This window comes from Actinoplanes subtropicus, assembly GCF_000721705.1.
Classification (GTDB): domain Bacteria; phylum Actinomycetota; class Actinomycetes; order Mycobacteriales; family Micromonosporaceae; genus Actinoplanes; species Actinoplanes subtropicus.
In genome coordinates, this window is record NZ_JOJL01000003.1 from 1 (window position 1) to 56,256 (window position 56,256).

The window sequence follows — 56,256 nt, forward strand, 5'->3', positions numbered from 1 at the left end:
CATCTTCGGGAACCAGAAGTAGATGCCGGCGAACACCGCGAACACGATCGTGCCGAACAGCACGTAGTGGAAGTGCGCGATCACGAAGTACGAGTCGGACACGTGGAAGTCGATCGGCGGTGAGGCGAGCAGCACCCCGGACAGGCCACCGAAGAGGAACGTCACGAGGAAGCCGATCGCGAACATCATCGGCGTCTCGAAACTGATCTGGCCGCGCCACATCGTGCCGATCCACACGAAGAACTTCATGCCGGTCGGCACCGCGATCAGGAAGGACGCGGCGAGGGCGAACAGCGCGGCCGCCAGGAACGGGAAGACCATCACCACCAGCAGGCTGGTGACCAGGATGTTCCACGTCATGATCGGCATGCGGAACATGGTCATGCCGGGGGCGCGCAGGGTCAGGATCGTGGTGATCATGTTGACCCCACCGAGGATGGTGCCCAGACCGGAGAGCGCGAGACCGACCACCCACATGTTGCCGCCGACGCCCGGCGAATGCAGCGAGTCGCTCAGCGGCGCATACGCGAACCAGCCGAAGTCGGCCGCGCCGCCGGGGGTGATGAAGCCGGCCACGGCGATCGTGCCGCCGAACAGGTACAGCCAGTACGCAAAGGCGTTGAGCCGCGGGAACGACACATCCGGCGCGCCGATCTGGATCGGCACCACGAAGTTGGCGAAGGCGAACACGATCGGCGTCGCGAAGAACAGCAGCATGATCGTGCCGTGCATCGTGAACAGCTGGTTGTACTGCTCGGGCGAGAGGAACTGCATGCCCGGACGGGCCAGCTCGGCTCGCATGAGCAGCGCCATCAGGCCACCGAGCAGGAAGAACACGAAGGAGGTGATCATATACATGATCCCGATCTGCTTCGCGTCCGTCGTGCGCAGGATCCGGGCAAGTGCCGAACCCTTGACCTGCCGCCGGACCGGGTAGGGCCGGGTCACGATCGGCTTAGGCGCAACGGTCGTCACGAATAGCCTCCGTTGTCTCGTCTGTGCCGCTCAGTGCGCCTCGCTAGGGATAAGGCGTACCTCGCACGCAGAATAGTCCCCCACCCGCGTGAAGTCGGCGGGGGGCTCCCTGTGACCTGATCGACTTCTCAGGCGGGTGGCACGAGTGGACGGTACTGCTCCGAGAAGATCCGCAGGCCACGCCGGCGCAGCATCGGATCGCGCAGCGCCGGCGGCACGTCCCGGGTGCGATCACGCTCCCTGGTCCGGTCGCGGACCGCGCCGCAGCGGGGGCGGCGCCGCGTCTCGTACGCCCGCAGCGCGACCGGAACGTCCCCTCCGGACCGTTTCAGCTCCTCGCCGAGGACCACCGCGTCCTCGAACGACATCCCCGCGCCCTGGGCCAGGGTCGGGGCGGTGGCGTGCGCCGCGTCGCCGACCAGCAGCACCGGCCCGCGCGACCAGGACTCCAGGACCACCTCGTCGGTACGCGCCACCGACACCGTCTCGATCGCCTTGAGGATGGCCGGCACCGGGCCGCCGAACGACCCGAAGATGTTCCGCATGTGCGCCCGTGGATCGGCCGGGTTCGGCGCGTCCGGCGCGGTCTCGTCGGCGTAGCAGTAGAGCCGCCGCCCGCCCATCGGCATGGCCACGAACGAGGACCGCCGGCCGAGCAGCGCCGTCCAGTCGCTCAGCGGCGGCCCGCCCCGGACCACCGACCGGTAGACGATCTGCCCGGTGGGCACCGCCGCCCCGCCCAGCCCGGCCTTGGCCCGGATCGTGGACCGGCGGCCGTCCGCGCCGATGACCAGGTCGTACTCGGCGACGCTGCCGTCGCCGAACTCCACCTTGGCGGTGGCGTCGAAGATCTCCAGGTCGCGGACGGCGGTGTCGTACCGCACCTCGCCGCCGACCCCGGTGAGCAGCACCTGCTGCAGTTCGCCCCGGGACAGCGCGCGGGACTCGCCGACGCCGGCCCACAGCCCGGCCACGTCCATCTCGAACAGCGCGCGGCCGCGGGCATCCAGGAAGACCTGACGGAAGATGAGGTCGCCGAGCGGCCGCAGCGGCGCGTCGAGCCCGAGCAGGCGCAGGGCGCGCAGGGCGTTGCCCGGGAGGTAGATGCCGGCGCCGGGCATCATCGAGGCCGGAAGCTCCTCGACCACATCGGGCCGATAACCGGCGAGCCGCAGCGCCCGGGCGGTGGAGAGGCCGGCGATTCCGGCGCCCACCACGAGGATGCGCAAGGTCATCGCGGCGCTGCCTCCCAGCGGTCGGACACTCGTCGGAGCCAAGAGACTACCCCTAGCCACCGGGCCGGGAAACCCTCGATCATCCTCGCGTCCGATTTGTTCAAGACATCGGTGTAGTCCCGCCGTAGCGTCGGGCACATGGCAGCGATGATGAACGCAATCGGCCTCGCGGTGGCCGACATGGCAACCTCACTTTCCTTCTATCGCCGTCTCGGGCTGGATTTTCCGGCCGGGGCGGAGAGCGAGCCGCACGCCGAGGCCGAGCTGCCCGGCGGCGTCCGATTGATGATCGACACGCACGCGGAGATCGCCTCGTTCGATCCCGATCACCGCCCGGGTGGCGCGATCAAGGACGGGCCGAGCCTGGCCTTCCTCTGCGCCGACCCGGCCGAGGTGGACACTGTGCACGCCGATCTGGTCGCGGCCGGATACCCGAACGTCAAGGAACCCTGGGACGCCTTCTGGGGTCAGCGCTACGCGATCGTCCTCGACCCGGACGGCTACCGGATCGAGCTCTTCGCCCCGACGAAGAGCTGACGATCAAGAGCCGATCAGCACGCCGAGCGGGACGCCGGCCATGGCTCGCACCTCCCGGGCGAGGTGGGCCTGGTCGGCATAGCCCGCGTCGGCGGAAACCGACGCGAACGGCGAGCCGCGCCGGGCCAGCATGACCGCCCGTTGCATCCGAAATATCCGTTCCAGCACCTTGGGACCATAGCCGTAGGCGGCATTGCTGCGACGCTGCAGCTGCCGAGGGCTCAGGCCGCACCGAAAAGCGACCGCCGAAATCGGCTGCCCCGTGCGGGCGGCCGAGACAAGCGCCACCGAAACCGGGTCGGGATCGGACCACCGGTGCCGGGCGGCCGCAATCAGCGCGGCCAGCGGATCGGCCGCCTCGGAAAGCGGGCGCACGGCCGCGGCCGGCCACAGCGCGTCGAGCGGCACCTGCCGGTCGACGAGCTCGGACGCGGGCAGCCCGAGCACCCCCGGACCGGTGCCGGCGCCGAAGCGCAGCGCGAACAACCGGCTGCCGACCACCGGCCGGGTGATCTGGGCGGTCGTGTCCGGCCCGGCGACGAAGACGCGGCCGTCCTGCCAGATGATGTCGAGACAACCATCCGGCAGGATGCGTTTCTCCCGCTCCGCCGGCCCGGTCACGCTCCACCAGGCCACCACGTGCGGTAGCGACGACGCCCGTTCCGAGTACATAGGAAGACCCTGGCACACGGGTACGACAAGAATGGCCTCATGACCGACCGGTTGGGCGAATATCGGCGCAAGCGGGACAGCGCGAAGACCCCCGAGCCGATCCCGGCCGAGCATTCCAGCGAAACCGGGCAGAACCGCTTCGTCATCCAGCAACATCACGCCCGGGCCCTGCACTGGGACGTCCGGCTGGAGCGCGACGGCGTGCTGGTCAGCTTCGCCGTCCCGCGCGGCCTGCCCCGCGACCGCACCAAGAACCACCTGGCCAAGCACACCGAGGACCACCCGCTGGAGTACCTCACCTTCCACGGCGAGATCCCGGCCGGCGAGTACGGCGGCGGCCGGATGCGGATCTTCGACTCGGGCACCTACGAGACCCGGAAGTGGCGCGACGACGAGATCGAGGTCGTCTTCCACGGCGAGCGCACCGAGGGCCGCTACATCTTCTTCCAGACCGGGGGCGCCGACTGGATGGTGCGCCGGATGGACCCGCCCGAGCCGGGCTGGGAGCCGATGCCCGAGGACGTGCCGCCGATGCTCGCCGAAAAGGGCAGAAAACCCAAGGACGACGATCATTGGGCGTACGAGATGGGCTGGTCCGGACTCCGCGCCATCGCTTTCGTGGACGGGGGCCGCGTACGGCTGAAGGGAATGGGGGGTGAAGATCTGACCGCTTGGTTCCCGGAGATCCGGGCCCTCGGCCCGGCGCTCGCGCCGGTCGAGGCCGTGCTGGACGGCGAACTCGTCGCGTTCGACGGCGCCCGGCCCGACGCCAAGCTGCTGGAGCGGCGGATCGCGCCGAAGGACGCCCGGCGGGCGGCCGAGCGCACCCCCGTGCAGTACCTCGCCTACGACCTGCTGTGGCTGGAGGGGCACGCGACCACCGAACGGATCGGCTACGCCCAGCGCCGGGAGCTGCTGGACGGGCTGGCCATCGCCGGCGAGCACTGGCAGACGCCGCCCTACTTCCCCGGCGGCGCCGACTTCGCGATCGAGACCGCGCGGGCCCAGGGGCTGACCGAAGTGGTGGCCAAACGGCTCGACTCACCCTACCTTCCCGGCCGCCGCAGCCCGTTCTGGCGGGTCATTCCGGTCGGCTGAGCGGCCATCTAGAGTTCAGCCCCGGTTCACCGCGGCCGATGAGTCATGGGGGTGGCGCACCGGCAGTCCGTGCCCGCACCGCGACACACCGGTTCTCTTCAGCGGATGAACGCAGCGGAAAGGGCTCCCGATCAGATGCCGGACGACATGTCTGCCGAACTTTGGAACTCCGCCGTGCGGGTCCTCGAAACCAACTGGACCGGCGATCACATGGTCCCCTCCCGCAAGCTCTATCCCCACCAGTGGAGCTGGGACGCCGCCTTCATCGCCATCGGCCTGGTCTACGTGAACCCGACCCGGGCCTGGCGCGACCTGCGGAGCCTGTTCGAGGCGCAGTGGCCGGACGGCCGCGTGCCGCACATCGTCTTCGACCCGGCGACCGCCGAGGCCGACTACTTCCCCGGCCCGGGGTTCTGGGACGTTCCGGCGTACGGGGACCGCCCGGCCCGCGGCAGCACCGGCATCGTCCAGCCGCCGATGCACGCGATCGCGGCCTGGGAGGTCTACCGGCACGCGGCGGCGCACGGCGCGGCCTGCGGCCAGCAGGCCCGCACCGAACTGGAGTGGCTCTACCCGCGGCTGGTCGCCCAGCAGCGCTACCTGACCACCAGCCGCAACCTCGGCGGCGCCGGCCTGGCCAGCGTCGTGCACCCCTGGGAGTCGGGCCTGGACAACAGCCCGGCCTGGGACGAGGCGATGGCGAACGTGCCCGCCGACCTGGGCCTGCTCACCACCTACCGGCGGCGCGACCTGGCCGTCTCGGACGCCGCGCACCGCCCCACCGACGTCGACTACAGCCGGTACGTGGGCCTGGTGCTCACCTACCGGGCCGGCGGCTACTCGGACGACGGGCTGCTGGAGCGGCACGCGTTCGCCGTCGAGTGCCCGTCGTTCAACTCGATCCTGGCCTCGGCCGAGCTCGCCCTCGCCCAGATCGCCGGCGAGCTGGGCCTGGCAGCCGAGGCACGCGCGCATCGGGACCGGGCCCAGGCGATCACCACCGCGATCGTCCAGCGGCTGTGGAACCCGCAGACCCGCACCTTCCACGCGCTCGACGTCCACACCGGCAAGCTGAGCCCGGCACGCTGCGTCAGCGGCCTGATGCCGCTGATGCTTCCCGACCTCACCGCCGGCCACGTCGAGGCGATCATGGCCGAGGCGAGGTCGGACCGCTTCGGCATCGGCGAGCTGCCCGTCCCGAGCTACGACCGCACCGCGCCGGATTTCGACACCCAGCGCTACTGGCGCGGCCCGCTCTGGGTCAACGTGAACTGGCTGCTGCGCCGAGGCCTGCTCGTACACGGCTTCCGCGACGAGGCCGAGGACCTGCGCACGGCGATGGTCCGCCTGGTCCACCACAACGGGCACTTCGAGTATTTCCACCCGGTCACCGGGGAGGGCCTCGGCGCGCCGACCTTCAGCTGGACCGCGGCCCTCTCCCTCGACCTGCTCGCCGACCGCTCGGTGCCGGCCTACGCCCGGGCCGGCTAGAAGAGCACGACCGAGCGCAGGACGCCGCCGGTGTGCATCTTGGCGAACGCCTCTTCGACCTGGTCGAGCGCGATCTCCTCGGAGACGAACTTGTCCAGGTCGAGGCGGCCCTGCTGGTAGAGCGCGACCAGCATGGGGAAGTCGCGGCTCGGCAGGCAGTCGCCGTACCAGCTGGACTTGAGCGCTCCGCCGCGACCGAAGACATCGAGCAGCGGCAGCTCGATCGTCATCTCCGGCGTCGGCACCCCCACCAGCACCAGCGTCCCGGCGAGATCACGAGCGTAGAAGCCTTGCTTGTACGTTTCGGGCCGGCCGACCGCCTCGACCACGACGTCGGCGCCGTTCCCGCCGGTCAGCTCGCGGACCTTCTCGACGATGTCGACGTTGCGGGCGTTGACCGTGTGGGTGGCACCGAAGCCGCGCGCCCACTCCAGCTTCTGATCGTCCGTGTCGACCGCGATGATCGTGGTGGCGCCGGCGAGCGCCGCGCCGGCGATCGCCCCGTCACCCACGCCGCCGCAACCGATCACCGCGACCGAGTCGCCGCGGGTCACCCCGCCGGTGTTGATCGCCGCGCCGATGCCGGCCATCACGCCGCAGCCGAGCAGCCCGACCGCCGCCGCCCGGGCGGACGGGTCGACCTTCGTGCACTGGCCGGCCGCCACCAGCGTCTTCTCCACGAACGCGCCGATGCCCAGCGCCGGGGACAGCACCGTGCCGTCCTCGAGCGTCATCTTCTGCGTCGCGTTGTGCGTGGCGAAGCAATACCACGGCTTGCCGCGCAGGCAGGCCCGGCAGTTCCCGCACACCGCACGCCAGTTGAGCACCACGAAGTCGCCCGGCGCCACGTCCGTGACCCCGTCGCCGACCGCCTCGACCACGCCCGCGGCCTCGTGCCCGAGCAGGAACGGGAAGTCGTCGTTGATGCCGCCCTCGCGATAGTGCAGGTCGGTGTGGCACACCCCGCACGCCTGGATCTTGACGACCGCCTCGCCCGGCCCCGGGTCGGGGACGACGATCGTCGTCACCTCGACCGGCGCACCCTTCGCCCGGGCGATCACGCCCCGCACCAGCTGACTCATCCGCGCAGCACCTCCGTCAGTGGAATCACTGCAGCCCAGCCTATTAGGGCCTGTCCGGCTGATCACGCAGGGCTGCGGCGTGGCCCAGCCGGCGCCTGACGGCGTCCGCGAAACGGCCACATCCAACACCGGGATGCGACCGCTTCGCGGCCGACGCCAGCCACCACCTGGACCTCGCCTCGCTCCTCCGTGATCAGCCGGACAGGCCCTAGTCAGGGGGCCGCACCTCGACGGGACCTTCCAGAAGAGCGTCGGCGAGCTTGACCAATTGACGGACCTGGGCCGGGGAGAGCCGGTCGAAGACCAGTTGCTGGACGGCTTCGGCGTGACCGGGGGCGGAGCCGACGACCTTGGCGTACCCGGCGTCGGTGAGCACGGCGATCTGCACCCGGCCGTCGTCCGGGTCGCGCTGGCGCCGCACCCAGCCCTGCGCCTCGAGCCGGGCCACCACGTGCGACAGGCGGGACAGCGAGGCGGAGGCGTACTTGGCGAGCCGGCTCATCGACAGCCGGCGTTCCGGCTGCTCGGAGAGGGTGAACAGCACGATGTAGCCCATGTGGGTGAGCCCGGCGTCCCGCTGGAGTTGCGCCTCGAGGGCGGCGGGCACCTTGACCAGAACCTCGACGAATCGACGCCAGGCCTGCTGCTGTTCATCGGTCAGCCACCGGGGGTCGTCCATGGTGGAAGGTTAGTGGTTCGGTGACCGAAGTATCTCGGTGGGGCAACGAGAAGGCGACCAAACGGGCACGCCGATCGATGGGGTAGCGCGCCCCGGGTAGTGTGCCGCCGGGGGTAACACCCCTGCGCGGCGCCGGGATCGGCTGGCTGGGGGGCCTCGGCCGGTCCCGGCGACGTGTGGGGGCTCCGCCCGAGTCAGCCCCGCCCGAGTCAGCCCCGCCCGAGTCAGCCCCGCCCGGATCAGCTCTGCGGCGGCTCGTCCTTGCCGGCCTCCTCGAGCCGGTCCGCCTCCGCCTTGGTCTTGTGCACGGCGCCGTCCGCATGCTCCGGCGGACCGTAGACGGTGTAGAGGACCAGCGGGTTCGGGCCCGCGTTGACGAAGTTGTGCTTGTGCCCGGCCGGCACCGCGACCAGGTCGCCGTGGACGACGTTGCGCGTCTGGCCGGAGACGATGGCCTTGCCCACGCCGCTGACGAAGGTCAGGATCTGGTCCACCTCGTGGACCTCCTCGCCGATCTCGCCGCCCGGCGGGATCGTCATGACCACGAGCTGGGTGTGCTTACCGGTCCACAGGACGCGACGGAAATCGGGGTTCTGCTCCGCGACGGTGGCGATCGTGAAGTGTTCCATGCCAGGTTCTTACCCGTGCCGGGGGCTGGACAACCGTTCGGCCGCAGGCCCGGGTTCTCCGCGCCGTCGGTAGGACCAGGCGCCGGTTGCGGCACAGCTCAGGGGCCGGGCAACCGTCCGGGCAAAAGCGGGGCCGGGCGGCCGATCAGGTAGCCCTGGACGTAGTCGACGCCCAGCTCGCGCAGCAGCCGCAGGGTGGGCTCGTCCTGCACGAACTCGGCGACCGTGCGGATCCCGTACGCCTGGCAGACCTGCACCAGGGCCCGCACCAGGACCTGGTCCTGCGGATTGTCGACCAGCTCGACCACGTACTCCCCATCGATCTTGACCAGGTCGATCGGGAAGATCCGCAGGTAGCGGAACGAGGCGTAGCCCGAGCCGAAGTCGTCCAGGGCCAGCTCGCAGCCGAGGTCGCGGACCCGGTCGGCGAACCGGCGGGCCTCGCTCAGGTTGCCGATCAGCGCCGTCTCGGTGATCTCGAAGGTGAGCTGGCCGGGGTGCACGCCGTACTTCGCCAGGAGCCGTTCGACCTCGTCGGTGAGCCGCGGGTCGCCGACCGAGCGGCCGGACAGGTTGATCTGCAGGCACCGGCCGGGCTGCTCGGCGGCCAGTTGCATGGCCCGCTCGACCACCCACAGGTCGATGTCGTAGACCGCGTCGAGCCGCTCGGCGGTGTCCAGCACCTGGATCGGCGACTGCGGCCCGTTCGCCTCGTCGAGCACCCGCAGCAGCAGCTCGTGCCGGGTGACCTCGTTACTCTGCAGGTCGAGGATCGGCTGGGCGTACAGGGTGAACCGGTCGGTGCCGAGCGCGTCGGCGACCCGGGTCCGGTACGAGCCCTGCCGGTCGCGGGCCGGCACCGGATGCGCCACCGCGGTGACCGCCTTGCCGCCGTCGCGGGACTGCCGCCAGGCGTGCTCGGCGTCGATCAGCACCTCGTGGCTGCCGGCCTCGGCGTCCGGGGTGAACCGCACCAGCCCGCCCCACGCGCAGACCCGCAGCCAGGTGTCGGGCAGCACGAAGGTCTGCGACCGCAGCGCCTCGACCAGCAGCTGGGCCTCGCGCCGGGCCATCGGCCAGGAGGTGCCGGCCAGCAGCAGGCCGATCTCGCTGGGGCCGACCCGGCCGAGCAGGGCGCCCTCCTGCACCACGCCCTCGAGCACCCGGGCGGCCCGGTGCAGCAGGTCGGCCTGCAGCTCGGGGCGGATCGCCACGTCCTCGGACCGGGCCGGCTGCACCCGGATGATCAGGATGGCGCCGCCGCCGCGCCGCTGCGCCCGGTCGATCTCGTCGGCGAACCGGGCCCGGGTGAGCAGGCCGGTCGCCGGGTCCGGGTCGATCAGCGAGTCCTGGACCGTCTCGCTGCGGCGGGCCAGCCGGACCATCTCGCGGCGGGCGCTCTCCCGGGCCGAGACGTCGGTCACCGTGCCACGGATGCCGCGGACCGTGCCGTCCGGGCTCTTCACCGGCTCGAGCCGGCAGTCCACGTCGAACCAGCCGCCGTCCGAGCGCATCAGCCGCAAGGTGGTCCGCACCGGGATCCGGCCCGTCCACGTCCGGGTGATCGCGCCGAGCGCCTTCGCGTGGTCGTCGCGGTGCACGTACCGGGCGAGGACCTTGCGGCTCACCTCGTCCTGGGCGGGCGGGTGGCCGAGCATCGCCCGCAGCGGCGCCGACCAGACAATTTGGTCACCCGCCGCGGTGTAGGAGAACCAGGCAGCACTGCCCATGCGGTCCTCGGCGGGCGTGCGTGGCTCCGGGAGGGCAGCCGGAAGCGACCGCCGCTCATCCGGTGCAGCCATGCGGCGTCCACCTCCCCCTTACCCGCGCCCCCAGCCCCGACCTATTACCACCCGTCACGGGCACGAAGTAACAGATCCCGGCTGCGTCAATGTTTTGCCAGATCCTCCGCCAAACCCACTGGCAGCAGCTACTAGCCCGATCAGAGTAGGGATTCAACCGATCGGCTGACCACTGCGCTGCGTAATTCCGGTCCTAGATCACCCTTGAAACCATGACGGACAGTTACTGCATGTGCTGATGGTGGAACCTTCTGCGACTCCTACCCAGGTCGGCACCGACCATGCACGGCGGAACTAGATCCACATTCGCCGGATATGGTGGCGATTGGACCGACGCGGAGCGAGGACGACGAGGCATGGGCATCATCCGGGACATGCAGCGGGCACACGCCACGCAGGTGGCCGACGGCCAGCGGGCCAATACCGCCGCGGCACAGCAGCGCGACCTGATCCGGCGCAACGCCGATCTGGCGATCGCCGCCGCCCAGCAGGCGGCGACCGATGCGGAACGACAGCGCGAACGGCAGCGGCTGTACGCGGAGGCCCGCACCGCCGACGCGGCCGCCGCCAACGCCGAGGTGCGGGCCCGGCTCAGCGACCTGGACGCGCTGCTGCTCTCCACCCTGGACGTGGACGATCACATCGATCTCGACCAGTTCAAGAAGCCGCTGACCGTGCCGCCGTTCGACCCGGGGCCGCTCGCCCGCCCGCTGCCCGAGCCCAGCTGGGACAGCTACGTGCCGCCGCAGCCGCGCGGCATGGGCAAGCTGCTCGGCGCGCCGCTGCACCAGCAGCAGACGGCGAACGCCCGCCGGGTCTACGAGGAGGCGCACGCCCGCTGGGTGGCGGCGGAGGAGCGGCGGGAACGGCAACTGCGGGCGCGGAAGCGGTCGTACGACGAAAGCCGCCGCAAGTACGAGGCGAAGATGACCGCCTACAACGCCGAGGTCGACCGGTTCGCCGCCGCGGTGGCCGGCGCGGACCCGGCGTCGGTGGTCGAGTACTTCGCGATGGTGCTCGGCAACTCGGTCTATCCCGACGACTTCCCGCAGCACTTCCGCCTGGCGTACCTGCCGAAGCAGAAGCACCTGCTGATCGAGTACCACCTGCCGCCGATCGAGGTGATCCCGGTGGTCAAGGAGTACCGCTACGACCGGGTGCGGGACGACCTGACCGCGGTCCCCCGCGACGCCGGCGAGATCCGCCGGCGGTATGTGCAGATCATCGCCCAGGTCACGCTGCGGACCGTCCACGAGGTGATCGAGGCGGACCGCGGCGGCCTGGTCCGGCAGGTGTCGTTCAACGGCATCGTGGACACCATCGACCGCCGGACCGGCCGGTTCGTCCGCCCCTGCCTGGTCTCGGTGAAGACCGACCGGGAGACGTTCGCCGCGATCAAGCTGCGCCGGGTCGACCCGGTGGCCTGCCTCAAGCACCTGCACGGCACGCTCTCGGTCGAGCCGGACCAACTGGCCGCGGTCACTCCGAAGATCGACTTCGACCGGGACGCCGACCGGGACTTCACCGAGGAGTTCAACGTGCTCGCCGAGATCGACGAGCGCCCCAACCTGGTCACCCTGACCGACGCGGCCTGGGAACGGCAGTTGGCCGAGTTGTTCGGCGTGATGGGCCTGGAGATCGGGCCGGCCGACCGGGGCGCCGGCGGCTCCCGCTGGGTGGCCACCGACCCGCGCCCGATCTTCGGCGGCCCGGTGGTGATCCACGCGCTGCGCGGCGCCCCGGCCGGCGCGGCGGCGGTGCACGCCCTGGCCGGCGCGGTGACCGCGGCCGGCGCGACCAAGGGCATCCTGGTGTCGCTGGGCGGCATCGAGCCGGAGGCGTACGACGCGCTGGCCGGCCGCCCGCTCGAGCTGATCGACGGCCCGGCCCTGGTCACGCTGCTGGCCCACCACCTCCGGGTGAAGGCCCGGATAGAACTAGCCCGCGAGCCGTAACGCGTAGAAGAGCTTGTCGAAACGCTGGTCGCCGACCGCGACGAAGCGCTCCAACCGGCCGTACTGCCGGAAGCCGAGCGACTCGTAGAGGGCCGCCGCCCGCGTGTTGTCGGCGCGCTGGTCGAGGGTCAGCACCTCGACCCCGGCCTCGCGGGCCGCGGCGATCAGCTCGGTCATGATCAGGCGGCCCAGGCCACGGCCCTGGAAGCGCGGGTCGACGGCGAGCTTCTCCACGTCGGCGTGCGGGCGGTGGGTGGGCCGGTCGTACCGCCGCCAGTAGCCGAGCCCGGCCAGCCCGCCGTCCTCGCCGGCCACCACGAGCACCGCGTCCCGGTCGGCGGCCACCGCGGTGAGCAGGCGGCGCACCTCGTCCGGGGCGGGCGGGTCGACCCAGCCCAGCGCCGCGCCGCCGGCCACCAGGCCACCCAGCAGCGCTGCGGCGTCGGCGATCTCCCGCTCGGAGAGGTCGGAGAGCTCGGAGAGGTCGGAGAGGTCGGAGAGGTCGGAGAGCTCGGAGAGCTCGGAACGCACCCGGCGAAGCCGCATGGCGGTCAAGTATTGCCCGAGGATGCCAAGTTGAGATCGACCGGTACGACCCAAAGCCCGGCCGGCGTGTAGCGTCCCCGCGTGACCGATCAGTACCCGCCGCCCCCCGCGTCGGTTCCGCCGCCCGACCCGACGAGCAATCCGGTGCCGCCCCCGCTGCCGTCCTTCCCGCAGCTGCCGTCCTTCCCGCAGCCGCCGGCCTACCCGCAGCCGCCGGCCGACCCGTACGCACCGCCGGTGAATCCGCCGCAGGCGTACCCGCAGCAGGCCTACCCGCCGCCGCCCGGCTTCCCGCCCCCACCGGGCTACCCGCCGCCGCCACCGTACGGCTACCCGGGCCAGCCGCCCGTCGACCCGGGTGTCAACGGCTTCGCGATCGCGTCGCTGGCCTGCGGTTTCTTCGGCATCTTCGGGGGCGTGCTGTCGATCGTCTTCGGCATCATCGCGCTGAACCAGATCAAGCAGCGCGGGCAGCGCGGCCGCGGCCTCGCGATCGCCGGCCTGTGCCTCTCCGGGGTCTGGGTGTTGGTGATCGTCGCGATCTTCGCTTTTGCCGCCGCCAACGGCACCAGCTCGGCCAGTCACACCCCGAGCGACACCATCGTGCCGACCGTCGCGCAGTCGACGCCGGCCGACGACCCGACCGCGACCCCGACCGACGAGGCGACCCCCGCCGACAAGTTCGTGCCCGGCAAGTGCCTGAACGACCTCAACGGCGCCCGCACGCCGGTTTCCTGCTCGACCCCGCACGACGGTGAGGTCTACGCGGTCTTCGACCTGAGGAGCCGGAACTGGCCGGGCGAGAACGCGATCAAGCAGGAGGCCTTGGCCGGCTGCGACTCCCGGCTCGGCTCGTACGCGAAGAACCCCGGCAAGCTGACCTACTACTACCTGTACCCGGACGAGAGCTTCTGGCCGGACGACCGCAGCGTCATCTGCATCGCCGCCGACCCGCACGACAAAAAGATCACCGGCTCGGTTCGTCGCTGAACAGGGCCGGCACCAGTCGGGCCAGGACCGCTCGATCCTCCGGGCGGTCCGGTTCGTACTCGGTGATCCCGACGCCCGCGATCGGGAACCGGGCGGTCAGCTCCCGCACCGCCGCGATCAACTGGTCGGGTGTGACGCCCTCCGGCTCGGGCGTGCCGACCGCCGCGAAGATCGAGGGGTCGAGCACGTCCAGGTCGATGTGGAGATAGACGGCCTTGGCGTCGAGCCCGGCGACGACCGAGGCCAGCGTGCCGAGCCCGGCCGGCTCGACGTGCGCGAGGCCGGCCTCCTCGACGTACTCCTTCTCGGCCGGATCGAGTGCCCGGACGCCGGCGAGCACCACCTGCTCCGGCCGCAGCGTACGCAATGGTGAAATTTCGGGAAAATCGGAACCTAGGAGCGTCCGCAAGACCATCCCGTGGAACGCCCCGGACGGCGACGACTCGACGGTATTGAGATCGCCATGGGCGTCGAACCACACCACGACGAGCCCGTCCCCATGCGTGGCCAGCGCCGCCTCGACCGGCGCCACCTCCACGCCGCAGTCCCCACCGACGACCACATCGGGTCGCTCACCGAGGGCGGCCCGCGTCATGGCCAGATTTTCCGACAAAGACGATTTATCCGAAATAGGCACGCGGATGCGCTTGTCCGCTGGGACAAAAGCCGCAAGCTCCGCCGCCCCCGCCACGAGCCGGCGGGACGTCGCCGAGCCCGATCCTTGCCACTGCCCGATCTCGACAACCGTCCGCCGCGGCGTCGGCCTGATCGCCAACTCCTCGATGCGCTGCCACACCGGCCACATCGCGACCTCGGGCTCGCGCGCGAAGATGCTCCCCCGGATCCGCACGAAGACGCAGTTGCCGACCCGCTCGAGCACGGCCTGCCGGCGCATGTCGCTCTCCCACTGCTCCGGCCCGTGGTAGGTGTCTCCGTCGCACTCGATCGCGAGCCGCCGCCCGTCCGGCGCGTTCAGCACGAAATCGATCCGATACGCCCCGATCCGGAACTGCGGGATCGGCCGGTACCCGCGCGCCACCAGCCGCTTGAACACGTCCCGCTCGAAGTCGCTCTCGCAAAGCCCCAGGTCGGCCTCCCGAACTTCAAGATCAAAAGCATTGTCCGCGTACGTGAGGAGCAGTGCCCTCGCGTCATCGGCCAGGAGCGACCCCGCGCGTACCGAATGGAAGATCCACAGTTGGTCGCGAGCCCGGGACGCGGCCACGTTGATCCGCCGGTGGTACTCGCGCTTGGTGAAGGCCGCGACCCGCGGATCGTTGTCCGACACGACCATGGACACCAGCACGACGTCCCGCTCGTCGCCCTGGAACGTGTACGCGTCGCCGACCCGCAGCCGCCGCGCCTGAATCTCGTCCTCGCCGATCTCGTCGCGCAGCAGTTGCAGCAGATAACCGGCCTGCCCACTCGTGCTGAGCAGCGAGATCACGCCGAGCGTCTTACCGCCATATTCCGGATTTTTCACGATCGCCGCGACCTGGGCCACCAGCGCGAACGCCTCGGCCGTGTTCACGTCGCCGAACCCGGAGAGCGGCTGCCGCACGCCGTCCGGCAGGAAGACCGTGCGGATCGGCGCGAGCGACGGCCGGTCCGCCCGCAGCGGCATGATCTTGCCGTCGTAGTAGTGCCGCGAGGAGAACTCGATGATCTGCGGCACGCACCGGAAGTGCTCGCGCAGCAGGATCCGCTCCGGCGACCGGCGCACCGCGTGGTCGTAGAGCGACGACTCCGGGTCGAAGTGCTCGGCCGACGGCACGTCCCCGAGATGGCTGTGGATCAGCCCGGCGACCGACCCCACGAACCCCAGCTGCGGCCCGATCTGCTGATCGTCGCCGACCACCACGGCCCGCTCGGCCAGCGACAGCACCGGCAGCGAGAACAGATCCGCCTGGGACGCCTCGTCCACGATCACCACGTCGAAGTGGGCGCCGCCGGCGAACTGCTCGATCGCCCGGTCCACCGACATGACCCAGACCGGCACCGCCTCGACCGCCGACTCCATGTGCCGCTGGGCGTGCGCCTGCCAGGCCGCGGCGGTCCGGCCGGTGCCCTTGCCGATCTTCCGGAGCGCGGTGGTCCAATCGGCCAGCGCGGCCTTGCGCCGGTCGTCGAGACTGCGGGCCACCTCGAGCCACGCGCTGGCCACGACGAGATCCGCGGTCCGCCGCCGGATCTTGTCGCGGGCGTTCTCCACCCGCTTGGCCAGGATCGCCGGGTCGACGCTGCCGATCACCTCGTCGAACCAGGTCTGCGCGCTCCGCCAGGCCCACGCGTCCAGGCACGCCCGGCCGGAGACGGCGGGCACCTGGCCGACCTCGATCATCGCAGCCCACTCCGGCGCTTCCTCCGCCAGGCGATTGCGCAGCTCGATGTATTGCTCGACCTCGGCACGCAGCGCCTGCAGGCGACGGACCTCGGCCACCGCGTCGTCCCAGCCCGCCAGCGTCGACCACGCCTCGGCCAGCCGCGGCCAGGGCGCGAGCCGCTCCGCGATGGCCCTGTCCTGCTCGACCAGCGCGTCCCATTCGCCGACCGCCGGGGCCTCGTCGATCAACGTCTCGACCGCGGCCAGCGAGGCGGGATCAAGATCAAGGTCATGTTGCGGTACGAGCACGGCCAGGCGCTCGGCGAGGGCCGGCCAATGGCGTACGTCCCAATCGAGAGACTGACCCGCGTCGGACAGCAACGTGCCCGCCCAGATCTCCGGGTCACCCGATGGCGTTTCTATCCCCAGGCGGTCGATCCACTCCGACCAGTGCCCGCCGAGCCGGTTGCGAGCCTGCGCGCGGCGCACCCAGGCCGTGACGAGATCCACGTCCTCGGCCGTGCGCAGCGGCTCGCCGTCCACCCGCACCTCGTCGGCCAGCTTGAACAGCCCCGCCTGCAGCAGCCGGCTCAGCCCGCGGCCCGAGACGAACCGCTGGTGCACCTCGGCGAGCTGGGCGAGCAGGCGTTTCGGTTCCCGCGCGTACGCGTCGGGCACGGTCACCCGATGACCGGCCAGCTCGCGGGTCAGCGCGGCCAGCTCGGCGAGCAGCGCCTCGGTCGCCGTCACGTGGTCGCCCCAGACCGAGCGCCAGTGCGGATCGTTGAGCAGCCGGCCCAGCCGGTCGGTCCACGCGCCCTCGCGGCGGCGCAGCCAGGACAGCGCGTCGCGCAGGTCTTTCCGCACCGCGGGCAGGTCGGCCGCGCGTACGGCCGCGAGATCTAGTCCTTGGGTCGCGGCGCGCGACACCCGCTCGCCGAGCGACGCCCGCTCGGCCCGGGTTTCCGCCGCCTCGGCGGCCTCCGGCAGATCGCCGGTCTCCGGCAGCCGGCGCAGCGCCGCGGCCCGGTCCTCCGGGGTCAGCCGGTGCGACAGCGCCAGCAGCGCGCCGAACTCGTCGGCGGTCAGCGGCGGCGCGGCCGACACCGGATCCGGGATGCCGCTCTGCGCCGAGGCGCGTTCCCGCAGCCAGGCGCCCACCTCGACGGGTGTCTGCGGAACGCCGTCGATCGGGTAGGTGACCGCTTCGTTCTCGGCGATCGCGCGCAGCCCGGCCAGCGCGCTGGCCAGCTCGCGCTCGGCCTCCTCGAGCAGCCCGGTGAGCCGCTCCACCCGCCGCGCCTCGGCCGGCTGGTCGAGAGTGGCCGCACGGTCGGCCAGCTCGCGCGCGGCCAGCTGGAGCTGCACCAGCTGATCGGTGGTGCGGCCGAGCACCGCCAGGCAGAGCGACCGGATGCCCTCGGGCAGGCCGTCCCGCAGCACCCGCAACGGATCTTCCTTCTGCGCGACGACCAGCACCCGCTTGCCGTTCGCCATCAGGTGACAGATCAGGTTGCGGATGGTGTGCGTCTTGCCGGTGCCCGGCGGCCCCTGCACGGCGACGTTGCGGTGCTGGGCGAGGCGGCGGGCGATCGACTCCTGCGCCTCGTTGGTCGGCAGCGGCATGAGCAGCCGCTCGCCCACCCGCTGCCAGGCCTCCGGCTGGTCGTCGGGCATCCGCAGGCGGGACGGCTCGTGCGCGACGATCGCGGCGAGCGCGCCGATGCTCGTGGTGTCGCCGGCCAGCAGGCGGTCGCGCAGGCTCTCCAGGAAGCCGCGGAGCAGGCGCTGCTTGGGCCGGGCGAAGAGGACGCCGACATCCTCGATATGCGGCCGGGTGGTCTCGGCCATCCCGTCGGTGACGACCTTGTCGTAGCCGAGCCGGGCCAGCGCCCGCTCGAACAGCTCCCGCCGGTCGAGGTCGTTCCAGAGGTCGACCTCGAGCGTGCCGGCCGGGCCGGCCAGGGCCAGCAGCTGGCCCAGGTAGCGGTCGTCGAGGCCGGTCAGCGCGTCGGTCTGCAGCCGCGACGGGCCGGCCGGCGAGACGGTGACCAGGGAACTGTCCGGTTCGTACTCGATCAGCACCGGGGTCGCGACCAGCGGGTAGCGGACCCGCTCGCCGTTGATCGTGGTGTTCAGGACGCCGTGGCCCCAGACCAGCTCGGTGGTGGCGGCCGTCATGTCCAGCTGGTGCATCAGGTCGAACAGCTGGCGGTGCAGCACGCGGGTCTTCTCCGCCTCGCCGGTCGCGTGCGCCCACGGCCGCCAGACCTGATCGCGCCAGGTCTCGAAGTCGTCCTGCTCGCCCTCCTCCGCCTGCGGCTCGTCGGCCGCGGAGACGTCGCCCCGCAAGCGCCGGCGCAACGCCGCGGGCACCTCGACCGGCGGCGGCAGATCGGGCAGCCCGACCCGCAGCCACGAGGTACCGTCCGCGGCCGGGCCGGTCTGGCAGGCCGGATGGCCGGGCAGCCGGTCGAGCCGGTGCGCGTCGGCCGGGACGGTGCGGGCCGGGCGCTCCATCTGGGCGCGGACGGCGAGCAGATAGTCGGCGACCGCGACGGCCCGATCCCGGATCGTCGTGGGCGATTCCCCCTGCTCGGACATCTTCCCGATTCTAGAGCGGGCTGTCGCGCGCCGCCGTGGGCGCGGCACGCGCGCCGACCCGGTAAGGTGTCGTCGCCGATCTTGAGTGAGAGCGTGACCACGTGAGCGAGAACCCGCCCCCCAACCCGGACGACGCGTTCACGCCGCCGCCGTACGGGCAGCCCGCCTATGGGCCTTCGCCCTACGGCCCGCCGGTAGGCCCGCCGCCCGCCTACGCCCTTCCGTCGCAGTACTACGCCGGCCCCGAGGACCCGCTGGTCAGCAGGGACATCGCCGGCTGGTGGAACCGCAGCCTCAGCCTGCTCAAGACGGCCTGGCTGCCGCTGCTGCTGGTCTACCTGATCTCGGTGCCCGCGCTGGAGATCCTCATCGCGTGGGCGCAGGCCGGGGCGTCGAACGACATCGGGCCGGACGCGCAGGAGATCGCCCCGAGCGACCTGCTCCACGTGCTCCTGCGGTTGGGCGTGGCGCTGCTGGTGGGCGGCCTGCTGAGCACGATGGTCAGCCTGACCGCGCAGGGCATCCTGGTCCAGGCGGCGACCGGCCGCCGGATCTCGATCGGCGCCGCCCTGCGCGACGGGCTCCGCCGCACCCCGGCCCTGATCGGCTGGGGCATCCCGGTCGGCCTGATGGTCGTCGCGGGCGTCTTCTTCTGCATCCTGCCCGGCCTCTACCTGGGGGCGGCCTTCACGGTGCTGCCGGCCGTCGTCCTGCTCGAGCGCGGCAACGCCATCTCCCGCTCGTTCCAGTTGCTGCACGCCGACATCGGCGCCGCACTGGGCCGGATCGTCATCTACTACGGCGTGAGCCTCCTCTTCGCCATCACCCAGGGCATCGTCACCGGCGGCGTGGGCGCCATCGGAACGCCGGTGGTGGCCACGGTGACCTCGACCGTGCTCGCGACCGTCTTCACGCTGGCCGGTTCGATCGTCGTGGCGCCGATGGTGCTCACCGCCTACGCCGACATGCGGGCCCGGCGCGAGCCGTTCTCCACCGCCTATCTCAGCCCGGCTCCGCCGGCCGAGTGACGCCTCCGGCGCCGGCCCCGACCAGGTCGGCCTCGCCGCTCGGCGCTCGATAGTCGGCTATCCACTGCTCGATGTCGTCGACCGCCCAGACCTTGCCCTGAGCCAGGATGGCGACCGGCTCGGGAAAATCCGGGCGGGCCGCCAACTGGTAGACCCGCTGGCGACTGACCCCGAGCAGTTCCCGGACCTCGTGAGCGCCGGCCAGGCGCATCGGCTTGCCGTCCATGCACACGACTATAGTCCTACGACTACTGGTGCAAGCCCGTCCGACATGCCATTTCGCGACTTTTCCGGTTCCCGGTCACGCCTCTTCCGGGTCGCGTCCCACGGCCGATCGCCCGCCGTCGATCGGGATGACGGCGCCGGTCACGAAGGCGGCCGATGCGGACAGCAGGAACGCCACCACGTCGGCCACCTCGGCCGGGCGGCCCAGCCGGCCCAGAGGCTGCAACCGGCGGATCTCCTGCGCGAAGCCGGCCCTCGCGTCGTCGGCCAGCGACGCGAGGTAGGCGTCCGACCGGTCGGTGGCGATCGAACCCAGGGCGACGGCATTCACTCGTACGCCCGAAGGTCCGTAATCCACGGCAAGCGCGCGAGTCACGCCCTCGATCGCCGCCTTCGCCGTCGCGTAGGCGAAGGCGCCCCGGACCGCCCGCTGGGCCTGATGCGACGAGACGTTGACGATCGCGCCCGCCGCGCCCTCGCTCAGGAAATGCCGGACGGCCGCGGCGCAGCCGACCACGACCGGGTCGAGGTTGCGGCCGATCAGCCCGAGCACCTCCCGGGCCGGCGTCTCGTGCAGCCAGGCGTCCCGGAAGATCGCCGCGTTGTTGACCCACCCCCGCAGCGGCGCGACGGCTGCCGCCCGGCCGGCCGCCCGGCTCGCGACCTGGTCGTCCGCGGCGTCGCCGACGACGGGCAGCAGCCGGTCGGCGGCCGGGTGCCCGTCGAGCCAGGCCAGCGCGCCGGGGTCGTGCTCGACGACCGCGACCACGTCGTCCTGCCCGGCGAGCCGCTCGACGATCGCCCGGCCGATCCCGCGACCGCCACCGGTCACCACATACGACACCGTCACCGGCGGCCCAAGGCCGTCCAGGCCTCGGCGAGATTGTCGAAGACCGTTCCGGCCGGCAACCGGTCGAGGTCGTCGAGCACGTCATCCGGCGCGTGCAGGGCCTCGGCGCTGCGCTTGAGCGCCTCCCGGTCCCCGGGCAGCGCCGACCGCCCGATATACCGCCCGAAACGGCTGAACTGCTCGGACTCGTCGACGTCCAGGAACTCGGTGGTATCCGGCTGGTCCTCGCCGGACGGCTCGGCCAGGTGCCACTCCTCGGCGCGCCCGCCCGGGTTGCCGCGTACCTCGCCCCGGACCTCGTCGCTCATCTCGTCGTCGATGCGGGCGCCGTGCTTGCTGCTTCCTCGATCCATGGCTCCTGGCTTTCCCCACACCCACCACACAAAACAGCCGCACGCAGTGGCGGGCTGCGTGCGGCCAGGGAAAGCGCGAGAAGAGATCAGGGGAACCGCATGCGGCGCGGCCGGGGGATCACGGGCGGCGGGAGGGGCAGATCGTCGAGGTGGCTCCAGAGAAGGTGCCCGTTGTCGGTGGACTTGATCTCACCGAGGCAGGCCCGCAACAGTCCCAGCTGCGGCGCGCCGGCGAAACCGGCGATGACCACCTCGGGCTTCGGCTCGAGCTTCGCGATGGCCGCGCAGATCTTGGCGACCTCGCGCTCGTCGACGGCGTCGAGCGGGAGGGGCGCCTCGGCCTGGGACCGCCGCCAGGGCGGACCGAAGCGGCGCAGCAACTCCCGGGCGAGCCGGCCGAACGAGCGCCCGACCTCGGCGTCCCGCATGGACACCTGGGCGGACTGCCCGTAGCACCACGGCACGACGACGTGCCCATTGATCACGACAAGCTGGTAGACCGACTTGGGAACACTGATGATCTCGGCGCCCGGAAGCGCGCCGAGGAACAGCACGAGCTCCTCGTACGGGAGCGGCCATCGCGGATTCGCGAGCACTCGTTCCTGGGTCTGCGTCATAGCGGGACGGGCGTTGACCTCCCGGTCGATAGCGGTGCTCAACGCCTCGGGGACCCGGGTCCACAGTTCGCCGGCGACCTTGTCGCCGAACTGCTCGACCACCCACTCGCTCGGACCGACCAGAACGTCTGGGCGCATTCGTTACCACCACCGTCCGTGTCGCGGGCGTTACTGCTGGCTTAGAAGAGTTCCACTTCCGGTGATCGACTGGAAGGGTTCGCCTCCCACATCGCAGAAACGCTCATGAATGAAATACCGCGCGACGATCAAAACTGGGCTACGACGACGGAGCAGCAGGTGGAGACGTTGCGAAACATGCAACTTGCACGGCGAACCGCACGTGCAAGTTGCATGCCGGCCTCGCTATTCCACGTGCCTACACAGTGAATCACTGTCATATTTCAACGCGGTGACCACTGTGCAAACATCCACTCACAGTGACGGCGATCAGTGCCCCGACCAGCACCTGGGGAACATCAACCAGACCAACCCCAAGATTGCGTACGGCCGGCCTCGAGCCCCCAAGGTCCACTCTGGCCGGAGGCCCCCGCGCCAGGCGCGCATCCCCCGCCGGTCCGCCGCCAAGCCCCGAACCGCCCGGCTGTCGGATATCCGTCACTAGCCCCGCACGGACCCACCCGACACGGGATTTGCCGCTTGGGCCGGTTTACTCATATCGGACTTGCCGCGGGGATCAGCCGCCGGCGCGGATGCTGTCGAAGGCGTCGGCCCGGCGCTGGTCGGTGGCCGCGTAGCCCGCCGCGGTGACGCGCAGCAGCGCCGCGGTGTCGTGCAGGGAGTCGGCGGCCGAGCCGAGGCCGTCGACCATGACATCCTGCAGCTCGGCGAGCATCGCCGGGACCATCGAACACAATCTGCCGTACGCGTCGGCGCCCGGGCGTACCACTCGGCCGGCGTCCTGCGCGGTCGCCACCTCGTCGCCGACGGCCGAGACCGTCGCGGCGTGCGTCATCAGGTCGGGGTGCCGGACGCTCACCTGCGGAAGCATCACGCACCACCCAGCCGGCCGGCGTAGGACGCGAGCACCGCGCGCCCGGTCGGCGAGTCGGCGCCCACCGTCTCGGCCGTCGCGTCGGCGACCGCCGCGGTGAGCCGGGCCTGCGCCGCCCGCAGCGTCTTCAGGATCGTGCGGGCCGTCTCGGCGGCCGGCCGCTGCCGGGTGCGCTCGTCGAGCTCGAGCCCGACCAGGTCGCCGGCGGCGCCGACGGTGACCGTGACCAGCCGGTCGTCGCTGCGCGCGCGGGCCGAGAGGCGGGACAGCCGGGCCGACAGCTCCCGGGCCCGCGCGGCCCGCTCGTCGATGCCGGCCTGCCAGTCGTCGATCATCCGCTCGGCCGCTTCGAAGTCTCGCCCGTCGAGCATGGCCGCCCTCCATCCAGAGTGACGAGTTCGACACACAGGGTAGTCCCGCCTGGCAAATCCCCGGCGGCCGCGGGATGGCTCGTCCGGACGACCCCACCGCGCCGCGGCGGCCGCTTGATTACCCGACCGCGCCGTGGCGGCCGGAAAGTGTCGGAGGCCCGCGCTACGGTGCCCCGATGATGGCGAACCCGCCGGCCCCGGTGATGGCGACCCCGCCGGTCAGTCCGGCCGCCGAGGCGGCCCGCGTCGTCGACGCCGTGCTGCGTGAGCTGCGCGTCGGCGACCATCGCGGGGTCGTGGTCGACTCGCCGCCGGGCGCCGGGAAGTCCACGCTGGTGGTGCGGGCGGCCGGCGAGCTGGCCGCCGCCGGGTCGCCGCTGATGATCGTCGCGCAGACCAACGAGCAGGTCGACGACCTGATCGAGCGGCTCGGCGCGCGCTCGCCCGAGGTGCGGGTCGGCCGGCTCTCCGCGGTCGACTACGAGCCCTCCGACCGCGTCCGTGACCATCCCGCCTGCCGGGTCGGCGCCAAGGTGGCCGAGCTCGGGTCGCCGGCGATCACCATCGGCACGGCCGCGAAATGGGCGACGGTCACCGAGGGCAGCTGGCCCTGGGCGATCGTCGACGAGGCGTACCAGATGCGGTCGGATGCGCTGCTCCGGGTCGCGCCGCGGTTCGAGCGCGCGCTGTTCGTCGGCGACCCGGGCCAGCTCGACCCGTTCTCCACCGTCGAGGTCGACCGCTGGACCGGCCTCTCGTGGGATCCGATGCAGAGCGCGGTCGCCGTGCTGCTCCGGCACAATCCCGACCTGCCGGTGCACCGCCTGCCGGTGTCCTGGCGGCTGCCGCACTCGGCCGCGTCGGTGGTGGCCGAGGCCTTCTACCCGTTCACCGGGTTCCGGTCGGGCACCGGGCCGGGCGATCGGCGGCTGACCTTCGGGGCGCCGACCGCGGCCGGCCCCGCCGACCGGGCGCTCGACCAGGTGCTCGACCGGGCCGCGACCGGCTGGGCGCTCGACGAGGTGCTCGACCGGGCGGCGGCGACCGGCTGGGGGCTGCACGAGCTCGCGCCCCGGTTCACGATCCGCACCGATGCGGAAGCGGCGGCCGCCTGCGCGGCGCTGGCCGGCCGGGCGCTGAGCCGGCAGGCGGTCGCCCACTCGGAGGCCGGCGAGCAGCCGCTGACACCGGCCCGCGTCGCGATCGGGGCGGCGCACCGCGACCAGGCCGCCGCTGTCCGGGCGCTGCTCCCGCCCGAGGCGGTCGGCGTCACGGTCGACACGGCCAACCGGCTGCAGGGCCGGGAGTACGACCTGACCATCGTGCTGCATCCGCTGTCCGGCCGGCGCGACGCGACCGCGTTCCACCTGGAGTCCGGTCGGCTGTGCGTGCTGACCTCGCGGCACCGGCACGCCTGCGTGATCGTGGCCCGGGCGGGCATCGCCGAGCTGCTCGATGCGCACCCGTCCACCGAGCCGGTGCACCTCAACGTGCCGGTCAAGTTCCCCGACGGCTGGGAGGCAAATCAGGCAATACTCGCTCATTTACACTCGTGATTGTCGCGAATCCGACACGAGTCGCTACTCTGGGTAAATGGCGGTCTTCACGACGGCGGGTTCCCTGCGGGATGACGTCTACCGTCCGATCCTGCGGCCGCGACGGGGCGAACTGGCGGCGCTCAGCCATCTGGCGCCGGGCGACGAGTCGAGAGTCATGCCGATTCTCGAGGTGGAGTCGGGGCCGGGCCTGCTGGCGCTGATCCGGCAGTTGCCGCCGCGCGCGGGAGCGGTCGCGATCGACTTCAGCGCCGTGCCCGAGCCACGCGGTCTGCTGTGGAGGCCCGCGCTGGATCTGGCGGAGTCGCTGGCCGACCTCGGGGTGACGATGGTTCCGGTGCTCCGGGCGTACGACGGCAATCGTCGCCTGACCGCCCACGGCCTGGCCGCGCGGATGCACCTGCGTCGTGCGGTGTTGCGGCTTCAGCCGCATGTCGACGCCGGGAATCCGGCGGAGGCCGACGCCGTGGCCGAGCGGCTGCTGCAGGGCGCGGGCCTGGAGGCCGAGGAGGTCGACCTGCTGATCGACCTGGCCGAGACCGCCTGTGTGGCGCACGCCGACGTGGTCGAGGAGCAGTGCCGGCGGGTGCTGCGCTGGGCGCGCGGGATGCCGTGGCGGTCGGTGAGCGTGGCCTCCGGCGCGATGCCGGCCAACCTCGACGACCTGCCCACCGACCGGCCGGTCTCGGTCGGACGGCTGGACGCTCGGGTGTGGAGCCGGCTCGGTGAGCCCGGCGTGGGCTATTCGGACTACGGCGTGACCTCGCCGGTGCGGCGGCTCGGCGTGCAGCGGCACCGCCAGCTGCCGACCCTGCGCTACACCTCCGAGAACGACTGGTGGATCTACCGCTGGGCACGCCGCGGCGCCCGCAGCGACGACCGCTGCCACGACCTGTGCCGCACGCTGGTGCGCTCGCCGCAGTGGCCGGCCACGGGCGCGCGCTTCTCCTGGGGCGACGCCGAGATCGCCCGGCGAGCCCGGACGGCGCACGGCGGCGGCAGCTCGGCGAGCTGGATCTCCTGGAGCACTTCGCACCATATCGCCCATGTGCTGGAGTCGCTGACGGCCCACTGAATTGTCGTACGCTTGTTCTAATGTTGCTGACAGCCGCGTTGGCGTACGCCCGGCACGGGATCCCGGTCCTGCCGGTGCACACGCCTGACCCGAGCTGCGGCTGTTCCTGCGACAAAGGAGTGCGATGCGACCGGCCCGGCAAGCATCCCCGGCTGCGACACGGCCTCACCGAGGCCACCACCGACCCGCGGCTCATCGACGTGTGGTGGTCCCGCTGGCCCGAGGCGAATGTCGGGCTGCGCACCGGCATCACGATGGATGTGGCCGATATCGACTCGGCCGAGGGCTGGCACGGCCTGACCCACCTCCTCGGTGGCGAGCTGCCGCCCGGCCCCCGGGTGCGGACCGGTGGCGGCGGCTGGCACCTGTGGTTCCGCCCGATGGGCTTCGGCAACCGGGTGGGCCTGCTCCCCGGGCTCGACTGGCGCGGCGCGGGCGGCTATGTGGTGGCCCCGCCGTCCCGGCACGTCCGCGGCGGGGAGTATCGCTGGGTCCGCCGTCCGGGTGACGCGCTGCCGGTCGGCCCGGCCCCGCTCCGCGCCCTGATCGAGGGCCCGCCCCCGCCCCCCGCGGCGCGGCGGGGGTCCCCGCCGCGGGTGATCGCGCACCCCGATCGGTACGGGCGGGCCGCGCTGACGGCCGAGTCCGACCGGGTGGCGTCCGCGCCGGTGGGCACCCGCAACGACACGCTCAACCGGGCGGCGTTCGCCCTCGGCCGGCTGGTCGGCGCCGGCCTGCTCGACCCGGGCGACGTCATCCGCGAACTCGACGCGGCCGCGCGGCGGTGCGGGCTGGGCCGCGCCGAGACCCGCCGCACGATCCGCTCCGGCCTCACCGCGGGCCGCCGGTCACCGATCGACCCGGAAGCCGGCCGCCGCGTGGCCTGACCACAACCCGCCGACAACCACCCCTCACCCGACGCGGGCGCCACCCGACAACCACCCCTCACCCGACGCGGGCGCCGCCCGACGACCGCCGCTCGCCCGATGCGCGCGCCACCCGACGACCACTGCTCGACCCCGCTGCGGCCGCCGCGCGGCGTCGGCGTCACGGCCCGGCCGTCTGACCCCGGAGCGAGCAGCTCGACGGCCGCCGTCCGACCCCGCGGCCCGACAGCCATCGAACGACTCTCGAAGGGAGCGCCGCCCGACATCTTCCGCCCGACCCCGGTGCGAGAGCCGCCCGACAGCCACCGCCTGACCCCGCAAAGGCGCTGCCCGACAGCTGCCGCTCGACCCTGAAGTGGCCGCTACCGGGGCGTCAGCGGGCGTCGCGGGGCGTCGTTCGACGGCTGCCGATCGGTTGCGGGGTGGGCCGGCGCGTGTGCGGCTGCACGGGCACCGTCACCGATCGATCCCGAAGCCGGCCGCCACGTGGCGTGAGCGGGTGCTTAGCCCAATGATGGGGGGCATGACCGATCAACGCGGGCTGAAGCCGTACGACGTGCACGTCACCGTGGACGCGGGCCGGGACGAGGTGTGGGAGGCGGTGACCCAGCCCGCCGTGCTGCATCAGTGGTTCGGCTGGGACTACGACGGGCTGGCCGCCGAGATCCGGCAGATCTTCGTCGACGAGGCGACCCTGCTGGCGCCCGAGCGGATGGGCTGGGCCGACGGGTCCTACCTGGAGGTGAGCGGCGGCGACGAGCTCGCCCGGGTACGCGTCTCCCGCGAGGGCACGGGTCCGGGCGGCCCCGAGCGGTACGACGCGATCGAGGAGGGCTGGCGCGCCTTCCTGGTCCAGCTGCGGTATCTGTTCAGCGCCCGCCCGACCGGCCGCCGCCGCACGCTGTACCTGACCGGCGAGACGACCGGCCGGCAGGCCCTCAGCCTCGCCGACGGCGGGTGGGAACGCTTCGGTCCGCGGGTCGCCTGGACGGTGAACGCCGAGGGCCACCTGATCGTGGTCGCCGGGCGGGTCCCGCTCGACCGGCACGAGGCGGCGCGCATGGAGGTGACCGTGTCGACCTTCGGCCTGGCCGACGCGGCCTTCGTCGACCTGCGTGAGGAGTGGACGAAGCGGTGGGCGCCGCTGGCCGCCTTCGCCGAGGTGACCACCGCAGCCGACCCGGCCCCGCAAAGCTGACGCCTCGGAAGGCCCCGAGCCGGAAGGCCCCGAGCCGGAAGGCCTCGAGCCGGAAGGCCTCGAGCCGGAAAGCTGACCCCGACCCCGAAAAGCCTGCTGGCAAGGCCTGGATGGGATGAACGGAGGGTCGATACGACGTTCGCGGGCCGGTAGCCTGTCAGGTCTGGGCGGCCGGGGGGCGACGTGCTGCGGGGAGACTTGGTCGGGACAGCGGAAGGCGTTCTCGCGCATCCGGAACGTCTGCGGGCGGTTCGGCGACTTGGGGTGGGCGCGCGGCCCGATGCCGCCTTCGACCGCATTGCCGTGCTGGTCGAGCGGCTGATCGAGACGCCGGCCGCGGTGGTGACCGTGCTCGGGGCCGATCGGCAGTTCCTGCCGGGTCAGGTGGGCCTGCCCGAGCCGCTGGCCAAGTCCCGGGAGATGCCGCTCAGTCACTCGCTCAGCCGGCACGTGGTCGAGGACGGGCGGCCGCTGGTCGTCTCGGACACCCGGGTGGATCCGCGGATGCGGGACAACCCCGCGGTGCACGAGCTCGGCGCGGTCGCCTTCGCCGGCGTGCCGCTGACCGACGCGGAGGGTCACGTGCTCGGCACCCTGGCGGTGATGGACCGGGAGTCCCGCGAGTGGACGCGCAGCGAGCTCGCGCTGCTGGCCGAGCTCGGCGAGATCTGCTCCTCCGAGCTGCGGCTGCGGATAGCGCGGGAGATCGCCGACGAGGCGCGCCGGGCCGCGGAGTCGGCGCACGACCAGCTCACCCTGCTCGGCGAGCTGTCCGAGACGCTGACCGCCACGATGGACATCGACGAGGCGCTCGGCCGGCTGGGGCGGACGGTCGCCGGGCGGCTGGCCGACTGGTGCGTCGTCGCGCTGGCCGAACCGTCGGGCACCGTCCGGCACGTGTCGGCGGCCCACCACGACCCGGCGTACGCAGAACCGGCGAAACGCCTCGCCCAGCTCGCGGCCGCGGCACCCCGAGAGATGAAATCCCTGGTCGCGGCCGTGCAACGCGGCGCGCTGCCGATCCGGGCGGAGACGGCCGACCCGGCTGCGCTGCGCGCCCGGGTGCTGCCCGGCGAGATCGTCGAGATCGCCGAGCGGATCGGCCTGGGCTCCTATCTGGTCGCCCCGATCACCGCGCCGGTCGGCCGGCGCATCGTCGGCGTGGTGATCCTGGTCAACGGCGCGGGCCGGGGCACGTTCGGCGAGGCCGAGGAGCGCACCGCCGTGGAGATCGGCCGCCGCGCCGGGCTCGCGGTCGACAACAGCCGGCTCTATGGCCGGCAGCGCCACGTCGCCGAGGTGCTGCAGCACAGCATGCTGCCCGAGTTGCCGGAGATTCCGGGCGTCGAGCTGCACGCCCGGTATCTCCCGGCGCAGATCGGCGCCGCGGTCGGCGGCGACTGGTACGACGCGTTCGTCCAGCCGGACGGCAGCGTCATGCTCGCGGTCGGCGACGTCTCCGGCCACGACATCGAGGCCGCCGCCACCATGGGCCAGGTCCGCAACCTGGTCCGCGGCGACGCCTACGGCCGCGACGACGAGCCGGGCCCGCTGCTCGCCCAGCTCGACCGCGCGCTGCACGGGCTCGGCATGCCCGCCGCCGCGACCGCCGTGCTGGCCCGGCTGCGCCGCGACGGCGACGGCTACGAGCTGACCTTCGCCAACGCCGGCCATCCCCCGCCGGTGCTGCTGCGCCCGGACGGCGAGGTCGAGGTCTGGTGGGAGGCACCCGAGCCGCTGCTCGGCCTGGTCCCGCGCGACGAGCGCAGCACCTACCGCCGCCGCCTCACCCCCGGCTCGACGCTGATGCTCTACACCGACGGCCTGGTCGAGAACCCCGCGCAGCTCATCGACGAGGGGATCCGCCGCATCCGCGAGGCGATTCAGGGGAAGGCCGCGCTTCCCACCGACGACCTGTGCACGCTCCTGCTCAACACCGCCACCCGCCGGGACGACGACGTAGCGCTGCTGGTCATCAAGGTTCGGTAGGCGGGCCGCCGTGCGTCCACGGTGTATCGGCGGGCTCGGGGAAGGCCGCGCCCGGCCGGTACGCCTCGCTCAGGGTGGTGAGCAGCAACGTCTCGCCCACCGACGGGACGCTGCCGGGCTCGGCCACCAGCTTGCGGCCCATCCCGCCGGAGAGTTCCAGCAGCACGTCGTAGCCGGTCGCGGTGGCCGTCACCGAGATGACCTTCGCCTTCTGCGCCGGGCGGGCCGGCGACGTCAACGTGGCGCCCGCCTCGACCCGGACCGTCTCGGTGGTGGCGACCATGATCCGGGGGCGGAGGACGGGCCGCTTCCCGGTGTCGTCGACGCGGTCCGGCGCGGCCAGCGTGACCACGCCGCCGAAGGCCGCCCCGGCCAGCCGGTACTCGGCCATCACCAGCGGATCGTCGAAGGCGCGCTGCACCGCGTAGCGGGCCGCCGCGTTCTCCAGCCGCTGCAAACGCGCGGCCGCGGCCACCGCGCCGTCCCGGCGGGGCTGCGGCGCGCCGTCCTCGGCCAGGTGCTGGACGTACGCCGAATAAGCGTCCCGATCCCCATCCCAGCGCGACGCCACCCGAGCGCCCGGCGGCAGCCCGCGCAGCAGATCGAGCGCCCGCCACATCCCCGCCCAGGTGGGCAGCAGCAGGTCGTGCAGCACTTTCGGCAGCCCGGGATCGGCGTCGGCGATCAGCGGCGTCAGCACGTGGTTGTCGAAGTCCGGGTCGGTGGCCGGCCCGGCGACCGGTCCCCGCTCGGCCTCGCGGGCCGCCTCCGCGCCCGATTCGATCCACGCCAGCAGCGACCCCAGGTGGTTGTCCTCAGCCCCGCTCTGCCCGGTCGCCCAGTGCAGCATCAGCGCCTGCACCGTGGTCGGGAACAGCGCCGACCCCGGCATCTCGGCCGACCCGGCCAGAAACGTCAGCCACCGGCCCAGCAGCGGCACCGACGGCGGCACCGGATAGTCGCCGTCGACCCGCCGGAACCGGGTCGACCGGCCGAGGAGGCGCAGGAAGTCGACGCCGCCGGAGTTCGGCACCCAGACCTGGGGCGCGTCGACGAAGCGGTACCGCACGTCCCGCCCCCGGTCGACCGGCACCGCCTCGGTCTCGCCGGCGAACGACTCCAGGTACGGCACCAGTTGCCCGGCCAGCTCGGCGGCGAAGGCGAACCGCTCATCGCGGTTGCGCGGCTGCGAGACGACGAGCAGCCGCGGCTCGGAGGCGACGGTTCCCACCATGGCGGCGAGCGGGGCGTTGGCCTCCCCGGCCATGGCCAGCGGAATCAGGACGAACGGCCGGTCGTGCACATGCAGGTGACGAACCGTGGCGATCGGCTGCGCCCGTCCGGCCTCGAAGGCCTGTGCCCGGGCGAGCGCGACGAGCGTACTCAAGAAAGCGCCTCGGCCCGCAAGCGAGCCGCCTGCCGCAGCAGCGCGGCCGCCTCCGCCTGATCCGGCGCGGGCGCGACCGCCCCACGCGCCAGATCGAGCGCCACCGAGACCTCCTCGATGCCGCCCAGCGACTCTCGCACCGACCGCCCCAACGCCGCCGTGGCTCCCGAAGCCTCTTCCCGACAATATACCGACATTTCGCAGGACGACAGGCACTCGGGAGCATATCGGGCATCGACCAGCGACAGCGACTCGATCAGGGTCGACGGGGAGAGCGCTAGGTCAAAAGACACCGAAGGGGGGAAGGAACTGATAAGCGAAGAAACCGACGACAATCGCGACAACTGCCGCCGCAGCGTGGACAGCTGCTTCCGTACGTCCAAAACCACCGCAACCGGCTGCAGCGAGAAGTTCGCCGGGCAGACCAGCACCACCTCGTGGCTGACCCGATCCTCGCCGAGCAGCGCCCGCAGCGCCAGCACGTAGACCGCAGCCTGCACCGCCGCGGACGACACCGCCGCCGAGTCCGCCTGCCCGTCCACGATCGCGAACGACTTGATCTCGACGACCCGCAGCCGCCCCTCGCTCTGGAACGCGATCAGATCCGGCTCGAGAAACACCGTCTGCCCGCCGACCTCGAGCGTCAGCAGCGGATGGTCGATCAACGCCGAGGTGGCCGAGGCGAGCAATCCCCGGGTCCGCTCGTGCCGCGCCCCCAGCGTGTCGTCCGAGTCGGCCCCGAGATCGTGATACCCGACCACGCCCACGTCGAGCACCGACCGCAACAGCGCGCAGTCGTCCGCCTTGAGCATCGCCTCGAAGGCGTTCCCCCGCGCCAGGGCGAACCGCGACTGCCCGAAGTTCCCCGGAAACCCGATCCGCGAGGCGAGCGCGACCTTGTCCACCCCGGCCGCGTCGAGCACCGCCCGCCGCGAGCACCCCGGGTTCCCGGTCAGCGCCGCGATCGTGCGCGCGTTGTGCCGTTTCGCCGGCGTCGAGCCGCGCAGCCGATCCAGCTGGTTCACCCCTTCTCCCGCTGGTGGGGCACGACCGGAACGCCGTACAACTGCTGCCGCTCGTCGAGGTCGGCCGCCCGCGCCAGCACCTGCGCCCGCAACTCGGCCTCGGCCTCGACCGCCTCGCGCAACGACTCGGCGGTCAACGCCGCCCGCGCCGCCGCCGCAAGATCAAGAGCTTCCACCCCATCCGGTACGCGCTGCGCCAACTCCCGCAGCAGCCGGGCCGCGGCCCGCCCGGCGACCGGGGACATCGCCACGAACTCGGCGACCCGCACGATCATGGCCAACTCGTCGGCGCGCCGGGCGGCCGGCGTGACAATCCGGCGGGAAAGCGGCCATTCCGCCAGCGCCACCAGCCCCGGCGCCGCGCTCAAATCACCCGTCAGGGCGGCACACAGGCCCGGCACCCGCTCCCGCACCAGCGTCGCCACCGTCAGATCCCCGTCGAACAGCGCCGCGTGCACGTCCGCCACGAGCCGGGCACTGGCGGGCGCGCCGAGCAGCAGCAGCGCGTGTCGTGCCTGCTCGCCGGTGGTCGGAAGGGTGCTCAGGTGGTTCACCGGGCCACTCTCGTCGGGGTCTGGCGTGGCGGTTGACTCTAGATCTTCATACACCTACGGGGCAATGTGGGTAGGAGTCGCCACGTTTCACCCACGATAGCGATTAATGTTCGCATATCGGACGCCCGTCGGGTTCCGCGCTACCTTCGACCGTATGCCGAAGGCCATCTGGAACGACGAAGTTATCGCCGAGAGCGACGACACCGTGGTTGTCGAGGGCAACTACTACTTCCCGCGCGCGTCCCTGCGGGAAGACCTGTTGCTGCCCTCCGAGACCCACACCGTCTGCCCGTGGAAGGGCAAGGCGTCCTACTACACGCTCTCGTCGAACGGACACATCGCGCCGGACGCGGTGTGGTTCTACCCCGAGCCGAAGCCCGACGCCAAGGCCGTCCGCGACCGGGTCGCCTTCCGCAAGGACGTCCACGTAGAGGTCTGACCATCGAAAGGGCCGCCGTGAGGCCCGCTCACGCGATGCGCGGGTGGGCCTCCTCGATCGCCGAGACCTCCAGATAATCCAGCATGTCCCGCTGCTCCTCCGGCTCCAGCGCGCCGAACGCCTCGTAGGCGGACGCCCGGGAGTGCTCCGTCTCGGCCGCAAGCAGCGCGATGATCGCCGACCAGGCCAGCGAGACCCGGTCGAACAGCCGCGCGCGCCGCAACGAGGTCAGCCGGCTGAGCATCGCCACCTTCGTCGCCGCGTCGTCGTCGTGCGGGATCCGGTCGGAGAGCTCGAACAGCGCCTTCCCGCGATACGGGTGCTCGGCCTCGACCATCCGCGCCAGTTCGGCGTTGCTCATCCGGTCGACCGGGGGCGCCGGTCCACGCCGGGGCAACTGGGGAACGTCAGCGGGCACGGCTGTCCCTTCCACTCTCGTATCCGTTGCCGGGCGACTGCTGCGGCAGGGTCGGCACGTTCTCGAACGTCGGGAACGGGATCACCGGCATGACCGGCCCGGCCGGCCGCTCCCGCTCGTCCCCCTCATCCTGCTCGGCCACCTCGGCCAGCCGCTCCTCGGGATTTCCACCCGGCACAGTTCGTCCTCCGTCGCCGACTCTCCAGCTGTTGGCGTCCCTATGAGATCACGGACGCGCAACAACGGCGGCGCCACCCGCCCGCTCCGCCCGGGCGTCACCCACCCCGGCGACCACCGTAGCCTTGCCGCAATACATTGATTGTCACTACTCGCGGGGAAAGGGGGTGTCGTGGACCGGACGGCCGATAAGGAAGCCGCGGCGTGGCAGTCGCCGATGGTCGACGTGTCCGGCATGTCCCTCGAGGAGCTGGCCTCGCACGACGGCGACACCGCCCTGGCCCACTGCCTGCGCCGCCTCGCCGCCGAGCTGGACGATCCGGCCGAGCCGATAGCCGGCTTCAACTCGGCGCTCTAGGTGCGCACCTTCCGGCTCAGCGACGCCGCCTTCGCCGCCCTCGCGGCCGGTCGTCCCTCCGCCGAAACCATCGCCGAGCTGCACAAAGCACAGATCAGCCGGCACTTGCTCCTGCTCCGCGAAGTAACCCAGATCAACCCCAAAAAAACACCCATCTGGTACGCGGAGCCACTCCCCGAGGCGCCTCGGAGCGCGTCGCTCTCCGACCCCATGAAAGCGCTGCACACGTCGGCCACGCTGACCGCGCTCCGAGCCGGGAGCACTCCGCCGGGGCCAACTGAGCCGTCCCCGCACCACCTCTCCACCACCGATGCCGGCCTCACCCTGAGGGTCCGCCTGGAGGACACCGACCCGCTCCGCGCCCGGCTGGGTCTGACCCCTTCCCGACAGCTGACCGGCCAAGAAGTCGACACCTGGCGGCGGCTCCTCGCCGAGGCCTGGCACCTGCTGGCGACCCGGCACCGCCCGGCCGCCGCCACCGTCGCCGCCGTCCTGCGGGTGATCGTCCCGATCGAGCCCGACCCCGGCTCGGCCGGCCTGAGCGCCACCTCGGCCGAGGCCTTCGGCGCCGTGGCCCTCTCCACCCCCGCCGACGCGACCGCGCTGGCCGTCGGTCTCCTGCACGAGACCCAGCACAGCCTCCTGAACGCCACCCGAACCCTGTTCGACCTGGTCCTCCCCGGCGCCCAACCGACCTACTCGCCCTGGCGGGACGACCCGCGCCCGCCGTTCGGCCTGCTGCACGGCGCGTACGCCTACCTGGCCGTGACCCGCTTCTGGCGCACCGAGGCGGCCGCCTCCGGGCAGGCCCTGGCCCAGTTCGAGTTCGCCCGGTGGCGGTCCGCGGTCGCCGAGTCGGCCGACGCCCTGGCCGGACTCCTGACCCCGGCCGGCGCCCGGTTCGTCCGGGCTCTGCGGGCGGAGGTCGCCGGCTGGCTGGCCGACGAGGTCGACCCCGAGATCGAGCGCCTGGCCCGCGGCGCGAACATCGAGCACCGCGTCCGCTGGCGGCTCCGCAACCTGACCGTGGACGCCGAGGCGCTGGCCGAGGCGTGGCCGGACGGCCGTCCACCGGCGGCGACGCCGCGCGCCGGGCACACCGGGCGGGCCCTCGAACGCAGTGATCGGCTGGACCTGGTGCACCGGTTACTCCGCGACGGTGACCAAAGTCTTCCGCCCGGAAGCCGCCAACGGCTCGGAGACGACGCCTGGCTACGTGGCGCAGCGGGGACTGCTGTCCACGCGTACGTCCAAGGTTTGAACAGCATGAGGCGCGCCACCGAGCCGGAGACACCGCCGGGCCCGCGGGAAGTTGACCTCTGGGCCGGCATCGCGATCGCCGGCCCGTGGCGGAGCGTGCGCGAGCGGCCGGAACTCGTCCGCGCCGCCTACCTCGCGCTGCCCGGCCAGGAGCTTGACAAGATCGCGGACTGGCTGGACTTCTCAAGTTGACCTCGCGCCGGCCGATGGACAGCGCGGAGGTGGCTGATGAGTTCCAGCAAGGCCCTGGATCGGGTCCGTCGCGGCATCGACGAAGCCATGATCTTCGCGTCCTTGATGGTGCTGGCCTGGCCGCTCGCCTTCGGGCGGCTCACCGCCGGCCACCACCGGGTGCCCGAGTGGCTGCTGCCGGTCGGCATCGTGGTGGTGCTCAGCGGCGTGATCTCCAAGCTGGCCGATCGCTGGCCGCTGGCCCAGTACGCGCCGGTCGGCGCGGCCGTCGTGATGGCCGCCCTGCTGAACGCGGGCGAGGGCGGCGCCGAGACCGCGCTCACCTGGCTGATCATCGTGGTCGCCGGCACCATCCTGGTCCGCCAGTTCCTCGGGGCGCGCACCAACCAGGGCCTGATGCGCGACCTCACCCGGCAGCGCGCCCAACTCGCCCGGCAGGCGTTCCGCGACCCGCTCACCGGCCTCGGCAACCGGGCCATGTTCATGGACCACGCTCACGACGCGCTGGCCGACGCCGACGACACCATGACCGCGGTGATCCTGCTGGACCTGGACGGCTTCAAGGGCGTCAACGACACCTACGGCCACGCCGCCGGCGACGAACTCCTGCGGGTCACCGCCGAACGCCTCAACGCGAACGTACGAGCCAACGACACCGTCTCCCGCCTCGGCGGCGACGAGTTCGTGGTGCTGCTGCCCCGCCTCACCGACGACCAGATCGCCGACACGGTCGCCAACCGCATCCTGCGCGACCTGCTGCAGCCCCTGGTCTTCGGCGAAACCGTGCTGACCATCCGGGCCAGCGCCGGCCTCGCCTTCGCCCGCGGCCGCGACCACGACGTGGACGCCCTCCTCCGCGAGGCCGACGCGGCCCTCTACCAGGCCAAGGACGACGGCAAGGGAGTGGCCCGCCGCTTCGACCCGGCCCGCTTCGCCGCCGCCGAGCAGCGCCGCCAGGACGAGGACGACCTGCGCACCGCCCTGGCCGAGCACCAGTTCGAGGTCCACTACCAGCCGATCGTCGACCTCGCCGGCGAGCACACGGTCGGCGTCGAGGCCCTGATCCGCTGGCGCCACCCGCTGCGCGGCCTGCTGGCCCCCGCCGCCTTCCTGGACCTGGCCGAGGAGATCGGCCTGATGCCGGAACTGGGCATCTGGGTCCTCGACCAGGCGTGCACGCAAGCTGTCGAGTGGCAGCGCGACAACCCCACCTTCGAGCTGAACGTCAACCTCTCCGCCGCCCAACTGGCCAGCCCCCACCTGCCAGAGGACGTCCGCGCGATCCTGACCCGCACCGGCATCCCACCCCACCTGCTGGTCCTGGAACTGACCGAGTCCACGGCCCTCACCGACCTGACCGAATCGGCCCGCATCCTGTCCACCCTGAAAACCCTGGGCGTACGGATAGCCCTGGACGACTTCGGCACCGGCTTCTCCTCCCTGAGCCACCTGGGCACCCTCCCGGTAGACGTGGTGAAGATCGACCGCTCCTTCGTCCAGGCGATGCCCAGCACCCCCACCGGCACCTCAGTAGCCGAGGCGGTCCTCCAGATCGCCCGAACCTTCGGCCTGTCCCCCGTCGCCGAGGGAGTCGAGGACGCCGCCCAGGCGGCCCGCCTGCGCGACCTCGACTGCGCCCAGGCCCAGGGCTACCACTTCGCCCGGCCCATGCCCGCCCCCGCCCTCACCGCGCTGCTACTCCAGCAAAGCGCCGTCGCCTAGCCCCCACACCGCCGCCCGCCCCCACCACCTCTCCCCCTATTTCCCCCAAATCGTGCGACCCCGCGCCCAGCCCGGCAAGGGTGAAGCTTTGGTGCGCGCACCGAACACGGACTCATCAAGGTCTGCGGCCCGGAACCCGATCGTGGAGAGTTTCTGCTCCTGCCCGACTGTCCTGCCCGACGTCCCGCACGCAGCCAACGCCCGCCAGCACAGCCCACAGCTCCAGCCGCAGCCGGACAACGGCCCCAGCCACAACGGCGCGCCATGGCGGCGCAGCCGCCGCACACCTCGACCTGTAGGTGGGTGATCTCCTTGCGACGGCAGCCGAACGCCATCTGATGCCGGGGTGGGGCGCAAGCGGTGTTTGCTTGCGCCCCACCCCAGCATCAGATTCCCTACGGATGTCGTCGCAAGGAGATCACCCACCGCCCCACCGCAACCAACACACAAGCCCCTGTGATCTTCGCAGCGATGGCCGGGTCTGGGCAGAGCCCAGGGTCTACCCCACCGCACCCAGGACCCCACGCCACCCCAGGCCCACCACAGAGTCAACGAAACCGACCACGCGCCCACAGCGCCTGCCCCCGCCGACGGTCTCCTCACGCCCACGGCCGCAGCTACCTCATCCGCAAGCCCAGCGAGTATCTCGCCCCACGAGTATCTCGCTCAGATAGTATCTCGCTCAGCGAGCGATCCCTCTGCCCGCCGCAGACAAGCGCCACCCCGACCAGCCCCGCCCCAGCACTCTTGGGCCGGGCCCACCCGGCAGCCGGAGTCGGAGCCGGTGTTGCACCCACCGACCCGCAAAACCGGGGACCCATCCCACCCGTACGGTCAAAGCAGCGAAAGCAAACCGCCCAGATCCCCACAACGGGGGTTCAGAGCGGCGGCAAATCAACCTCAGTCTCCAGCCGCTCCCCAGCAGCCACCCGAGCCAGCAGCGGATGCCCTTCCCCATACGCCTTCGCCAACGCCGCCGTAACCTGATGGCGGGCCTCCTCGTCCCCACCATCCAGGACGGCGTTCCAGGCGCACGCCAACGTATCCGGATGCTCCGCCCCCCGGAGCAGATGCGACCGCTGCCACGTATCCGCCGCGATCTGCTGGGCCTCCTGCCGCTCCCCCAGCCCGAACAAATCCGTCGCATACCCGTTGGCGCAGGCCAGCGTGAACGGATGATCGGCGCCCACACTGCGGCGCAACCCGTGCAGCGCCTCCTGGTCGATGCGCCGGGCCTCCACGTGCCCACCGCCGGCCCGCACCACCCCCGCCAGACCGGCCGTCGCGGCCAGCGTGAACGGGTGGTCGTCGCCGAGCAGCGAGTGGTAGCGGACCACCGCTCTCTCCAGCAGATCCAGCGCTCGCCCCAGATCGCCGACCGAGGTCGCCGCGTGGGCCAGGGTGACCAGCGCGCCCAGCGTTTCGACATGCAGGTCGCCGAAGCGGCGGCGGGTCAACTCGGCCGTCGTCTCGGCCAGGGGCAGCGCGTCGGGCCGGCAGCGGCGGCGGGCGGCCATCGCGCCGACCCGCGCGGCCCAGATCGCGAACGGATGGTCGTCGGCGACCGCGCCGGGGCGGATCGCGGCCAGCACCTCCGCGGCGCCCGAGTAGTCGCCCATGCCGAACAGGTCGTAGGCGAGCCCGGCCCGGGAGGACAGGATCTCCGGGTGGCCGTCGGCCAGGACCGCCTGCCGGTGACGCAGGGTCTGCTCGTCGAGGGTGCGGGCGCCCCGGAAGTCGCCGATCAGGCGCAGGTCGGCGGCGAGGTTGTTGGCGCAGCGCAGCGCGGTCGGGAAGCCCTCGCCGAACAGCCGGCGGTAGCGGACCAGGTTGTCGCCGTCGAGCTGGCGGGCCTGGCCGAAGATGCCGCGGATGCGCAGGTCGGCGCCGACGCTGTTGGCGGTGGCCAGGGTGGTCTCGTCGTCGGCGCCGAGCGCGGCCCGCTGGGAGCGCAGGGTCTGCTCGTTGAGCTGCCGGGCCTCGGCCGTGCGGCCCAGCGCCCGCAGCGCGTTGGCCAGGTGGAACGAGGCGAGCAGGGTCTGCTCGTCGGCCTCGCCGAGGGTCTCCTGCCAGCGTTGCCGGGCCGCGGCGGCCAGGTCGCGGCTGGAGTCGTAGTCGCCGGTCGCGTACAGGAACCGGACGCAGTTGACGACCAGCTGGCGGATCTCCTCGCGGTCCGCGCCGAGCACGTCGGCGTGCCGCAGGTGCGGGGTGAGCTCGGCGTAGCGGGCGCGGCCGGCCGGGTCGTCGGGGTCGCCCGGGTCGGCGGCGGCGAGCATGCCGCGGACCGTGGCGAGCAGCGTGTCGTGCCGGTCGGCGTCGAGCCCCTGGACAAGCATCGTGCGGGTCAGCGGGTGCACGATCAGGCTTTCGCCGGGCGGGTCGAGCTCGGCCAGCCCGTAGCGGCCGATCAACCGCAGGGCGGCCTTCAGCCGGCGCTCGATGCGCACGGTCGCGGCCAGCTCGTCGGGGAGCGGCAGCATGCGGGCGCCCCAGAGCACGCGCCAGGAGACCGGCGCGCTGCCCAGGAACGCGCCCAACTCGAGCAGCTGGTAGGCGGCCGGGGAGTGGACTCGAAGCGCTTCCGCGGCCAAGCACCAGGCCGTACTTGTCGGATTTTTTCCGTTAAATCGTGACAAGTACTCCTCGACCGACCAGCCCGTCATCGTGCGGGTGGCGGCGGCCAGCGCGAGCGCCATCGGCAGGTCGCCCAGCCGCTCGGCGATCCGCTCGGCGTTTTCCCGGCTGAGCTCGGGCGTACGGCGGCGCAGCAGGTCCACACTGTCCGCCCGGTCGAAGACGCCGACCGGCAGAGCCTGCGCCACCTCGGCCGGCCACTGTGGATTGCGGCTGGTCACCAGCACGTGGCCGGCGCCGCTGGGCAGATACGCCTTGATCTCGTCGGGCTGGTTGGCGTCCTCGAAGACGACCAGCCAGTTCCGATACGGCTCGCCGCGGCTGAGCGCGTCGCGCACCGCCGCCAGCGTGCGGTTGATGTCGCCGGTCTCCGGCAGCCCCAGCTCCTGGGCGAGGCCGATCAGCGCGTGCCGGGCGCCGGCCGACTGCTCCGAGGGGATCCACCACACCAGGTCGTACGTCTCGGCGTACCGGTAGACATACTCGACGGCCAGTTGGGTCCGCCCGGTGCCGCCCAGCGAGTGGCCCGCGCCCGGAAGCAGCACCACGGGGCCCGCGGCGAGAGACCCACGCAGGCCGGAAAGGAGATCCTCGCGACCCACGAAACCGGGGTTTCGTGGCGGCAGACCGCCCAGGATCGGCATGCCGATTACCGTACGTGGAAACGACGGTGACGTCACGCCTCAGCGGCGACCAGCCCGATGCCCGGTGCGATCGGCTTGAGCCGCTTCCCGGCGAAGAGCATGAGGCTGAGCAGGCTGGCGAGGATGGCCAGCGCGCCGGCGCCGTACCAGGCCGCGTTGTACGTGCCCAACTGGTCGCGCAGCAGGCCGGCCGCGCTGGCCGCGATCGCCGCGCCGAACTGGTGCGAGGCGAACACCCAGCCGAAGACGACCGGGCCGCTGGCGCCGAAGTACTCCCGGCACAGGGTGACCGTCGGCGGCACGGTGGCCACCCAGTCGAGCCCGTAGAAGAGGATGAAGACGACCATGCTCGGATGCGCGCTCGCCGCGAACAGCGACGGCAGCACCAGCAGCGACAGCCCGCGGCCGAAGTAGTAGACGCCCAGCAGCACCCGGCTGTCGACCCGGTCGGTGAGCCAGCCGGAGACGATCGTGCCGGCGATGTCGAACAGGCCGACCAGGGCGAGCAGGCTCGCGGCGGTGGTCTCCGGCATGCCGTGGTCGTGCGCGGCCGGGATGAAGTGGGTGCCGACCAGGCCGTTGGTGGTCGCGCCGCAGATCGCGAAGCCGCCGGCCAGCAGCCAGAACGGCCGGGTGCGGGCGGCCTGGCCGAGCGCGCGGACGGCGGTACGGGCGGCGCCGGCGGGAGCGATCGGCTTGGGCTCCTCGTACTCGCCGCCGTACGGGCCGAGGCCGATCTCCGCGGGGTGGTCGCGCAGCTTCCACCCGACCAGCGGCACCACGAGCAGGGCCACGCCGGCCACGGTCAGCGCCGCGAACCGCCAGCCCTGGTGCTCGGTGAGGGTGGCCAGCACCGGCAGGAAGATCAGGTTGCCGGCCGCGCCGCCGGCCGTCAGCACGCCGGTGACCAGGCCGCGGTGCTTGACGAACCAGCGGTTGGTGACGACCGCCACGAAGCCGAGCGCCATCGAGCCGGTGCCGAGCCCGACCAGCACGCCCCAGCAGAGGAGCAGCTGCCAGCTCTGCCGCATGAAGACAGTGAGCCCGGAGCCGGCCGAGACCAGCAGCAGCGCGCCCATCACCACCCGGCGGATGCCGAACCGCTCCATCAGCGCGGCGGCGAACGGCGCGGTCAGGCCGTAGAGCAGCAGGTTGACCGAGACGGCCGCCGAGATCGTGCCGAGCGACCAGCCGAACTCGTCGTGCAGCGGGCGGAGCATGACCGAGGGCGTCGCCCGGAAGCCGGCGGCGCCGACCAGCGCGACGAAGGCGACGACCGCGACGAACCAGGCCGGATGGATCTTGTACGTCTTCTGCACGACTCCATGGTCGGTGGCCGCGACCGATCGGACGAGTGGCCGGGAGGCCATCCTGCGCAAGAATTGGGCCATGGTCCCTCACAAGATCGCGGTAATGGCCCTGGACCACGTCGTCGGTTACGACCTCGGCACTCCGCCGCAGGTCTTCAACGCCGCCCGCAAATCAGATCAAGACCGGTTCTATGACGTACGGGTGTGCAGCGCCGGCCCGATCCGCAGCACGGCCGGGTTCACGGTGATCCCCGACTACGGGCTCGACGAGCTGGCCACCGCCGACACCGTCCTGGTCCCGGGGATCGGCGCGGGCGGCCCGGTCACCGACGGCACCATCCCGCCCGAGCCCAGAGAGGCGCTGCTCGCCGCCGCCGCACGCGGCGCCCGGATCGTCTCGATCTGCACCGGCGCCTCGGTGCTGGCCGCGGCCGGCCTGCTCGACGGCCGTACCGCCGCAACCCACTGGGCCTGGGCCCGCCGCATCTCCGGGCTGTACCCGCGGGTGAACTGGAACTTCGACGTGCTGTTCGTGGACGACGGCGACATCCTCACCTCGGCCGGGGTCGGCGCCGGCGTCGACCTCTGCCTGCACATCGTGCGCAACGACCACGGCGCCGAGACGGCCAACCGGGCGGCCCGCCGCTGCGTGGTGCCCGCGGTCCGGCAGGGCGGCCAGGCGCAGTACATCGAGCGGCCGGTGCCGCCGGTCGCCGGGGCGGGCACCGAGCCGACCCGGGCCTGGGCGCTGGACCGGCTGGCCGAGCCGGTCAGCCTCGAGGAGATGGCGGCGCACGCGCGGATGAGCGTACGGACCTTCACGCGGCGGTTCCGGGACGAGACCGGGCTGAGCCCGCGGCAGTGGCTGCTGCGCCAGCGGGTCGTGCACGCTCAACTTCTGCTCGAGTCTACCGATCTAGGGGTCGAGACGGTGGCCCGGCGGTCGGGACTGGGCAGCGCCACGGCGCTACGGCAGCACCTGCAGGCCTCGATCGGCGTGGCGCCCAGCGCGTACCGGCGGATCTTCCGGGAATCGGCATTCCGGCATCCCGTGCAATCTGCTTCATAGGGTCTCAGCTCGGACGCGCGACGTCCGATCATTCCGGGCGTGGACCAGACCTTCCGCCCCCTGCTCGACGCGCTGAAGCAGATCGGTGTCGATCCGCGCGCCGTGGACGCGGCCGCGGACGAGGCCCAGCACAGCGGCCGCTCGGTGCGTGCTGTCCTGATCAACGACCAGGTCGTCACCGAGGAGCAGCTCACCGAGGCGGCCGCCCAGGCCTTCGGCATCAACACCCTCGACCTGGTCACTTTCACCCCCGAACCGGCGGCGCTCAAGCGCATCCCGCTGGCGGTGGTGCTGCGCCACCGGGTCCTCGGCCTATCCCTCTCCGACGGCGAGCTGGTGGTCGGCGTGACCGACCCGGGCGACGTGGTGGCGCTCGACGACGTCCGCGCGGCCACCGGCCTGACCGTACGCCCGGTCGTGGTGGCCCGCAGCGAGGTCCGCCGGATCATCGAGAAGCTCCAGCGCGAGTCCAGCGACCTGGCCGACCTCGTCGACGACGACCAGGACGACCAGGTCGGGATGACCGCCCAGGCCACCAGCGTCGACGACGCGCCGATCGTGCGATACGTCAACAACCTGATCGAGCAGGCGGTCCAGAACCGCGCCTCCGACCTGCACCTCGAGCCGACCGAGGACGACATGCGGGTCCGCTACCGGATCGACGGCGTGCTGCACGAGGTCGACCTGGTGCCGCGGGGCGTGATGGCGGCGCTGACCTCCCGCATCAAGATCATGTCCGGGGTCGACATCACCGAGAAGCGGGTGCCGCAGAACGGCCGGATCACCGCGATGATCCGGGACCGCACGGTCGACCTGCGGACCGCGACGCTGCCCACCGTCTGGGGCGAGAAGATCGTCCTGCGGGTGCTCGACACCGGCGGCATCGACCTCGACATGAACAAGCTCGGCTTCGCCCAGCACAACCTCGACCGGTTCGCCGAGTCGTTCTCCAAGCCGCACGGCATGGTGCTGGTCACCGGGCCGACCGGCTCGGGCAAGTCGACCACGCTCTACGCCACGCTGGGCCGGATCAGCAAGCCGGAGATCAACGTGATCACCGTCGAGGACCCGGTCGAGTACCGGCTGCGCGGGATCAACCAGGTGCAGGTCAACGCGAAGGCCGGGCTGACCTTCGCGGCCGTGCTGCCGGCCATCCTGCGGTCCGACCCGGACGTGGTGCTGATCGGTGAGATCCGGGACGGCAACACCGCGCAGATCGCGGTCGAGGCCTCGCTCACCGGCCACCTCGTGCTCTCCACGCTGCACACCAACGACGCGCCCGGCGCGGTCACCCGGCTCACCGAGATGGGGATCGAGCCGTTCCTGGTCGGGTCGTCGCTGGACTGCGTGCTCGCCCAGCGGCTCTCCCGGCGGCTGTGCGACTGGTGCAAGGAGGCGTACCGGCCGACCGAGGAGGAGCTGGTCGGCGCCCGCTGGCCGTTCGAGGACCTGGCCGTGCCGGAGGTGCTGTACCGGCCGGTGGGCTGCCGGAACTGCGCGAACACCGGCTACCGCGGCCGGCTCGCGATCCACGAGGTCATGCCGATCTCGCCGGAGATCGAGTCGCTGACCATCCGGCGGGCCTCGGCGAGCGAGATCCGCGAGGTGGCACTCGACCAGGGCATGTACGAGCTGCGGTCGGACGGGCTGGCCAAGGCGGCCGGCGGGCTCACCTCGGTGCGCGAGGTCTCCCGCGTAGCGATTTGAGCACTCTACCCGATTTTTCAAGCTATTCCGGTAAATCAGCGGAATAGCTGCTAAGGGCACTCGATCGGGTGCCGAATACAGATGGCGTCATGACCCGCGAAGGGGTTGCCGATGTACACGACCGACCAGATGGTGCCGCACCAGGCCGCCCCCGCCCCGGCGAGCGGCGACCTCGGCGTGCTCAACCAGATGCTCGTGACGCTCGTCGAGTCGCGCGGCTCCGACCTGCACCTGACCGTCGGCACCCCGCCGATGATCCGGGTGAACGGCTCGCTGCGCCCGCTGCCCGGGTACGGCAACCTCAACTCGGCCGACACCGCGCTGCTGGCCCGGGCCGCGGTGTCCGAGGAACAGTGGGAGACCTTCCAGGACCGCCAGGAGCTGGACTTCGCGCACAGCATCGTGGGCGTCTCCCGGTTCCGCGGCAACCTCTACGTGCAGCGCAACTCGTGCGGCGCGGTCTTCCGGGCGATCCCGCACGAGATCAAGGCGCTCGAGGAACTGGGCATGCCGTCCTCGGTGTCCCGCTTCGCGAACCTGCCCCGCGGTCTCGTCCTGGTCACCGGCCCCACCGGTTCCGGCAAGACCACCACGCTCGCCTCGATCCTCGACCTCGCGAACCGCAGCCGCGCCTCGCACATCATCACCATCGAGGACCCGATCGAGTTCCTGCACCCGCACAAGCGCAGCGTGGTCAACCAGCGCGAGGTCGGCTCGGACACCGAGGACTTCGCGGCCGCGCTCAAGCACGCGCTGCGGCAGGACCCGGACATCATCCTGGTCGGCGAGCTGCGCGACCTGGAGACCACGGCGACCGCGCTGACCGCGGCCGAGACCGGTCACCTGGTGCTGGCCACCCTGCACACGCAGAGCGCCACCCAGACCATCGACCGGGTCATCGACATCTTCCCCCCGCACCAGCAGTTGCAGATCCGTGCCCAGCTGGCCGCGTCGCTGCAGGGCGTCGTCACCCAGGCGCTGGCGCCGCGCGCGGACGGCAAGGGCCGGGTGGTGGTCTCCGAGATCCTGACCGCCACCCCGGCCATCCGCAGCCTCATCCGCGAGGGCAAGTCGCACCAGATTCCCTCGTTCATGCAGGCCGGCGGCTCCGACGGCATGCTCGCCTTCGACCAGGACCTGGCCGAGAAGGTGCGCGAGGGCCTGGTCACGCTCCAGGTCGCGCTCGAGCTGTGCCACTCGCAGGAAGAGCTCAAGCGATTGATCGGCCGGATGTGATGCCATGCCCATGACCAAGACGTTCCACTACAACAGCATCGACGCCAACGGCCGCAAGACGAAGGGCACCGTCGAGGCGCCCAACGAGATCGCGGCGACGAACATGCTGCGGCAGCGCGGCGAGGTGCCGCTCGAGGTGACGGCGGCCGGCCAGGGCCTCAACAGGGATCTGAAGATCCCGGGGCTGGGCGGCCGGACCAAGACGAAGGACCTGGCGATCTTCGCCCGGCAGTTCGCCACCATGACCTCGTCCGGCATGACGCTGCTGCGCTCGCTCGCGATCATGGAGGAGCAGACCTCGGTCGCCTCGCTGAAGGCGGCGATCGGCGAGACCCGGTCGGACGTGGCGGGCGGCATCTCGCTGTCGACCGCGATGGCCAAGCACGACAAGATCTTCCCGCGCCTGATGATCGCGATGATCCGGGCCGGCGAGACCGGCGGCATGATCGACCGGGCGCTCGAGCAGATCGCCGAGAGCCTGGAGAAGGACACCGCGCTCCGCGGCAAGATCAAGAGTGCGCTCACCTACCCCGCGATCGTGCTGTGCTTCACGTTCGTCCTGATCGCGGCGGTGTTGATCTTTATCGTCCCGATCTTCGAGGCGATGTTCAAGAGCCTCGGCGGCCAACTGCCGGCGATCACCCAGTTCCTGGTCGACGCCAGCCACAACATGTGGTGGATCGGCCCGCTGGTGCTGATCGTCGGGATCGGCGGCTCGATCGGCTACAAGCGGCAGGTCCGGGCGAACGCCGAGTTCCGGCTCGCCGTGGACAAGCTCAAGATCCGCATGCCGGTGTTCGGCTCGCTGTTCCAGAAGCTGGCGATCAGCCGGTTCTCGCGCAACCTCGGCCTGCTGCTGAACGTCGGCGTACCGGTCATGCAGGCACTCGCGGTGGTCGGCGAGACCACCGGCAACGAGGTCATCAACATCGCGATGAAGGACGTCCAAGGGGCCGTACGGGACGGCCAGCCCATGTCGTCCGCCATGCGGCACCACAAGATCTTCCCCGAGATGGTCACCCAAATGATCGAAGTGGGGGAAGAAAGCGGTCAGATCAGTCAGATGCTCGACAAGGTTGCCGATTTCTATGACAGAGAGGTCGACTCCGCCGCCGAGTCGCTGACCGCCTCCATCGAGCCGATCATGGTGCTCGTGATGGGAGCCGTGGTCGGCGGCATGGTGATCTGTCTCTACCTCCCGATGTTCACCATTTATCAGAACATCCAGAGCAACTGAATCGCAGTCCCGTCCCGCCCCACCCCCACACACGCCACGGAGGCATGCTCCATGCACGAGACCATCAACCGCCTGCGCAACAAGAAGGGCGACGAGGGCTTCACCCTCATCGAGCTCCTCGTTGTCGTCGTCATCATCGGCGTCCTGGTCGCGATCGCGGTCCCGGTCTACCTGAACTACCGCAAGGGCGCGGCGGACAAGTCGGCTCAGTCCGACGTTCGCGGCGCGGTCAGCGCGGTGGAGCAGTTCTACACCGACAACAACAACACCTACCCGATCTCCGTGGACGGCGTGAACGGCACCACCACCCTCTCCGGTGTCCCCACCGCCACCTCGCTCGGCCTGATGCTGGCCACCGGCGGCACCGCCACCCAGACGATCACGCTGTCCGACAAGACCCAGCTCGGCTACGTGAACAACGGTTCGAGCTACGTGCTCTGCGGTAACAACACCGGCGGCAGCGGCAAGTGGTACTTCTACGACAGCTCGGTCGGCGGCTCGGTCAAGGCAAGCACCAAGACGGTCACCACCCTCTCCTCCTGCTCCTGATCCACCACGGCGGCGTCGCGCTCACGGCGCCGCCGCACCACATCCCCACCGACGAGGCCGAGGAGGTCCGGACGTGCCGCAGTCGCTCCTGCTCGGCTTCGCCGGCCTGCTCGGCCTCGCCGTCGGTTCGTTCCTGAACGTCGTGATCTACCGGGTCCCCCGCGACGAGTCGCTGGTCCGGCCCGGCTCACACTGCCCGCACTGTGGCAACGCGGTGCGCAACCGGCACAACATCCCGGTGTTCGGCTGGCTGCTGCTGCGCGGCAAGTGCGCCGACTGCCAGGCCCCGATCAGCCCGCGTTACCCGCTGGTCGAGGCCGGCACCGCGGCGCTGTTCGTCGCGGTCGCCGCGAAGTTCGGCTTCTCCTGGGAGCTGCCCGCCTATCTCTACCTGGCCGCAGTGGCGGTCGCGCTGGCCGCGATCGACCTCGACGTGATGCGGCTACCAGACAAGATCGTTTTCCCGTCGTACGCGGTCGCCCCGCTCCTGCTGCTGCCCGCCGTGATCGCCGAGCACAGCTGGCACGCCGCGGTCCGCGGCCTGGCCGCCGCCGCGCTGCTCTACGCCGGCTACTGGATCCTCGCCGCGCTGCCCAAGGGCATGGGCGGCGGCGACGTGAAGCTCGCCCCGCTGCTCGGCTTCTACCTGGGCTGGCTCGGCTGGAGCTCGGTGCTGGTCGGCGCGTTCGCCGGGTTCCTGCTCGGCGGCGTGGCCGGCGTCGCGCTGATGTCCGCGCGGGTCGCCACCCGCAAGAGTCGCATCCCGTTCGGCCCGTTCATGCTCGCCGGCGTCTTCCTCGCGGTGTTCGCGGCGGCGCCGATCGCGGACTGGTACACGGGCCTGCTGGTCCCCACCGCCTGACCGCCTGAACTCCCGCTCCCCACCGCCTGAACGAAGGGATTCACCAGATGGCTGGCGTCGTCCCGATCGGGCTGGACATCGGCTCGTCCTCGATCCGCGCCGTCGAGGTGCGCCGGAGCAAGGACGGCTACGCGCTGAGCAACTTCGGCCAGATCGCGTTGCCGCCGGGCACCGTGATCGGCGGGGTCGTCCAGGACCCGGTCCAGGTCACCAGCCTGATCAAGCAGCTCTGGGCGGGCTGCAAGTTCGGCACCAAGCACGTCAGCATCGGGGTCACCCATCCCCAGCTGGTGGTACGCGAGATGTCGGTGGCCAACCTGCCCGCCAAGGAGCTGCGCCAGGCGCTGCCGTTCCAGGTCAAGGACGCGCTGCCGCTGGCGGTGGAGAAGGCGGTGCTCGACTTCTACCCGCTCGAGGAACCGGGCAGCAACCCGACCGTCCGCGGCCTGCTGATCGCCATGCCCAAGGAGGCCGTGCTGACCGCGGTCGAGGCCGCGCAGAAGGCCGGCCTGCACGTCGAGTCCGTCGACCTGGCCTCGTTCGCCCTGCTGCGCGCCGCCTCCCGGCTGGACGCCCAGGTCGAGGCGATCGTCGACATCGGCTCGGACGTCACCAGCGTGATCGTGCACGCCGACGGCGAGCCGCTGATCGTCCGGACCGTGCCGCGCGGCGGCGCCGAGATCACCGCCGCCATCGCCAACCGGCTGGGCGTGCCGCCGCACGAGGCCGAGGGCATCAAGTGCCATTACGGCCTGCACGGCGACGGCACCGCGGAAACCGTCGAGGCCGCGACCGAAGCGGTCCGCCCGCTCGCCAGCGAGTTGCGCAGCTCCTTCACCTATCTGGCGTCGGGCGAACGACAGAAGCAGGTGACCCGGCTCGCGCTCTGCGGCGGCAGCGCGCTGATGCCCGGCCTCGCCGAGCACCTCCAGCGGCAGCTGGGCATCACCGTGATGTACGCCGACAGCGCCAGCCGGCTGCGCGACACCCGCAAGGGCCGCGAGCGCGGGTTCGAAAGCTTCGTGCCCTCGGCCGCGGTGTCGATCGGCCTGACCCTGGGAGCGGCTGCCTGATGAGTACGAGCACCACGGCCCTGATGCCGCTCGACCCGGCCCTGTCCCCCGAACACATCAACCGGATCCTGCCGATCCGCACCAACCTGCTGCCCCCGGAGATCACGGCCGGCCGGAACGCCCGCCGCACCCGGATCGTGCTGGCCGGCGCGGTGGTCCTGGTCGTGCTGCTGACCGGCGGCTGGTACGTCCAGGCCGACAAGCAGCGCGATCAGGCGACCAAGGACCTCGCCGTGGTCACCGGAAAGGTCGACGACGTCCGCCGGGACACCAAGGCACCGGACCTCACCAGGGTCACCGACACCATCACGCAGCGCGACGCGATCGCCGCCGACCTCAAGACCGCGATGAAGCAGGACCTGCCCTGGCAGACGCTGCTCGACTCGCTGCGCGCGACCGCCGCCAAGAAGGACACGACCCTCACCACGATGGTCGCCTCGCTGACCGCCGACACCGGCGGCAAGACGGCGGCCTCGGACACCGTCGGCACGCTGACGCTGACCGGCACCGCGCGGGACAAGCCGACCATCGCCGGATTCGTCGACGCGGTCGCGAAGGTGACCGGCGTGACCGACGTCTACCTCAACTCGGCGAGCCAGCAGGCGGACATGTGGGATTTCACGCTCACCGCGAGTATCGAGGCCAGCTACTTGTGCGGCCGGTACAGCGCCAAGACGTGCGGAGGTAAGTGATGAACCTCCGCCGCACCGACCGCCTCTGGATGCTGGGCGGCCTGTTCGGGATCATCGTGCTCGTCGTGGCCGCATACCTGCTGGCCATCAGGCCGATCTACAACGACAAGGCCGACAAGCAGAGCCAGGCCGACGACCAGGCGCTGACGCTGGTCACGCTCAAGAAACAGCTGAACCAGCTCAAGGCCAAGGCCAAGGACCAGGCGATCTACACCGCACAGCTGAACGCCAAGACGGCGGCCATGCCGGATTCGTACGACATGCCGAACTACCTGCGCGCGCTGCAGACCTCCGGCACCGCGGTGCGGGTGGTGGTCAGCGGCGTCAGCGTCGGGGCGCCCGCGAAGGTCACCGGGTTGCCCGACGTCATCGCGGTGCCGATCAACCTCACCGCCACCGGCGCGCCGGCCGATCTCGGCCGGTTCCTCAACCGGCTGCAGGACGTGCAGAGCCGGGCGGTGCTGATCTCGTCGGTCAGCCTCAGCGTCAGCGCCACGGCGGGGATGGCCGCCTCGCTGACCGTCTCCGCGTTCTGCCGCAAGAGCGCGAAATGCACCGCCGGCTAGCCCTCGGCTTGCCTCGATAGCGCCGGGTCAGCGCACCCGCCAGACCCCGGTCACGCCGCGCAGCGTCGGGCAGAGCAGGTAATCGCCGCCGATCTGGCAGCGGAACGCGGCCACGTCCGCCATCGACCCGGCGGTGCGCAGGTCGCCGGTCGCCTCGTCGGGCACCGACACCCAGGTACGGACGCCGTCCGTGCGCAGGATCAGCCGGCCCAGCTGGCGGCTGTGCCCGAGCGGGCGCAGTTCCCGGCCGGTGCCGGCGTCGATCAGCGCGGCCTCGGCGTCCTCCTGGTTGTCGTACGCGAACAGCCGGTCCCGGTCGTACCGGTAGGCGATCCCCCAGGACGGCTGCTGCCAGCGCACCTGGCCGCCGGCCGGGTCGACCCCGCTCACCCACCGGGTGTCGGCCACGCAGAGCACCGGCCCGCAGTCCGAGACCGAGCCGACCGGGCCACCGACCGACTGCCACAGCGGGGTCAGCGGTCGCATCGAATACGCGGTCAGCGACGCCCGTCCCGGCACCCGCCGGGACAGGTAGAGCCGGTCGCCGACCACGCTCACCGAGGCCGAGTCGGACGGCAGCGACCGGTCGGCCGGCGGCGCCGAGCCCAGCCGCAGCTTGCCCTTGGCGATCTCGTGGCCGTCCGCGTACGAGAAGAGCACCATGCTGCCGGTCGCGCCGACCGCCACGATCCACGGTGAGCCGCCGCCGTGGAACAGCTCGTCCGGCCCGAGGAAGCCGCCCGGGTCGACGTCCCGGGTCCACAGCGTGCGACCGGTGCGCGCGTCGAGCATCCGGAGCGCGCCCTCGCCGTTCATCCCCTCCTGGGTGAGAACGCCGCCCCGGGACACGGTGACCACCACGGTGTCCGCCGACACCTCGCTCCACAACGGCCGGCCGGTCGCCGCCTCCAGCGCGGTCAACCGTTGCTCGCCGCCGTCCGACAGGACGAGCAGGACGCCGCTGCCCGAGTCGATCCACAGGTCCTCGACGGTCAGGTCGAACCGCCGGGACCACTGCCGGACGCCGGTGGGCAGGGCGTAACGGCGTACCTCCGTGGGAGTGCCCAGGAAGAGCGACCCGGCACTCAGCTCGGCCGCCGTGACCGGCTCGTCCAACGCCAGCACGGGCGTCAGCCCGGGCCGGGCCGGCACCGAACCGCCCAGCGCGAGCAGCACCGCGACCAGCACGATCGCCAGCAGCGCCGAGCGCGACCGCACGATCGATTCGCCGCCCGGAGGCTCGGGCGACGCACGGTCGAGGTCGATCAGCGGGGTCTCGCCGGCCACTCGCTCAGCATGCATGCCTAGGCCGCCGGTTGGCATCCGGTCACCGTGAGTACTCTGCCCGTATGTCTTACGCGGTTCCACCGACCCGCACCGCGGCCGTCGTCCGGCAGCTGCGCAACGAGATTGTCACCGGTGAGCTCCCGCCCGGCACGCTGATCAAGGATGCCGAGCTGGCGTCCCGCCTCGGCGTCAGCATCACGCCGGTGCGCGAGGCGATCGCCCAGCTCTCGGTCGAGGGCCTGATCGACATTGCGCCCAACCGCACCCGCCACGTCACCCGGGTCACGCAGAAGAACGCGCTCGAGCTGATCGACGTGATGAGCGTGCTGGCCTGCGCCGGTTTCGAGTGGGGCGTGGACAACCTGACCGGCACCCACATCGCCCTGATGCGCCAGCGGCAGAGGGAGTTCGTCGAGGCGCTGCGCGCCGGGAACGTGCTGGCGGCCAGCGCGGCCGGGGCCGATTTCAGCACCACCGTGATCCTGGCGAGCGGCAACCGCGAGCTGCAGTCCATGGTGGATCTTGTGGTCGCGCGCACCATGCGGATTCTCGCGATGACCGCGGAGAGCAACCTCTGGGACACCTGGATCGAGGGGCACGAAGAGATTCTCGCGCTGCTCGAGTCCGGCGACCGGAAGGGCGCGCTGGCCCGCTACCGCCAGATCTACGTCGACTACCGCAACCGGGTCGAGCGGGAGCTCTTCGAGGACCTTTAGTCCGTCATGACCACCTCCACGTCGAAGGTTCGGACCGCGTAGCGGGCGATCCCCCATCGGCTCTCGATGTCGCGCAGTTTCGCGGTGATCTCGTCGACCGTGCCGGCAAAGGCGTAGGGCGCGGCCGTCAGATCTGATTCGTCCTCGTGCAGCTCTTCTGCCCACTTCGCGTAGGTGGCGCCGGCGTCGTCGGTCACCTCGAAACGCTGCACGAGGGCCTCGGTCGGTTTGTCGCCGCAGAGCTCGACCTGGGCGTCGATCTGGTCGCGCCGCCAGCGGGTCTCGTGCATGTGCCCGTCCTCGAGCGTGCGGCCCAGGCCGGAGAGCCCGATCAGGTCGGCCTCGGCGGCGGCCCAGCGCAGCAGTCGGGTGTTGCCGCCGCCGAACAGCAGCGGCACCCGCTCCTGCACCCTCGTCTCCTCGGCCAGGAAAGCGCGGGTGCGCTCGGCCACCTCGATGCAGTGGTCGACGCGACCGCGCACATCCGGCCGGGTGCGGCCGACCGCCGCCCACTCGGCCGGGGTGTGCCCGGCGCCGATGCCCAGCACCGCCCGGCCGCCGGAGACCACGTCGAGGGTGGCGACGTCGGAGGCGAGCAGGGCCGGCTCCCGGACGCCGGCATTCGACACGTACGACCCGAGCGAGATGCGGCTGGTCACGGCGGCGGCCGCGGCCAGCGCCACGAACGGTGACGCGCCATAGCCCGGATGGTCGGCCACGTAGAGCGACGCGAAGCCGGCCCGCTCGGCGCGGCGGGCGAGCTCGAGCCACTCGGCGGCGGCGGTCGGCTTGGCCTGGAGGGAGAAGGTCGTCATCGCCCGATCCTCGCCGACCGGTTCTCCGGCGCCCAGGCCCTTCTGCCATCAGCAGAGGCGGCAACCGGAAGGCAACCAAGATCTTGTTAAGGCGCACCCGTCGCCGGTCGATCTGCCGGACAGCCGAGCCGCGAAGGGAACCCCCGGATGAACCAGAACCTGATCCTGATCGCCGAGGACGACGCCGACATCCGCGACATGCTCACGTTCGCCCTCGAGTCCGCCGGGTACCGGACCGTGGCGGCCAAGGACGGGCACGCGGCGGCGCGCATCCTCACCGTGGCGAAGCCGGTCGGGCTGGTCACCGACGTCCGGATGCCCGCCATGAACGGCATGGAACTCTGCCAGCTCGCCCGCCGTACGCCCGAGATCAGGGACACCGCGATCCTGATGATCTCGGCCAACGCGCACGCGTACGACGTGGACGCCGGGCTCGGCGCCGGCGCCGACCGCTACCTGCCGAAGCCGCTCTCCCCGCGACGGCTGGTCAGCGAGTTGCAGGACCTGATCACCAACCGGCACCCGTCGATCAGCTAGGAGACGCACCCATGACCCCGGTCCTCACCGAGCCGCGCACCGACGAGTTCGTCCAGGCCCTCACCTCGGCGCCGATCACCGCGCCGGCCGCGCCGACCATCCTCATCGCCGACGACGATGACGACATCCGCGACGTCATCGCCTTCAAGCTGCAGGTCTCCGGCTTCCGTACGCTCAGCGCCGACAACGGCCGCACCGCCCTGAACCTCGCGGTCGAGCGGCAACCTCGCATGATCATCCTGGACGTGACCATGCCGCAGATGGACGGCCTGCGCGTCTGCTACGAGCTGCACGCCCGCCGGGAGACCGCGCAGATCCCGGTGCTGATGATCAGCGGGAACGGCCGGCCCGCCGACCGGGAGCTCGGCTTCGCCACCGGCGCCGACGACTACCTGCCCAAGCCGTTCAGCCAGCACGAGATGCTGCGCCGAGTGAACTGGCTGCTGATGTCCTCCGGGCGCTGATCCACCCGGCCAGCCGGCCCGCGCCCATCAGCACCGTAACGATCTCCATCAGCGGGATCCGGTCGGCGGGGTAGAACGAGATCGTCACCAGGGCGGCCATGCTCAGCCACGCCCACCCGCCGACCGCCGCCCGATACCGCGACGCCACCACCACGAGGATCATGAACTGGGCCACCAGCAGCGCCGGATGCCACGAGAACGGCGGCCGGCCATGCATCTGCACCGGCACCCCGCCGGCGATCCCGGTCACCACGGCCAGCCGCCACGCCAGCAGCGGCCGGGTGAAGGCGACCACGAACGGCGCCGCCAGCAACAACCCCAGCAGCCAGCAGACCACCGCCGGCAAGCCGGACTTCAGATCGAGATACGTGGCCGCGGCATAGGCCAGATACGCCGCGCCCGCCCAGCCCGCGACCCGGGCCGCGGGGAGCCGTTTCGGATGAGACAGCGGCGCGTCCGCGCCGGCCAGGAACGTACGCAAACTGTTCATGGCGCCGAAGGTAGGAGCGCGACGGGGTCGCCGTCGTGATACCGGAGAGCCAACTTCCGGCTACGACCTCAGCGGGAGGGACGCCGGGCGGCGTTGGTCGCCGGCCGGGCGAAGTGGGCGACCCCGCTGTTGTCGTGGCGGCGGCGCCGGGGCGGCGGCGGGATGGCCGCACCGGGTGCTCTCGCCGCCACGGGAGCACCCGGTGCCGTTGGGGTGGGCTCGGGGAGGGGCGCCGGTTGCCGCCGGCGCCGGGCCAGGCGGAGCAGCGCCAGTAGAAGCAGCGCCGCGCACGTGACGACGGATCCGGCGATCAGCATCACGGTGCCACCCACCTCTCGCGGAGCGAGCCCGTTGGCTATCGAGACAATGACGCTAGCAGCCCTTGACGCCGGAGCCAATCAGTCGCGCGGGCCACGGCCTCCGGCTACCTGGCGGCCTATGCTGTGCCGGTGGCAGCCACCGGCTTCGGGGCCTATTTGAAGGAAGCGATCCTGGCTGCCCAGTTCCCGACGCCGACGCACTTCGCCCGGGCCGTCGGCACCGATCCCTCGGTGGTGCTGCGCTGGCTGAGCGAGGAGCAGCGGCCCACGATCAAGTCGATCGAGCGGATCGCGCCGGTGCTCGGCAAGAGCATCAACGAGCTGGTCCTCGCGGCGTACCCCGATCGGTTGAACGGCCCGGCGCCGGCCGCCGTGCCCGCCGCCCACCCGCTCGTCCACGATCTCGCCCGGGTGCTCGCCGACGACTCCCCCATCCCGCGAGCCGACCGCGAGGCCTTGGAGACGGTGCTCGATCGGATGATCGAGCCGTACCGCCGACTGCTCCGCCGTCGTAAATCCGGGTGACAGATTCTCGTCTGAAGGGGACGTCGTCGCTGGTCGATGTCGCGATTCCGGCCGCGGCGCACTAGCCTCGGACCGTGACCGCGCAGGCCCGGGCCGACCACCACTCGCCGCTGGGGAGTTTGCATCTCCAGATCAGCAGGCTGCTCGTGGTCGCGATCATCATCGCCACCACCGCGACCGGCGCCCTGATCGTCACGGTGCTGACCCAG

The 56,256-nt window shown here is 71.7% G+C and carries 54 protein-coding genes (1 of these 54 only partly in view); 29 read left to right on the forward strand and 25 right to left on the reverse strand.

All coding sequences use genetic code 11. The features are described 5' to 3' along the window. Both IH26_RS0104670 and IH26_RS0104675 read right to left on the reverse strand, forming a co-directional pair. Positions 1–975, reverse strand: a 975-nt coding sequence (locus IH26_RS0104670; protein ID WP_034213817.1) for a cbb3-type cytochrome c oxidase subunit I, incomplete at its 3' end; no start/stop codon positions are given. Between the two features lie 128 nt (positions 976–1,103). After that, entirely contained in the window at positions 1,104–2,210 is a 1,107-nt protein-coding gene (locus tag IH26_RS0104675) for an FAD-dependent monooxygenase (protein WP_030434847.1), read from the reverse strand. A 138-nt stretch (positions 2,211–2,348) separates the two neighbouring features. Here IH26_RS0104675 and IH26_RS0104680 point away from each other — a divergent pair, with 138 nt between their 5' ends. Then, complete coding sequence (locus IH26_RS0104680) at positions 2,349–2,747, forward strand: VOC family protein (protein ID WP_030434848.1); 399 nt, start codon at positions 2,349–2,351, stop codon at positions 2,745–2,747. Positions 2,748–2,750: 3 nt separating this feature from the next. Here the strand turns inward: IH26_RS0104680 and IH26_RS0104685 are convergent, their stop codons facing one another. After that, positions 2,751–3,419: a helix-turn-helix domain-containing protein gene (locus IH26_RS0104685; protein WP_030434849.1), complete on the reverse strand. Its 669-nt coding sequence runs from the start codon at positions 3,417–3,419 to the stop codon at positions 2,751–2,753. A 39-nt stretch (positions 3,420–3,458) separates the two neighbouring features. Between IH26_RS0104685 and IH26_RS0104690 the strand changes: the two genes are divergently transcribed. Both IH26_RS0104690 and IH26_RS0104695 read left to right on the forward strand, forming a co-directional pair. Further along, positions 3,459–4,517: a DNA polymerase ligase N-terminal domain-containing protein gene (locus tag IH26_RS0104690; protein ID WP_030434850.1), complete on the forward strand. Its 1,059-nt coding sequence runs from the start codon at positions 3,459–3,461 to the stop codon at positions 4,515–4,517. A gap of 147 nt (positions 4,518–4,664) precedes the next feature. Beyond that, positions 4,665–6,008 (forward strand): MGH1-like glycoside hydrolase domain-containing protein, encoded by a 1,344-nt coding sequence (locus tag IH26_RS0104695; RefSeq protein ID WP_245664911.1) that lies wholly within the window; start codon positions 4,665–4,667, stop codon positions 6,006–6,008. On the opposite strand, the gene IH26_RS0104700 is transcribed toward IH26_RS0104695, so the two are convergent. The 4 genes from IH26_RS0104700 to IH26_RS0104715 all read right to left on the reverse strand — a co-directional run bounded on the left by IH26_RS0104700 (position 6,005) and on the right by IH26_RS0104715 (position 10,200). Continuing rightward, positions 6,005–7,090, reverse strand: coding sequence for an S-(hydroxymethyl)mycothiol dehydrogenase (locus IH26_RS0104700; RefSeq protein ID WP_030434852.1), 1,086 nt, complete (start codon positions 7,088–7,090; stop codon positions 6,005–6,007). The genes IH26_RS0104695 and IH26_RS0104700 overlap by 4 nt on opposite strands. Positions 7,091–7,298: 208 nt before the next feature. Next, the gene (locus IH26_RS0104705; protein WP_030434853.1) at positions 7,299–7,769 is read right to left on the reverse strand and encodes a MarR family winged helix-turn-helix transcriptional regulator; all 471 of its coding nucleotides are present in this window, start codon (positions 7,767–7,769) and stop codon (positions 7,299–7,301) included. 239 nt (positions 7,770–8,008) lie between these two features. Continuing rightward, positions 8,009–8,398: a cupin domain-containing protein gene (locus IH26_RS0104710; RefSeq protein ID WP_030434854.1), complete on the reverse strand. Its 390-nt coding sequence runs from the start codon at positions 8,396–8,398 to the stop codon at positions 8,009–8,011. Positions 8,399–8,496: 98 nt separating this feature from the next. Then, the gene (locus IH26_RS0104715) at positions 8,497–10,200 is read right to left on the reverse strand and encodes an EAL domain-containing protein (protein WP_030434855.1); all 1,704 of its coding nucleotides are present in this window, start codon (positions 10,198–10,200) and stop codon (positions 8,497–8,499) included. Between the two features lie 356 nt (positions 10,201–10,556). Between IH26_RS0104715 and IH26_RS0104720 the strand changes: the two genes are divergently transcribed. Continuing rightward, positions 10,557–12,155: a restriction endonuclease gene (locus tag IH26_RS0104720; RefSeq protein WP_030434856.1), complete on the forward strand. Its 1,599-nt coding sequence runs from the start codon at positions 10,557–10,559 to the stop codon at positions 12,153–12,155. On the opposite strand, the gene IH26_RS0104725 is transcribed toward IH26_RS0104720, so the two are convergent. Next, on the reverse strand, positions 12,138–12,701 hold the full coding sequence (locus tag IH26_RS0104725) for a GNAT family N-acetyltransferase (protein WP_030434857.1): 564 nt from the start codon (positions 12,699–12,701) through the stop codon (positions 12,138–12,140). The two genes, IH26_RS0104720 and IH26_RS0104725, sit on opposite strands and share 18 nt — an antisense overlap. A gap of 81 nt (positions 12,702–12,782) precedes the next feature. Here IH26_RS0104725 and IH26_RS55505 point away from each other — a divergent pair, with 81 nt between their 5' ends. After that, positions 12,783–13,691 carry a DUF4190 domain-containing protein gene (locus IH26_RS55505; protein WP_051807536.1) on the forward strand — a complete coding sequence of 303 codons (909 nt, stop codon included), beginning with the start codon at positions 12,783–12,785 and terminating at the stop codon, positions 13,689–13,691. Here IH26_RS55505 and IH26_RS0104735 read toward each other — a convergent pair. Then, on the reverse strand, positions 13,669–18,618 hold the full coding sequence (locus IH26_RS0104735; protein WP_030434859.1) for an arginase family protein: 4,950 nt from the start codon (positions 18,616–18,618) through the stop codon (positions 13,669–13,671). The two genes, IH26_RS55505 and IH26_RS0104735, sit on opposite strands and share 23 nt — an antisense overlap. A gap of 101 nt (positions 18,619–18,719) precedes the next feature. On the opposite strand from IH26_RS0104735, the gene IH26_RS0104740 reads away from it, so the two are divergent. Then, the gene (locus tag IH26_RS0104740; RefSeq protein WP_030434860.1) at positions 18,720–19,646 is read left to right on the forward strand and encodes a hypothetical protein; all 927 of its coding nucleotides are present in this window, start codon (positions 18,720–18,722) and stop codon (positions 19,644–19,646) included. Here the strand turns inward: IH26_RS0104740 and IH26_RS0104745 are convergent. The 6 genes from IH26_RS0104745 to IH26_RS0104770 all read right to left on the reverse strand — a co-directional run bounded on the left by IH26_RS0104745 (position 19,621) and on the right by IH26_RS0104770 (position 23,074). Next, on the reverse strand, positions 19,621–19,872 hold the full coding sequence (locus tag IH26_RS0104745; protein WP_051807538.1) for a helix-turn-helix transcriptional regulator: 252 nt from the start codon (positions 19,870–19,872) through the stop codon (positions 19,621–19,623). The genes IH26_RS0104740 and IH26_RS0104745 overlap by 26 nt on opposite strands. Positions 19,873–19,947: 75 nt before the next feature. Continuing rightward, on the reverse strand, positions 19,948–20,721 hold the full coding sequence (locus tag IH26_RS0104750; RefSeq protein ID WP_157437057.1) for an SDR family NAD(P)-dependent oxidoreductase: 774 nt from the start codon (positions 20,719–20,721) through the stop codon (positions 19,948–19,950). Continuing rightward, positions 20,718–21,074, reverse strand: a complete 357-nt coding sequence (locus IH26_RS0104755) for a DUF2795 domain-containing protein (protein WP_030434863.1) — start codon at positions 21,072–21,074, stop codon at positions 20,718–20,720. Before IH26_RS0104755 ends, IH26_RS0104750 begins: the two co-directional genes overlap by 4 nt. Before the next feature lie 86 nt (positions 21,075–21,160). Then, positions 21,161–21,829 carry a hypothetical protein gene (locus tag IH26_RS0104760; protein WP_030434864.1) on the reverse strand — a complete coding sequence of 223 codons (669 nt, stop codon included), beginning with the start codon at positions 21,827–21,829 and terminating at the stop codon, positions 21,161–21,163. Between the two features lie 556 nt (positions 21,830–22,385). After that, positions 22,386–22,700, reverse strand: a complete 315-nt coding sequence (locus IH26_RS0104765) for a type VII secretion target (RefSeq protein WP_030434865.1) — start codon at positions 22,698–22,700, stop codon at positions 22,386–22,388. Next, positions 22,700–23,074, reverse strand: coding sequence for a YbaB/EbfC family nucleoid-associated protein (locus IH26_RS0104770; protein ID WP_030434866.1), 375 nt, complete (start codon positions 23,072–23,074; stop codon positions 22,700–22,702). The genes IH26_RS0104765 and IH26_RS0104770 overlap by 1 nt, the downstream gene beginning before the upstream one ends. A 176-nt stretch (positions 23,075–23,250) precedes the next feature. Here IH26_RS0104770 and IH26_RS0104775 point away from each other — a divergent pair, with 176 nt between their 5' ends. From IH26_RS0104775 to IH26_RS0104795, 5 genes are all read left to right on the forward strand, one after another. Continuing rightward, the gene (locus IH26_RS0104775; protein WP_425394363.1) at positions 23,251–24,630 is read left to right on the forward strand and encodes an AAA family ATPase; all 1,380 of its coding nucleotides are present in this window, start codon (positions 23,251–23,253) and stop codon (positions 24,628–24,630) included. 37 nt (positions 24,631–24,667) lie between these two features. Continuing rightward, positions 24,668–25,705, forward strand: a complete 1,038-nt coding sequence (locus tag IH26_RS0104780; protein WP_030434868.1) for a beta family protein — start codon at positions 24,668–24,670, stop codon at positions 25,703–25,705. 20 nt (positions 25,706–25,725) lie between these two features. Continuing rightward, the gene (locus IH26_RS0104785; RefSeq protein WP_034213762.1) at positions 25,726–26,592 is read left to right on the forward strand and encodes a bifunctional DNA primase/polymerase; all 867 of its coding nucleotides are present in this window, start codon (positions 25,726–25,728) and stop codon (positions 26,590–26,592) included. A 523-nt stretch (positions 26,593–27,115) separates the two neighbouring features. Next, positions 27,116–27,790 (forward strand): hypothetical protein, encoded by a 675-nt coding sequence (locus IH26_RS0104790; RefSeq protein WP_030434870.1) that lies wholly within the window; start codon positions 27,116–27,118, stop codon positions 27,788–27,790. Positions 27,791–28,054: 264 nt separating this feature from the next. Then, positions 28,055–29,779, forward strand: a complete 1,725-nt coding sequence (locus tag IH26_RS0104795; RefSeq protein WP_084598630.1) for a SpoIIE family protein phosphatase — start codon at positions 28,055–28,057, stop codon at positions 29,777–29,779. Here IH26_RS0104795 and IH26_RS0104800 read toward each other — a convergent pair. Genes IH26_RS0104800 through IH26_RS55510 form a run of 3 tightly spaced genes read right to left on the reverse strand, consistent with a single transcriptional unit; the run spans position 29,766 to position 32,745 of the window. Next, the gene (locus tag IH26_RS0104800; protein ID WP_030434872.1) at positions 29,766–31,166 is read right to left on the reverse strand and encodes a hypothetical protein; all 1,401 of its coding nucleotides are present in this window, start codon (positions 31,164–31,166) and stop codon (positions 29,766–29,768) included. The genes IH26_RS0104795 and IH26_RS0104800 overlap by 14 nt on opposite strands. Next, on the reverse strand, positions 31,163–32,191 hold the full coding sequence (locus tag IH26_RS0104805) for a hypothetical protein (protein ID WP_030434873.1): 1,029 nt from the start codon (positions 32,189–32,191) through the stop codon (positions 31,163–31,165). The genes IH26_RS0104800 and IH26_RS0104805 overlap by 4 nt, the downstream gene beginning before the upstream one ends. Next, positions 32,188–32,745, reverse strand: a complete 558-nt coding sequence (locus IH26_RS55510; RefSeq protein ID WP_030434874.1) for a hypothetical protein — start codon at positions 32,743–32,745, stop codon at positions 32,188–32,190. The genes IH26_RS0104805 and IH26_RS55510 overlap by 4 nt, the downstream gene beginning before the upstream one ends. Before the next feature lie 154 nt (positions 32,746–32,899). Between IH26_RS55510 and IH26_RS0104815 the strand changes: the two genes are divergently transcribed. After that, entirely contained in the window at positions 32,900–33,184 is a 285-nt protein-coding gene (locus IH26_RS0104815; protein ID WP_030434875.1) for a DUF427 domain-containing protein, read from the forward strand. Positions 33,185–33,212: 28 nt separating this feature from the next. On the opposite strand, the gene IH26_RS0104820 is transcribed toward IH26_RS0104815, so the two are convergent. Further along, positions 33,213–33,602: a hypothetical protein gene (locus IH26_RS0104820; protein WP_245664913.1), complete on the reverse strand. Its 390-nt coding sequence runs from the start codon at positions 33,600–33,602 to the stop codon at positions 33,213–33,215. After that, the gene (locus IH26_RS0104825) at positions 33,592–33,780 is read right to left on the reverse strand and encodes a hypothetical protein (protein ID WP_030434877.1); all 189 of its coding nucleotides are present in this window, start codon (positions 33,778–33,780) and stop codon (positions 33,592–33,594) included. The genes IH26_RS0104820 and IH26_RS0104825 overlap by 11 nt, the downstream gene beginning before the upstream one ends. 171 nt (positions 33,781–33,951) lie before the next feature. On the opposite strand from IH26_RS0104825, the gene fxsA reads away from it, so the two are divergent. From fxsA to IH26_RS0104840, 3 genes are read left to right on the forward strand one after another with little or no spacing between them, the layout of a single operon-like run. After that, positions 33,952–34,137, forward strand: coding sequence for an FxSxx-COOH cyclophane-containing RiPP peptide (fxsA, locus tag IH26_RS0104830; RefSeq protein WP_030434878.1), 186 nt, complete (start codon positions 33,952–33,954; stop codon positions 34,135–34,137). Beyond that, entirely contained in the window at positions 34,138–35,589 is a 1,452-nt protein-coding gene (locus tag IH26_RS0104835) for an aKG-HExxH-type peptide beta-hydroxylase (RefSeq protein ID WP_030434879.1), read from the forward strand. It begins immediately after the preceding gene. A gap of 36 nt (positions 35,590–35,625) precedes the next feature. Further along, positions 35,626–37,311, forward strand: coding sequence for a putative bifunctional diguanylate cyclase/phosphodiesterase (locus IH26_RS0104840; protein ID WP_030434880.1), 1,686 nt, complete (start codon positions 35,626–35,628; stop codon positions 37,309–37,311). An 878-nt stretch (positions 37,312–38,189) separates the two neighbouring features. On the opposite strand, the gene fxsT is transcribed toward IH26_RS0104840, so the two are convergent. Next, positions 38,190–40,592 (reverse strand): FxSxx-COOH system tetratricopeptide repeat protein, encoded by a 2,403-nt coding sequence (fxsT, locus tag IH26_RS0104845; protein ID WP_030434881.1) that lies wholly within the window; start codon positions 40,590–40,592, stop codon positions 38,190–38,192. 32 nt (positions 40,593–40,624) lie between these two features. Then, a complete protein-coding gene (locus IH26_RS0104850; RefSeq protein ID WP_245664931.1) occupies positions 40,625–41,962 on the reverse strand; it encodes an MFS transporter in 1,338 nt (445 codons plus the stop codon). A gap of 19 nt (positions 41,963–41,981) precedes the next feature. Between IH26_RS0104850 and IH26_RS0104855 the strand changes: the two genes are divergently transcribed. The 9 genes from IH26_RS0104855 (at position 41,982) to pilO (ending at position 50,893) form a co-directional block, all read left to right on the forward strand. Further along, complete coding sequence (locus tag IH26_RS0104855) at positions 41,982–42,971, forward strand: GlxA family transcriptional regulator (RefSeq protein WP_051807586.1); 990 nt, start codon at positions 41,982–41,984, stop codon at positions 42,969–42,971. 39 nt (positions 42,972–43,010) lie between these two features. Further along, the gene (locus tag IH26_RS0104860) at positions 43,011–44,678 is read left to right on the forward strand and encodes a GspE/PulE family protein (RefSeq protein WP_030434884.1); all 1,668 of its coding nucleotides are present in this window, start codon (positions 43,011–43,013) and stop codon (positions 44,676–44,678) included. Between the two features lie 111 nt (positions 44,679–44,789). Continuing rightward, positions 44,790–45,914, forward strand: a complete 1,125-nt coding sequence (locus tag IH26_RS0104865) for a type IV pilus twitching motility protein PilT (RefSeq protein WP_030434885.1) — start codon at positions 44,790–44,792, stop codon at positions 45,912–45,914. A gap of 4 nt (positions 45,915–45,918) precedes the next feature. Continuing rightward, complete coding sequence (locus tag IH26_RS0104870) at positions 45,919–47,151, forward strand: type II secretion system F family protein (protein ID WP_030434886.1); 1,233 nt, start codon at positions 45,919–45,921, stop codon at positions 47,149–47,151. A gap of 51 nt (positions 47,152–47,202) precedes the next feature. Then, on the forward strand, positions 47,203–47,700 hold the full coding sequence (locus IH26_RS0104875; protein ID WP_030434887.1) for a prepilin-type N-terminal cleavage/methylation domain-containing protein: 498 nt from the start codon (positions 47,203–47,205) through the stop codon (positions 47,698–47,700). A 73-nt stretch (positions 47,701–47,773) separates the two neighbouring features. Further along, positions 47,774–48,562 carry a prepilin peptidase gene (locus tag IH26_RS0104880; RefSeq protein ID WP_030434888.1) on the forward strand — a complete coding sequence of 263 codons (789 nt, stop codon included), beginning with the start codon at positions 47,774–47,776 and terminating at the stop codon, positions 48,560–48,562. A 47-nt stretch (positions 48,563–48,609) separates the two neighbouring features. Then, the gene (gene pilM, locus IH26_RS0104885) at positions 48,610–49,635 is read left to right on the forward strand and encodes a type IV pilus assembly protein PilM (RefSeq protein ID WP_030434889.1); all 1,026 of its coding nucleotides are present in this window, start codon (positions 48,610–48,612) and stop codon (positions 49,633–49,635) included. Beyond that, complete coding sequence (locus tag IH26_RS0104890) at positions 49,635–50,327, forward strand: PilN domain-containing protein (protein WP_030434890.1); 693 nt, start codon at positions 49,635–49,637, stop codon at positions 50,325–50,327. The genes pilM and IH26_RS0104890 overlap by 1 nt, the downstream gene beginning before the upstream one ends. After that, positions 50,327–50,893: a type 4a pilus biogenesis protein PilO gene (gene pilO / locus IH26_RS0104895; RefSeq protein WP_030434891.1), complete on the forward strand. Its 567-nt coding sequence runs from the start codon at positions 50,327–50,329 to the stop codon at positions 50,891–50,893. The genes IH26_RS0104890 and pilO overlap by 1 nt, the downstream gene beginning before the upstream one ends. 27 nt (positions 50,894–50,920) lie before the next feature. Here the strand turns inward: pilO and IH26_RS0104900 are convergent, their stop codons facing one another. Further along, positions 50,921–52,180 (reverse strand): outer membrane protein assembly factor BamB family protein, encoded by a 1,260-nt coding sequence (locus IH26_RS0104900; protein ID WP_030434892.1) that lies wholly within the window; start codon positions 52,178–52,180, stop codon positions 50,921–50,923. A gap of 62 nt (positions 52,181–52,242) precedes the next feature. Between IH26_RS0104900 and IH26_RS0104905 the strand changes: the two genes are divergently transcribed. Beyond that, the gene (locus IH26_RS0104905; protein WP_030434893.1) at positions 52,243–52,896 is read left to right on the forward strand and encodes a GntR family transcriptional regulator; all 654 of its coding nucleotides are present in this window, start codon (positions 52,243–52,245) and stop codon (positions 52,894–52,896) included. Here IH26_RS0104905 and IH26_RS0104910 read toward each other — a convergent pair. Next, positions 52,893–53,711 carry an LLM class flavin-dependent oxidoreductase gene (locus IH26_RS0104910; protein WP_034213771.1) on the reverse strand — a complete coding sequence of 273 codons (819 nt, stop codon included), beginning with the start codon at positions 53,709–53,711 and terminating at the stop codon, positions 52,893–52,895. The genes IH26_RS0104905 and IH26_RS0104910 overlap by 4 nt on opposite strands. 147 nt (positions 53,712–53,858) lie before the next feature. On the opposite strand from IH26_RS0104910, the gene IH26_RS0104915 reads away from it, so the two are divergent. Together IH26_RS0104915 and IH26_RS0104920 are read left to right on the forward strand one after the other, a co-directional pair. Continuing rightward, on the forward strand, positions 53,859–54,248 hold the full coding sequence (locus IH26_RS0104915; protein ID WP_030434895.1) for a response regulator transcription factor: 390 nt from the start codon (positions 53,859–53,861) through the stop codon (positions 54,246–54,248). 11 nt (positions 54,249–54,259) lie between these two features. Next, positions 54,260–54,712 carry a response regulator gene (locus IH26_RS0104920; protein WP_030434896.1) on the forward strand — a complete coding sequence of 151 codons (453 nt, stop codon included), beginning with the start codon at positions 54,260–54,262 and terminating at the stop codon, positions 54,710–54,712. Here the strand turns inward: IH26_RS0104920 and IH26_RS0104925 are convergent. Further along, positions 54,654–55,202: a hypothetical protein gene (locus tag IH26_RS0104925; RefSeq protein ID WP_157437058.1), complete on the reverse strand. Its 549-nt coding sequence runs from the start codon at positions 55,200–55,202 to the stop codon at positions 54,654–54,656. The genes IH26_RS0104920 and IH26_RS0104925 overlap by 59 nt on opposite strands. A gap of 449 nt (positions 55,203–55,651) precedes the next feature. On the opposite strand from IH26_RS0104925, the gene IH26_RS0104930 reads away from it, so the two are divergent. Continuing rightward, complete coding sequence (locus tag IH26_RS0104930) at positions 55,652–56,047, forward strand: helix-turn-helix domain-containing protein (protein ID WP_245664915.1); 396 nt, start codon at positions 55,652–55,654, stop codon at positions 56,045–56,047. Between the two features lie 74 nt (positions 56,048–56,121). Then, positions 56,122–56,256 carry the beginning of a hypothetical protein gene (locus tag IH26_RS0104935; protein ID WP_030434899.1) on the forward strand. The gene runs 420 nt beyond the window's last position, so only the first 135 of its 555 coding nucleotides appear in the window; its start codon is at positions 56,122–56,124; the stop codon falls past the right edge of the window.

Coding starts and splice junctions, on each gene's coding strand:
- IH26_RS0104675 (WP_030434847.1), bottom strand. CDS start 2,210: ATGACCTTGCGCATCCTCGTGGTGGGCGCCGGAATCGCCGGCCTCTCC.
- IH26_RS0104680 (WP_030434848.1), top strand. CDS start 2,349: ATGGCAGCGATGATGAACGCAATCGGCCTCGCGGTGGCCGACATGGCA.
- IH26_RS0104685 (WP_030434849.1), bottom strand. CDS start 3,419: ATGTACTCGGAACGGGCGTCGTCGCTACCGCACGTGGTGGCCTGGTGG.
- IH26_RS0104690 (WP_030434850.1), top strand. CDS start 3,459: ATGACCGACCGGTTGGGCGAATATCGGCGCAAGCGGGACAGCGCGAAG.
- IH26_RS0104695 (WP_245664911.1), top strand. CDS start 4,665: ATGTCTGCCGAACTTTGGAACTCCGCCGTGCGGGTCCTCGAAACCAAC.
- IH26_RS0104700 (WP_030434852.1), bottom strand. CDS start 7,090: ATGAGTCAGCTGGTGCGGGGCGTGATCGCCCGGGCGAAGGGTGCGCCG.
- IH26_RS0104705 (WP_030434853.1), bottom strand. CDS start 7,769: ATGGACGACCCCCGGTGGCTGACCGATGAACAGCAGCAGGCCTGGCGT.
- IH26_RS0104710 (WP_030434854.1), bottom strand. CDS start 8,398: ATGGAACACTTCACGATCGCCACCGTCGCGGAGCAGAACCCCGATTTC.
- IH26_RS0104715 (WP_030434855.1), bottom strand. CDS start 10,200: ATGGCTGCACCGGATGAGCGGCGGTCGCTTCCGGCTGCCCTCCCGGAG.
- IH26_RS0104720 (WP_030434856.1), top strand. CDS start 10,557: ATGGGCATCATCCGGGACATGCAGCGGGCACACGCCACGCAGGTGGCC.
- IH26_RS0104725 (WP_030434857.1), bottom strand. CDS start 12,701: ATGCGGCTTCGCCGGGTGCGTTCCGAGCTCTCCGAGCTCTCCGACCTC.
- IH26_RS0104735 (WP_030434859.1), bottom strand. CDS start 18,618: ATGTCCGAGCAGGGGGAATCGCCCACGACGATCCGGGATCGGGCCGTC.
- IH26_RS0104745 (WP_051807538.1), bottom strand. CDS start 19,872: ATGGACGGCAAGCCGATGCGCCTGGCCGGCGCTCACGAGGTCCGGGAA.
- IH26_RS0104755 (WP_030434863.1), bottom strand. CDS start 21,074: ATGGATCGAGGAAGCAGCAAGCACGGCGCCCGCATCGACGACGAGATG.
- IH26_RS0104760 (WP_030434864.1), bottom strand. CDS start 21,829: ATGCGCCCAGACGTTCTGGTCGGTCCGAGCGAGTGGGTGGTCGAGCAG.
- IH26_RS0104765 (WP_030434865.1), bottom strand. CDS start 22,700: ATGCTTCCGCAGGTGAGCGTCCGGCACCCCGACCTGATGACGCACGCC.
- IH26_RS0104770 (WP_030434866.1), bottom strand. CDS start 23,074: ATGCTCGACGGGCGAGACTTCGAAGCGGCCGAGCGGATGATCGACGAC.
- IH26_RS0104775 (WP_425394363.1), top strand. CDS start 23,251: ATGATGGCGAACCCGCCGGCCCCGGTGATGGCGACCCCGCCGGTCAGT.
- IH26_RS0104780 (WP_030434868.1), top strand. CDS start 24,668: ATGGCGGTCTTCACGACGGCGGGTTCCCTGCGGGATGACGTCTACCGT.
- IH26_RS0104785 (WP_034213762.1), top strand. CDS start 25,726: ATGTTGCTGACAGCCGCGTTGGCGTACGCCCGGCACGGGATCCCGGTC.
- IH26_RS0104790 (WP_030434870.1), top strand. CDS start 27,116: ATGACCGATCAACGCGGGCTGAAGCCGTACGACGTGCACGTCACCGTG.
- IH26_RS0104815 (WP_030434875.1), top strand. CDS start 32,900: ATGCCGAAGGCCATCTGGAACGACGAAGTTATCGCCGAGAGCGACGAC.
- IH26_RS0104840 (WP_030434880.1), top strand. CDS start 35,626: ATGAGTTCCAGCAAGGCCCTGGATCGGGTCCGTCGCGGCATCGACGAA.
- fxsT (WP_030434881.1), bottom strand. CDS start 40,592: ATGCCGATCCTGGGCGGTCTGCCGCCACGAAACCCCGGTTTCGTGGGT.
- IH26_RS0104850 (WP_245664931.1), bottom strand. CDS start 41,962: ATGGCCTCCCGGCCACTCGTCCGATCGGTCGCGGCCACCGACCATGGA.
- IH26_RS0104855 (WP_051807586.1), top strand. CDS start 41,982: ATGGTCCCTCACAAGATCGCGGTAATGGCCCTGGACCACGTCGTCGGT.
- IH26_RS0104865 (WP_030434885.1), top strand. CDS start 44,790: ATGTACACGACCGACCAGATGGTGCCGCACCAGGCCGCCCCCGCCCCG.
- IH26_RS0104870 (WP_030434886.1), top strand. CDS start 45,919: ATGCCCATGACCAAGACGTTCCACTACAACAGCATCGACGCCAACGGC.
- IH26_RS0104875 (WP_030434887.1), top strand. CDS start 47,203: ATGCACGAGACCATCAACCGCCTGCGCAACAAGAAGGGCGACGAGGGC.
- pilM (WP_030434889.1), top strand. CDS start 48,610: ATGGCTGGCGTCGTCCCGATCGGGCTGGACATCGGCTCGTCCTCGATC.
- IH26_RS0104890 (WP_030434890.1), top strand. CDS start 49,635: ATGAGTACGAGCACCACGGCCCTGATGCCGCTCGACCCGGCCCTGTCC.
- pilO (WP_030434891.1), top strand. CDS start 50,327: ATGAACCTCCGCCGCACCGACCGCCTCTGGATGCTGGGCGGCCTGTTC.
- IH26_RS0104905 (WP_030434893.1), top strand. CDS start 52,243: ATGTCTTACGCGGTTCCACCGACCCGCACCGCGGCCGTCGTCCGGCAG.
- IH26_RS0104910 (WP_034213771.1), bottom strand. CDS start 53,711: ATGACGACCTTCTCCCTCCAGGCCAAGCCGACCGCCGCCGCCGAGTGG.
- IH26_RS0104915 (WP_030434895.1), top strand. CDS start 53,859: ATGAACCAGAACCTGATCCTGATCGCCGAGGACGACGCCGACATCCGC.
- IH26_RS0104920 (WP_030434896.1), top strand. CDS start 54,260: ATGACCCCGGTCCTCACCGAGCCGCGCACCGACGAGTTCGTCCAGGCC.
- IH26_RS0104925 (WP_157437058.1), bottom strand. CDS start 55,202: ATGAACAGTTTGCGTACGTTCCTGGCCGGCGCGGACGCGCCGCTGTCT.